The sequence below is a fragment of the Vibrio sp. 1F169 genome (assembly GCF_041439605.1).
Taxonomy (GTDB): domain Bacteria; phylum Pseudomonadota; class Gammaproteobacteria; order Enterobacterales; family Vibrionaceae; genus Vibrio; species Vibrio tasmaniensis_A.
On sequence record NZ_JBGOOI010000010.1, the window covers coordinates 57,672 to 110,362 of the forward strand.

Consider the following 52,691-nt stretch of genomic DNA (forward strand, 5'->3'; position numbering starts at 1 on the left):
TTGTTGAGCACCACCAATAGACATCAAGTTGATAACACCTGTCGCTGCAGCTTGCTCGCTACCACTTTCCTTCGATTCATCAGCCGTTTCACCCGAAGAGTAGGTTTCTGCTATTCGCATCGCTACATTCATTTGTTGCTGATTACTCACCTGCCCACTCAGCAGCAAGCGATTCTGGGCACTGTGCACCTCTATAGTTTCATCAGGAAGAAACTCATATAACTTCGCTTTTAAGCTATTAAGATCATGAGTGACTTCGATGTTGATCGATTCAATCAGCTGGCCACGGGAGTCCCACGCCATTAGGTTAGTAGCACCTAATTTTTTTCCGATTAAAAACAGCTCGCTCGATTTCAACATCACAATATCAAGTACATCAGGATCACCAAGCGACACTTTGCTCGCTTTCCCTGACAACACCACATGTGTTGATTTGTGATGAGGAACCGTTACCGTTTTACCCGTTTGTAGAGCAGCAAAGCTCAGTGTAGAGAAACAAACAAAGCTCAAAATACACGTTATTATTATTTTCATAACTCACCTCAATCCTTGACGCGAACACTAGATGCTTGAGTACCTTTAATGATCGTCACACTCGGCTTAGGTACGTATCGACGAACAACCTTTTTCTCAACTTCATGAGGGTTTCTCAGTGTCAGTTGAATACTGCCTTTACTCTTCGCTGTTAAAAGTTTTTCAGCATCTTTAGGTGAAACCTCTAATGTCACAGCTCGTACGATAATAGGACTGTTTTCATTCGTTTTTGCCGTTTGGTCTACTGCCAATACCTTGATATCTTTCAACACGGTACGAGTTGCTGCTGAGTTTTTGCTGTAAGAAACGGTGCTAAGTATGTCAACTTTATTACCTGGTAATAGAAAACCAGCCACACCAATAACATCATCCACTCGTATTGTTACCGCACGTTTATTCTCAGGTATTAATGCAGCAAGCGTTGAGCCTTCTCCTGGAATAGTAAAACGCATTTTATGAAGCACTTCTCCAGCATAAATAGTATTGGCCACCACTTTGCCAACCAATTCAGAAGCATCGGAAAAATTATTTTCATTAATCCAATCAACTTCCATCAACTTTGTCGCTAAGAACTGCTCCTCAATAATGGTTCCAGCTTCAATTTCTTGTGATGCCACCACGACTGGATGACGCTCCACAGTTTCAACTTCAACGGTTGGTTGAACTTGATCTTCCATCCACTGCTTAGCAAAAAATACAGCCGCTAAGCCAAATACTACGGACAGTAAAAACAGTAGGAAAACTTGACTCTTATTCATTATTTTCTTCCTCGTGTCCATCAGAGGTAAAATAGACTTCCCATGCCATGGAAAGAATATCGAAGGTAATAACAGGCGGGAGTTGTTCAAACGAAAGAATATCTTTGCTTATACCAACGAGATCTTTCGGTAAACATGGGAAAAGTGGCACCTTAAGAAGCGTGTGCATTTGAGACAAACGCTCAAAGAATCCATCTTGAAGCTCTACTTCTTTATCAGCAACGACGCTCATCCATAAAGCTTCATAGTCTCGTTGGTTAAGTGGCTTGAATTCAATCTTGTAACCTAAACGACGCAAAAAGGCAGGGTCGCTTATTTTCTTGGGATTTAGATTGGTAGAGAAGGCCAGCGTTAATACAAATGGCATCGTTATCTGCTGACCATTAGGCAGCGACAAATAATCGAATGAGTACTCCATCGGTACTATCCAACGATTAAGAAGCGCATCCACAGGCATGGGCTGACGACCAAGGTCATCAATGATAAAAATCCCATTGTTTGCCATCATTTGAACTGGAGCTAACCAGACTCGACTATTTTCTGAGTGATTGACTTCAAGCATATCCATCGTCAGTTCTCCCCCAACCTGGATATTGGGTCTTTCACAATTAAGCCAACGCTTGTCGTACTGATCTTTGAGGGAAATACTTTGATCGCTGCCGTTACTATCCAACGGCTTATGATGTTGCGCCGAGAACACCTTGATAATGTTACCCAGAGCATAGACGGCATAAGGGATAAATACAGAGGTATGTAAAGCATTCACAATACGGCTCGCAACAAATGTTTTACCCGTTCCTGCATGTCCATACAGCAACAAAGCACGTCCCGAATTGATTGCAGGCCCAAGTACTGAAATCATTTTGTCGACACCATATACATCATTCAGTGCCGCCTCGACATGTGGCCGAGTTACTAACTCAGCTCTCAAGTCTTGTTGTTTTACCACCTCACTATATTGGGTAAGCGAAACCGGTGCGGGGCCTAAATAGGCATCACGCTTGAAAGCAAGATCCGCTTCTTCAAGCCCTTTTTCTGATAGTGAATAACGAACATGACTATGTGACACAGATGAGAGGGAAATATCTGAAGTAGGCTGAAATACCTCGATTAATGACTTCTTTCTTAAAACGGCTAAAGCACTTTCCACGATATGAGTCACAACACATAAATAATTAGAAAGCTCTAAAACATCCGATTTTGGGTAAGCTGACAAATGCTTAAGTACGAGATTTTCAATAACGACTTCAGGAACACCCAACATATCAAGAGATGTAGGGACGATTGGGGCTGAAATTTGTGGCTTCAAGGTTGTTGGAGCAGTACGCCCTATAATATCCATATATTATGTCTCCCCACAAAGCTAACCAACAACAGATTTAAGTAAAGTAGCTATACATCGCTAACCCTATAACAACAGAAGGAGCAAAAGGCATCGTTACTTTATTTGAATACCGAGTATGTAAATTAGCTGTTTTATCAATGACTGGTGCAGCTCCACCAAGCACAATTATCTTATTTTCAAAATAGCTTTTAATACTAAAACAGCTCGAGTTGGACAGGTTGTATAGCAGGTAGAAAACCCCAACAACTCCAGAAGAAACCAAGATAAAGTACGATGCATCGAGTAATTGTCCCCACCCCAAATACATTCCTACAACACCTAATAACTTCACATCCCCTGCAGACATTGCTCTTAAAAAATAGAATAGCAATCCAAAACAAAAGAATACGACCGACCCAAATAAAGACATTAAGAAACTATCAAAGGTGTAATTGCTGTTGAACATTGATAAAAAATAGAAAAACAAAAAAAGAATCAATATTTTGTTTGGTATACGATGTTTCTCAACATCGTATACCGATACAGCAATTAGCAATGCCCAAAAAACAGAAGGCTCATTAATCATAATTTCAATTCATACGCTCGATATAATACTTTGAAATTTACTCACTAATGTCGTAGCCATTCCAGAGAAAATTAGCCCGACAAAAATTATGAGCGAGGCAGCACCAATGACATACTCAATAGTCGTTAACCCCTTTTGCTGTCTCACTCTCCGAGCAACCATGGCAGTAATCATTAAATACTGTTAATGATGTTATTAAGCTTAGCGGATAGGGCGGCCCCAAAACCAGTAAATATAGTGGTCAAGCCTAATACCAGTAACGCTGCACCAATTACATACTCGATAACAGTCAACCCTTCTTCATCTTTCATGAATTCTTTACAATTATTCAAAAACTTATCCATGAGAACCTCTCCTTGATTTACGTATCAGGCTTTGTTTGCCTGTAAAGTAAATCTAGAGGTGAGAGATATATTTGGTTAGGATTTTTTTTCCATTTACTTGCACTTTTTTGTGGTACTTCTAATCTAAATATAAAGCTTCATTAATTAGCCACTTTTAGACTAAAAGAGAATATGAAATGCATTGGGTATCTGTATGAAAATAGTAACCCCGTTATTATCGGATAAAGAGAGTGATTTCAACTCCGTTATTATCAATAAAATAAGTCACTATTTCTCTATTGCCAACTTCAAACAAGACATATCTATAATCAGTAACTTAGACGTCAGACTGGTATTTTTCATTTTGAATACCCCTGATAAAATCCAACTACTTACCATGGCTTTATCTATTTGCGAAAATTTGAACAAAAGAATTGTTATTATTTGCTCTGACCCGTTACCTAATATCGTTCGAAATCATAAGAATATATTTTTCATCATAGAAACAAACAGTAATCATCTGACCAGTCAATTCGAAGAGCTTAAGGCTAAGACACAGCATATGTTCGAGTCCCATTTCGATATCGACAGAGACACAAACAATAACAACCAGCTTCCTGTAAAAGCCTTCACATCCGAAGTCGTTAACTTTGTGATGGACAACATCAACAAAGAAATCAGAGAAATAGAGATCGCCGAGAAATGTCACTGTTCAACCACCTATTTTTCTAAGAAGTTTCATCTACACTTTGGAGTAAGCTTTAGAGACTTCGTGTGCGATAAACGCATTCTACTTGCCAAAAAGTTAATCGAAGCAGATACCGAATCAAAAATTGCTGTCATTGCCTATCAATGTGGATACAAGGATGTGTCATATTTCTCGAGAATTTTTAAGAAACGGACTGGAGTAACGCCTGCAAGTTACAGGCGAGCCTGCACAGATAACGGAAAACAAAGAACATAAACGCTAATTTTACTCCCTAAAAGAAAAAATCATGGTACATTTAACATGATTTTAACAAAAATAACTTAGCGAAAAACATGGAGTTAGACAATGATTCAGCCTAACGAGTTTAGCCAAGAACAAGCAACAGCTCTCCCTAAACCCAATGACATGATTTTAAAATGGGCAGAAGAACGCCCAGATGAAGTCTACTTAAAGCAAATTATTAACCGCCAATTTGTTGAGTTTACTTATAAAGAAGTGGCCGACAAAGCACTGAAACTGGCGTCAGCATTAGAAGGACTCGGAGCCCAACCCGGTGATCGAGTCGCTCTCGTATCGAAAAACTGTGCAGAATGGTTTATCTGCGATCTTGCCATGATGTTAGGAGATTTTGTCAGCGTCCCAATCTTTCCAACAGCGGGTGCCGATACCATACAGTACTGTATTGAACACAGTGAAAGTAAAATTGTGATTGCGGGTAAACTCGACGATCCTAAGGCCACTCAAATAGTACTGGATGATAATCCAAACTTGGTGAGTATCTCACTTCCCTACGATAGCGCAGCGAAGTGCCAACATACTTTCGAACAACTCATCGATACCCATGAACCCTCAACCAAGCGTCCTCAGCATCACGATGATAAAGTAATGTCGCTTGTTTATACTTCGGGTACATCAGGGCTACCAAAAGGCGCGATGCTCACATACGGCGCCTTTACGTGGTCAGTTCAACGGTTGATCGATCATATTGGTATCCAACCCGGCGATCGCTTGTTCTCTTATCTACCGCTTGCCCATATTACAGAACGCGTTTACATCTTTGGCTCATCGGTAATGGGCGGTATAGTCACTGCTTTCCCGGAGTCTTTAGATACCTTTATTAATGATGTGAAAATGCATCGCCCTACTCTATTTATTTCAGTTCCTCGCTTATGGACTCTGTTCCAGCAACGAATCCAAGATAAGCTTCCGCAGAAGAAACTGAATTTCTTACTTAAGATTCCGTTTATCAACAACATCATTAAGAAGAAACTGGCTGATGGCCTAGGGTTAGATCAAGCCCGCGTTTTGGGATGTGGTTCAGCTCCGGTATCACCGGCTCTACTCGCATGGTATGAGAGTGTTGGCCTACACATTACCGAGGCTTGGGGAATGACTGAGTCTTTCGCCTACAGCACGATTAATCACCCGTTTAGAGCCGACAAAATTGGTACTGTGGGTAATGCTGGTCCGGGCATCGAACTCAAAATTGCAGAAGATGAAGAAATTTTGGTTCGAAGCAAAGGTATGTTCTCTGGTTATTACAAAAATGACATAGCCACCCAAGAGTCTTTTAACTCTGAGGGATGGCTTCATACTGGCGATATTGGTGATATCGACAGCGAGGGCTACCTAACGATCCGGGGGCGTAAAAAAGACACCTTTAAAACTGCGAAAGGTAAGTTTGTGGCTCCAGTGCCAATCGAAAACAAACTGTTTGAATACAGCCGCGTAGAAATGATGTGTTTGATCGGCTTAGGCTTACCTGGTCCTATCCTACTCGTGGTACCGCATGACTTCCCTAATTTTGATCGGGCTCGTTATGAAAGAACAAGTAAACGTGTCATTGAAAAAATGAACGAACAGTTAGCCTCGCATGAGAAGATCAAAGGGGTACTGATGATTAAGGAACCGTGGAGCATCGACAACGGTGTACTTACCCCTACTCTCAAGATAAAGCGACATATCCTTGAGCAGAAATACCATGAAACCGGTCATAACTGGCCGAAAGATAAATTGGTGGTTTGGGAAGAGTAGTCAAAACCGAGAGGGAGCCATTACGGCTCCTTTTTCATAAGCTCAAGTTACAAGTATTTAGTGTAATCAGCCGCATCATTACGTTCATAGTCCAAACCGATATCCTTTCTCATCCGATCGCTCAAAGATTCCGAGCTAATAACTTGTCTTGATTTAGCCGCCTTACTATTCTTTTTTTTATCATTAACTTGAAAAATATAAGTAACTAATCTGCCAATCCAACAGGTCATTGCTTTCATTTTATCTCTCTTGTTTTTCCTATTAATTTGTCGTTATTATGGAAATAAGCAGCTCGATAAGCGAACAACCATTATTAACAAGGACTATAAGCTGAGGTTATGGATAATAGACTGCGTCACCTTTCAGGCCTCCGTTACTTTGAAGTTGCGGCACGCTTGCATAGCTACAGTAAGGCAGCTGAGGAACTGTTTGTTAGCCAAGCAGCCGTCAGCCAAAAGATTCGCCAACTAGAAGAACAGGTTGGATGTAAGCTTTTCATTCGTAAGGGGCGTGTTATGGCCTTAACACATGAAGGGCGCACACTTTTCAAACATGTTTCTGATGGGTTTCAAGAGGTATTGCTAGGTTTAAACAAGATCCAGTCTGAACCCATTCAAGGTCTGCTTGTTGTTAGAAGCCCTCCTTCATTTGCTTCACGTTGGTTACTACCACGGCTTTGGAAGTTCTCGGTAAAGCACCCAGAGATCCCGATCAAAGTGCTAACAGGCTGCGATACCCCAAATTTAAAACACGGTGAGGTTGATGTGGCTATTCGACAAGGTGAAGACCTATGTGTGGAAGATGGTTTAACTCTTGAGGTACTAATCAACGAACCTATCTATCCTTTTTGCTCACCAGAATTAGCAAACTCTCTTAAATTCACCTCACCAGAACAGCTACTTAAATGTTGGTTAGTTCAATTCGAGGGTGGTTGCTTCCCTTGGGAAAGTTGGTTTAAACAAGCTAATGTTCCGATGCAAGACAGTTCTATTCAATGGATGGAAGTAGGTACTTTTGATATGGGATTAACGACAGTTATGGCTGGTCATGGAGTTTGCCTTGCAACAGACAGTTTAGCTGGTGACTTCATTGAACGCGGCTTGTTAGTAAAGCCATTTGATATAGGCATGACGCCTGGCGTTCAAGTAAATCTATGTTTTGACCCTAACTCGCCTAGAGAAGTGCGTATAACGGCATTTACCAATTGGTTACATGAAGAAGTAAATGAGATATTGGAGAACTAGCTCTTGTCTTTCAACTCCTGAAATAGGCAGTTCTTCAATAACTAAACACAAACTACCAGCTTAAATGGTCTGATAATTCATAAAGCGAAACTGATATACTGAGCTCAAATAAATGCCGAGAACATCTCATGACACAAGACAATAATCCACTGCACGGTATCACTCTACAGAAGCTACTGACTGAATTGGTTGAACATTACGGTTGGGAAGAGTTGAGTTACATGGTGAACATCAACTGCTTTAAAAAAGACCCGAGCATTAAATCAAGCTTAAAATTTTTGCGTAAAACAGATTGGGCACGCACCAAGGTAGAGCAGATTTACATAGACTTAAAGCGTTAGTCTCTCCCTGCTTTATCAGTCCCGTGTTGAATAAATACGGGACAACCACTGTGTCTACTTTTTAGGGGCTACATCAGCACCTCGCACCTCGCACCTCGCACCTCGCACCTCGCACCTCGCACCTCGCACCTCGCAGTATATTACAAACAATAAAAAGCCCCGCAAGCTTTCACTTGCGGGGCTTTTTTAGCTAATTTAGAAAAGGGCTAATTACTTACCAGCTTCTTTTTCTGCTTTAACTTTTGCAATCACTTCGTCAGCAACGTTAGTTGGACATGGTGCGTATTGCGCGAATTCCATAGAGAATTGGCCACGACCAGAAGTGATAGTACGTAGGTGACCGATGTAGCCGAACATCTCAGAAAGAGGTACGTCAGCTTTAATACGAACACCAGTAACGCCAGCTTGTTGATCTTTGATCATGCCACGACGACGGTTAAGGTCACCGATAACATCACCAACGTGATCGTCTGGAGTGAACACGTCAACGTTCATGATAGGCTCAAGAAGTTGCGCGCCAGCTTTAGGCATAGATTGACGGAATGCGCCTTTCGCTGCGATTTCAAATGCGATAGCAGATGAATCGACTGCGTGGAAACCACCATCGAAAAGTTCAACTTCAACGTCTAGCGTAGGGAAGCCAGCTAGTACGCCGTTATCCATCATGCCAGCAAAGCCTTTCTCAACTGCAGGCCAGAATTCTTTAGGAACGTTACCGCCCACAACTACTGAGTTGAACTTGAAGCCAGAACCTGCTTCACCTGGTTTGATACGGTAATCGATCTTACCGAATTGACCAGAACCACCAGACTGTTTCTTATGCGTGTAGCTATCTTCAATTGCTTGAGTGATAGTTTCACGGTAAGCAACTTGAGGAGCACCAACTGTTAGGTCAACGCCGTAAGTACGCTTAAGGATATCTACCTTGATGTCTAGGTGAAGCTCACCCATACCTTTAAGGATAGTTTCGCCAGTTTCTTCGTCAGTCTCAACTTGGAAAGATGGATCTTCAGCAACCATTTTACCGATCGCGATACCCATTTTCTCAGAACCGCCTTTATCTTTTGGAGATACAGCGATAGAGATTACTGGAGTTGGGAAAACCATTGGCTCAAGCGTTACTTGGTCTTTTGGATCACATAGAGTGTGACCAGTTTGAACGTTCTTCATACCAACGATCGCAATGATGTCACCAGCTTGTGCGCTAGTTAGTTCGTTACGGTCATCAGCTTGCATCTCAACCATACGGCCAACACGCTCAGTTTTACCTGTGAATGAGTTAAGGATCGTGTCACCTTTGTTCAATTTACCAGAGTAAATACGAACGAAAGTTAGAGCACCGAAACGGTCATCCATGATTTTGAACGCAAGCGCTTTGAAAGTTTCTTCAGTAGAAACGATAGCGTGGTTGCCTGTTTCTTCGCCGTTCTCATCCATTAGAGGTTGAGGATCAACTTCAGTTGGAGAAGGTAGGTAATCTACTACAGCATCAAGGATAACTTGCATGCCTTTGTTCTTGAACGCAGAACCACAGAACGTAGGGAAGAATGCGATATCACGAGTACCTTTACGGATACAACGTTTGATATCTTCGATAGAAGGCTCTTCACCTTCCATGTAAGCTTCCATTAGGTCATCGTCTTGCTCTACAGCAGTTTCGATTAGCTCTTCACGGTATTGCTCAACGTCATCAACCATGTCCGCAGGAACATCAGTGATTTCGTAGTTTTCAGGAAGACCAGTGTCATCCCAAACGTATGCTTTACGGCTTAGAAGGTCTACAACACCCACGAATTCATCTTCGCGGCCGATTGGTAGAACCATAACTAGAGGAGTTGCACCTAGAACGTTTTTAACTTGGTCAACAACGTTGTAGAAATCTGCACCCATACGGTCTAGTTTGTTAACGAAGATCAGACGAGATACTTCTGATTCGTTAGCGTAGCGCCAGTTAGTTTCTGATTGTGGTTCAACACCACCAGAACCACAGAATACACCGATACCGCCATCAAGTACTTTAAGAGAACGGTATACTTCAACTGTGAAGTCAACGTGTCCAGGAGTATCGATAACGTTTAGACGGTGACCGTTCCAGAAACAGCTTACAGCTGCTGATTGGATAGTAATTCCGCGCTCAGCTTCCTGTTCCATGAAGTCAGTAGTTGATTCGCCATCATGTACTTCACCAGTCTTGTGGATCTGACCAGTTAGCTTAAGGATACGCTCAGTGGTAGTTGTTTTACCCGCATCAACGTGCGCGAAAATACCAATGTTTCTGTATTTCGATAAATCTGCCATTGTCTTACTCTGTTAATAGGATATAAAATGCGCGCAGAGTATATCACAATCTGTGAGGACTGATAGCTTTGCATGCATTTGGGACTAAAAAACTTTGCCTTTTTCTAACATATAGAAAAAGGCAATCTGAAGAAACAATCTAAATGATTGTTAAGTTTAGTGCTAACTTAAAGCGAAAATAGCGTTTAAGTTAGACTGAATTTCTGCTGTATAGAGTAGCTGAAGTGAGCTCAATTACAACTCATCAAAAGCATTAATTGCTTCCGATAATTTTTTCACACCGTGGATCTGCATTCCTGGAATGCCACCTTTAGGCATGTTAGCCGCTGGTACAATGGCTCTCTTGAAGCCGTGTTTAAACGCCTCATTTAAGCGCTCTTGACCGCTCGGTACAGGTCGAATCTCACCAGCAAGGCCTACTTCGCCAAAAACCACCACATCTTTTGGCAATGCGCGGTCTCTGAAACTCGAAAGTAAAGCCATTACCAATGCAAGATCAGCACTGGTTTCGGTTACTTTAACACCACCAACGACATTCACAAACACATCTTGGTCAGCCATTTGTAAGCCGCCGTGTTTATGCAGCACGGCTAGTAACAATGACAGTCGATTTTGCTCGAGACCAACAGCGACACGACGCGGGTTAGCCAGCTGCGAATAATCCACCAGCGCTTGGATTTCAACAAGGAGTGGACGCGTTCCTTCCCAAACTACCATCACTGAACTGCCTGAGGTTTCTTCTTCACCACGAGACAGAAAAATAGCCGATGGATTGCTAACTTCTTTTAGCCCTTGCCCTGTCATAGCAAACACACCTAGCTCATTCACTGCACCAAAACGGTTCTTGTGGCTGCGCAAGGTTCTAAAACGACTGTCCGTTCCGCCATCTAACAGCACCGAGCAGTCAATAATGTGTTCAAGTACTTTTGGTCCAGCTAAGGTACCGTCTTTAGTTACGTGCCCGACTAGGAATACGGCAACGTTGTTCTGTTTCGCATAGCGCGTTAATGCGGTTGCCGATTCGCGCACCTGAGCAACACTACCTGGAGACGATTGAACATCAGCGACATGCATAACTTGGATTGAATCGATAACCATGATCTTAGGCTGCTCTCTTTCTGCAACCTGACAGATTTTATCAACATTGGTTTCAGAGAGCATTTTGAGATGCTCTTTTGGTAACCCTAATCGAGATGCTCGCATCGCAACTTGTTGAAGAGATTCTTCGCCAGTGACATAAAGTGTCGGTAACTGAGAAGAAAGCTGACACATAGTCTGCAATAACAGCGTTGATTTACCGGCACCAGGGTTACCACCAATAAGAATCGCAGCGCCAGGTACAACACCACCACCAAGTACACGATCAAGCTCTTTGAAGCCACTACTAAAGCGCGGGACCTCTTGCAAGTCGATTTCCGATAGCGTTTGAACCGAAGATTCAGTTGCACCACCAGCGTAACCACTTAGTCGTTCATTGCGCGCGACCTGAGGTGAAGCGGCTAACCTAACTTCTGTAATCGTGTTCCAAGCACCACATGCATTGCACTGCCCTTGCCAACGTGGAAAGTCAGCACCACAGTCATTACACACATAAGCTCGCTTTGCCTTAGCCATAAAACCTCAATAATTTGCTTAGTAACGGGTAAATGTTGCTATTTTGTGACCCCGTTGACCGTACAGGTGAAAATAAAAGTTGCAGTAGGGCCACGAATACCTAAAGATCAAATACAACTCGTCGATAACAATAACGCACCATCCATTCTAACAAGAAAAGTATGCAGCAATCTGAAATTCTATCTGTAGCAGAACGACTTATTCCGGCCTACCATGCCGAAGATTTCGAATTCCTTCTTTCTCAAATGACAGAAGGCGAATCACCGTCTCTAAAACTGCTCGTTAAAATGGAACTGAATCGTATCATGGCTCCGTGCACAAAGAGCATTGATTTACGCGGGCGTATTGATAATGAATGTCATCAATTCACGCTAGACGAGCGTAAACATTGGCTTGATGACATAGCTTTGAACGCGTATCAACGTGGTACTAAAAAATTTAAAGGTTATACCGAGGGCGTGTGGGAGTTAGTGATGACACCTCGCATTCAACCTCTTCGTAATATTGTTAAAACATCCTCTCAAGATGACCACGATATCACTAACGCTGATAGCCCCTATGAAGCAGAAGCCATTAACCTCGGTTACGATTTAAAACGCAAAGAAAACAGGCTCAAGATTAGCTCACAGGTTGAAATCACCACACCAAAAGGACAAAGCCTGCATGGTGTGACAGTTGATATTTCTCCGTCGGGTGCAAAGTTCAAGGTACCAAGGGCGTTTAAATACAACCTAGGGGAAATCATCAGTGTTAAATTCACTGAGCTTGTTGAAAAGTCACTAGAAGCCGATGTTAATGAGGCGGTTGAATTTCGTATTCTGGGTATTGATGAATCCTACGAGAACAATGCAGTTAAATTTTTAAGATGCATGAGAATCAGCGATACAACGAATGTGGCTCGTTTACTCGATGAATCTCTAAATAGTGTCAGCAAGAAAACCAGCCATGAGAATCAAGATAGGCTCATTCGAACGCGAACTCGCGGTATTGAACACACCTATCTAAAGTACACCTGTAATCTCCCTCTATTCTTCAGTGGTAGTGAGTTGAAGCTCGCGCTGCTCACGGATAACAATCATCCCCAATGGCAATACTGGCATGATGAGCGTAACCAACAGGCTCTGGGTACTTTGTTCAACGAACAACGTATGAACTTACTCGCTAAGCCTGGCGTGAAGGGAACCAGTAACGTTATCTACTCTTTTACCCATGAACATAAAAATAAGACCTTGTTCTACTCGATGATGCTGCCTGAAGCTTCTCGTGAAGAGAGGCAACTGTTCTGGCACATCGGCGGTAAACGTAAAAGTTGGAAGGCGTTCAAATTCTCGGTTTTCGAATTATCCGACGCTGAGCGACAAGCCTTAGCTGAGCATTCAGATACGCTTGCTCAAAGCTCAGCGCAACTGACTCATTGCGGTATCTTGCAAGAGATCGGTGATCACGAAAGTGCTGCCGATTATCTATTAAGTGAAAAACCACGCATTCCAAGCAGTGACCTTAATCGCTTTCGTCATCCGCGAACGGTGGTGGGGAACATTCAAAGTATCTACTTTGATTCCCAAAGTCGTCGTAAAGAACCGAGATATAGCTTTAAATCACCAATTCAACTCACATCACAAGATAGCCCAACAATAAACGGACACACTGTAGACATATCAAAACGTGGCCTAAGCATTACCCTTGAACACCCAATGGTACTCAAGATTGATGATCCGGTTGTGGTGAATTTCAATGAACTGCAACTCTATGATAAAAACTTGCCATTAAGCACAGTGCCTTACCACGTAATTCGTGTAAGCCCGAACGGTTGCAACGTTCAATTGGTTATCACCGAGAATGCAAAAACAATGCGTACCATCGCCTTCCTCAATGGGCTTATCGATCAGAACCAAAGTAAGCTAAATAAGAAGCAAGAAATACTGCCCACCGATTCACTGCTTAAATCACTGCACACTGTTTTGCTTAACAAAATGGTCAGTAATCCAATTTTCATTGATAAGCCGGGCTCAACGTTGCGTTGTAAGCTCATTGGTGTGAACTTCCCGCTGAACAAGCATCTAGCGTTACTCGCTAAACTTGGGCACAACCAAAAGTTTTCACTGGAACCGATTTTCAAAGGTCACTCTAATTCACTATTAGCTGAGCCACTGAAAAGAATTGAAGGTGCAGAGCCAAAACATCATGACGTATACATTGCTGCGATAAAGTTTGGTAACAAGATTCAATCTGTACATACGAAGTTGGTGAAAGACTTTGCATCTACGAAAGAACGTATTTCGTTCATCAAGAAGGCGCAAGATCTGGGTGATGTGTATGTACTGCGAGTCACAACCGCCCCTATCTTTAATCCATTAACCAGTTTGTTCCAATCAGACTTAGCCGAGCTTTCTCGCATCAGTATGCACCAAGCGAAGAAGTTAGAGAGTGAGGTCACCGCTTTTATTGGTTATGGTGAGATAGAAGACATTACCGATGAAGTATTGATTCGATTGGAACTCTCGCACTAAATAGCCAGATCAACTTACCGGTTTGTCGACTTATCGGATTTAAAAGTAGAAAAAGCAGGCTTATCGCCTGCTTTTTTGTGTCCGTTGTAAATGCGCTTTTGTTTAGCGTTTGACGAATATGACTAAGGCTTCGCTTGCCAGCTGATTTTTTGCTGCTTAGCTAATACACCTGACAAGATACAAAGCACCCCACCTAAGCCAGCATAACGCACAGCAGTTTGAGCTTGTTGTTCAACTTTCGGTTTTGCATGGTAAGCAATCCCTAAACCGGCAGAACCCATCATAACCAAGTCATTGGCACCATCACCCACGGCAACGGTGTTATGCAGTTCCAGTTCATACTCTTCAGCAAGTTCTACCAAGATATCCGCTTTGGTCTGTGCGGAAACAACATCGCCTAATACTTCACCCGTCAATTTACCATTGACGATCTCTAGCGTGTTTGACTGAGCGTGGTCAAGATCAAGCGTATCTTTCAGGTAGTCTGAGAAATAAGTAAAACCACCCGATGCAATCGCCGTCTTCCAGCCAAGTTTATTCAGAGTATTCACTAGCTCAACCAAGTCTGGCATGAATGGTAATGACTGGCGCACTTGCTCCAGTATCGACTCATCCGCACCTTTCAGTGCCCCAACGCGTTGGCGTAGGCTCTGTTCAAAGTCGAGCTCGCCTTGCATCGCACGCTCTGTGATTTCAGAAACTAACTCTCCGACTCCTGCGAGCTTTGCTATCTCATCGATGCATTCAATTTGAATTGCTGTGGAGTCCATATCCATCACGATCAAACCTGGCTTAGATAAGTCTGGGACCTCGCTAAGGCAAGCATAATCAAGCTTCAGTGCTTGTAAAATTTCTTCGTGTGCCGGGGTTAAGTTCCCTGACATCAGCGCCACTTCGTAATGTCCCACCTTCCACGTATTGAGGATGGTGTTGTAGGTACCAGTGAAAAAGTCGATGTCATCAAATGATTGTGGAGATAAGTACTCACCGAACACAATCCAATTGGCTTTAGATTTTGCGAGTTGAGAAGCGAAACGTGTCTCGGGGAGTCGGGTTAATAATGTCGTATGCCTTTTAATCGGCAGATATTTCTGAGCGTCCATGTGTATGATTCCTAATTAACTATGCTAAACGTTAACCTATTGCAATTTGAAAACGCAAGTCTCAATATGTCTTAATCATAACATTTGTTTATTTCAGGCTTCGTGAAACATGAATGAATCATTGTTCTCAATACGTAACGCTTTACGAGTACTAGCCCTAATTCTGTTGGCTGCTATGTTCGTGGTAACCATTAAAAACACAGTAGTGATCAGTAAAGGTAATGAGAAGATCCAAGCAAAACAGTTGGAAACGCTGACCAAACTACTGATCTCACAGGCATCACTTTCAGCCAGTAAGATGATCACTCAGCAAGACCAAGAGCGCCTGCTAGAGCTCACTAACCAACTCTCTCAGGATCGATTGGTATTTGATACCACCATCTACGATGCAGAAGGGATCCGACTGGCTTCGAGTGAAAAAGCGCTCTCGGTACGCGAGGTTCTTGGCTTAGACACACCTCTTTCAACGGCAAGTATCGGCAGGCAGCAACTCGTTGAACCTATTTACTCTCCAGAGAGTACGATCATTGGCTTTATCCGCGTGACTTTTGAGACAGGAAAAATGACAGCTATTTCTGATCATCACTACCGTAAGAGCGATCGCTACATGATCGGTATGGTCTTAATGGGATTTGTCAGTGGCGTGTTGTTCATCATGCTTATTCGTAAAAGAAAGGCTAAGTCTGGGGAAAACTGGCTGCTTAAAAATGTCAGCTCTTAACAGCTTAGTTTAACAAATTCAATAAAAAGCCCCGAAGCTCAGGCAGCAACGGGGCTTTTGTTATCTATTAAACTTTGCGGTATCTATTAAGCTTTTTGAAATCTATTAGCTGATTAGTCTTGGTCACCAAGCAGCACAGAGTCGAGTGCGATAACCATCATGTCGTTGAAAGTCGTTTGACGTTCATCTGATGTGGTTTGCTCACCAGTTTTGATGTGATCAGAAACAGTACAAATAGTCAGAGCTTTTGCGCCGTATTCAGCACATACACCATAGATACCCGCCGCTTCCATCTCTACGCCGACAATGCCGTACTTGTCCATGACTTCGAACATTTCAGGATCTGGCGTGTAGAACAACTCAGCCGAGAATAGGTTGCCAACCTTTACGTCTACACCACGCGCTTTGGCCGCATCTTCTGCCGCACGCACCATTTTGTAATCCGCAATAGCCGCGAAGTCATGACCTTTAAAGCGAATACGATTCACTTTTGAGTCGGTACACGCACCCATGCCGATAACCACATCGCGTACTTTGATATCTTCGCTCACTGCACCACAACTGCCGACACGAATGATCTTTTTCACACCAAAGTCTTTGATCAGCTCAGTCGCGTAAATAGAACAAGATGGAATGCCCATACCATGTCCCATTACCGAAACCTTACGGCCTTTGTAAGTACCCGTGTAACCAAACATGTTACGAACATCGCACACTTGAACCACTTCTTCTAAGAAGGTTTCAGCGATGTATTTTGCACGTAACGGATCGCCGGGCATTAGAACTACGTCAGCGAAATCACCCATTTCAGCATTAATATGTGGAGTAGCCATTGAAAATATCCTTAATCTCAAAACAAAAAAAAGAGAGAGGTTCCCCTCTCTCTTCGTTAACTATTATAGAAAGCTTGTACCGTGTCCCATTGGCGATGTGCCAAAGTAAGACGCTAAGCTTTGACCGATATCAGCGAAGGTATCGCGACGGCCTAGAGAGCCAGCAGGAACCTTGTTTCCGTAAACAATCACAGGGATATGTTCACGAGTATGGTCAGTACCTGGCCATGTCGGATCACAACCGTGGTCAGCAGTTAAGATAAGTACATCATCTTCTTTCATCATATCGATGATTTCATTGATACGGCCATCGAAGTACTCAAGTGCCGCTGCGTAACCTGCAACATCACGGCGGTGGCCGTAAGCTGAGTCGAAATCAACGAAGTTAGTGAACACGATAGTGTTGTCGCCCGCTTCAGTGATCGCTTCTTTAGTTGCTTCAAATAGCGCAGGAATACCTGTTGCTTTCGTTTTCTGAGTAATACCACAACCTGCGTAGATATCAGAGATCTTACCGATTGAGTGAACGTTACCGCCCTTCTCATCAACCAACTTCTGAAGAACTGTCGCCGCTGGCGGCTCAACAGAAAGGTCACGACGGTTACCAGTACGTTCGAACTGACCTTTACCTGGGCCAATGAACGGACGCGCAATAACACGGCCGATGTTGTAGTCTTCTAGCTCTTCACGAGCAATCTGACAAAGGTCTAATAAGTTCTGTAGACCGAATGTCTCTTCATGACATGCGATTTGGAAAACAGAGTCTGCTGAAGTGTAGAAGATTGGCAAGCCACTCTTCATGTGTTCTTCACCCAGGTTATCTAGGATTTCTGTACCCGATGAGTGGCAGTTACCTAAGAAGCCAGATAGACCTGCACGCTCAAGGATGCGGTCAGTCAGTTCTTTTGGAAAGCTGTTTTCTTTGTCGGTGAAGTAGCCCCAGTCAAACAATACCGGTACACCTGCGATTTCCCAGTGACCTGATGGCGTGTCTTTACCAGAAGACAGCTCAGCAGCGTGACCGTACGCGCCAATGATCTCAGCGTCTGCGTCCATACCAGGAGCAAAGCGACCTGTAGACTCTTTGTGAGCCATAGCTAAACCTAGCTTAGACAGGTTTGGCAGCGTTAGTGGACCTTTACGATCCGCATTGTCTGCAAGACCTTGCTCACAATGGTCAGCAATGTGACCCATAGTGTCTGAACCTACATCACCGAATGTGTCCGCATCTGCTGTTTCGCCGATACCGAATGAATCTAAAACTAAAATAAATGCTCTTTTCATTTTCTTCACCAACTTATTGCTCTTTGCACCAGAACTCTGTTTATCGGCATACACAAGGTATGCCGATACCTGTTATTTACACGTCTTCAGAACGAATCTGACGGTAAACGTCTGGCGTTGCTGTATATTCTCCGCCCACAGTGATTGCATTTTGTAATGCTTTTGCAGCTTCTTGCCACTGTTGTTCATTGCGAGCATGAATCATTGCTAATGGTTTATCGTCGCTTGCTACTTCGCCAAGGCGAATGAAGCGATCAAAACCGACTGCGTAATCAATGCTGTCTGTTGCTACGCGGCGACCACCGCCCATACCAACGACAGCCATACCAATTGCACGCGTATCCATCGCTGATACTACACCGCTTTCTAGCGCGTGCACTGGTTTAACAATTTCTGCTTTTTCTAGGTAGTTATCGTAGTTCGTTACGAAATCAGTTGGACCACCAAGGCCCGCTACCATTTTACCGAAGCACTCTGCTGCTTTACCGTTATCCAGTACTGCCATCAGTTTTTCACGCGCTTCGTCTGAATCTTTTGCAAGGTTACCCAGAACCAGCATTTCAGCACACGATGCCATCGTAATTTCTAGCAAACGAGGGTTACGATATTCGCCGGTTAGAAATTGAACCGCTTCACGTACTTCTACTGCGTTACCCGCTGAAGAAGCCAGAACTTGGTTCATGTCTGTTAGGATTGCCGTTGTTTTAGTACCCGCGCCGTTTGCTACTGCAACGATAGATTTTGCTAACTCTTCAGACGCTTCGTAAGTCGGCATGAATGCGCCTGAACCTACTTTTACGTCCATCACTAGAGAATCAAGACCAGCGGCCAATTTCTTAGACAGAATTGAAGCTGTGATCAACGAGATGTTGTCGACTGTTGCTGTGATATCACGAGTCGCGTAAACACGCTTATCAGCCGGTGCTAGATCGCCTGTTTGACCGATGATCGCCACGCCAGCTTCTTTGGTTACGGCACCAAACACATCGTTGGTTGGTGTAATGTTGTAACCAGGGATAGATTCTAGCTTGTCTAGCGTACCGCCAGTGTGGCCTAAACCACGACCAGAGATCATTGGAACGAAACCGCCACATGCTGCCACCATAGGGCCAAGCATCAGAGAAGTTACGTCACCAACACCACCAGTAGAGTGCTTATCAACGATTGGGCCATCAAAGTTCATGTGGCTCCAGTCAATCACCATGCCTGAGTCACGCATTGCACATGTTAGTGCGATACGTTCTGGCATCGTCATTTCATTAAAAAAGATAGCCATTGCGAATGCGGCAATTTGGCCTTCAGAAACCGTGTTTTTAGCGACACCTTGAATGAAGAAATTAATTTCTTCAGCTGTTAGGACTTCGCCATCACGTTTTCTGCGAATAATTTCTTGAGGTAGATACATTAGTGCCTCCCAAACTCTAGTGAGTATGGTTTGTAGGGAAAGAGGTAATATGGAGTGACTTAACACCACTCCATCAAACAGACTTTATTGTTATACCCGATAGGGAAATTAGTATGCTGCTGGATCTGCAGTTTCGTCTGTCACTTCTAATGTATTAAGAAGGTTAGTCAGTAGGCTTGAAGCACCAAAACGGTAGTGCATGTTGTCTGCCCACTCAGCGCCTAGTAGCTCATCAGCCATCGCTAGGTAAGCTTGAGCATCTTCAGCTGTACGTACGCCACCAGCTGGTTTGAAACCCACTGTTTTAGCTACGCCCATGTCACGAATAACTTCAAGCATCATGCGCGCGTACTCTGGAGTCGCGTTTACTGGCACTTTACCTGTTGAAGTTTTGATGAAGTCTGCACCTGCTTCGATACAGATCTGAGAAGCTTTCTTAATCAGTGCTTCTTCTTTTAGCTCACCAGTTTCGATGATCACTTTAAGCGTGATGTCACCACAAGCGGCTTTACATTGTTTAACTAGCTCAAAACCCACTTCTTCGTTGCCAGCAATAAGAGCACGGTATGGGAATACTACGTCAACTTCGTCTGCGCCGTACGCTACCGCTGCTTTTGTTTCAGCAACAGCAATTTCGATGTCGTCATTACCATGAGGGAAGTTAGTTACAGTCGCGATGCGTACTTCTGGAGTACCTTGCTCACGCAACGCTTTCTTAGCGGCTGGGATAAAGCGAGGGTAAATACAGATTGCAGCGGTGTTGCCAACTGCAGTCTTCGCGTCATGACAAAGTGCCACTACTTTTTCAGTAGTATCGTCGTCATTTAGCGTAGTTAGGTCCATAAGTTTAAGTGCACGTAGAGCTGCTGCTTTTAAATCGCTCATTTCTATCTCCGATCAATATATTCAAATAGTTAACTACTTCACCATCCATCCAGTATAGATGGATATTTAAGTAATGCTCAGTAGTCACAAATGAACGGACTTGGTTCCCTGAAGACTTGATAACTTTCGCTACCAATTGCAATCCTTGTCACCGCACAGTACCAGTTTGGTCTATGGCACAACAAATCAGTCATGTTGTGTCTAACATCTATAGTGTATTGCTAAGTTTGGCTTAATCCCAGAAGAATAACGTTCGAGCTAATCTCAATGTTACTTTCTTGCCAGCAGAGACATCCTATCCCTTTAGCTAATACATTATAGGTATCCATCAATAAATTGTAGTGCTCCTTAGAACGCAAACGGTTTGTATCTCAAAAAAACATTCTAGACCCATTTTCGACTCCAAGCATTCACTCATGCTAATGCTCAAAATCACTAGGCCCAAAAACAAAAAAGCCCCGCAGCAATTTCTTGCTACGGGGCGATATTATTATGGCGTCTATATATCGATTTCTAACTGATTAGAAAGATAAGAAGAAGCCAGCAATTGTTGCTGCCATCAGGTTAGATAGAGTACCAGCTACAACCGCTTTAACACCCATACGTGCGATGTCGTGACGACGGTTTGGAGCAATACCACCTAGACCACCTAGAAGAATCGCAATTGAAGAAAGGTTTGCGAAACCACATAGAGCGAACGAGATAATTGCTTGAGTCTTAACAGACATTACTTGACCAGTCGCTTCAACGATTTGAGCGTTTTCACCGATGTATGGTACGAAGTTTAGGTATGCAACGAATTCGTTAACAACGGTCTTCTGACCAATGAAAGAACCAGCAATAGTTGCTTCTTCCCATGGAACACCAATGATGAATGCTAACGGTGCGAAGATCCAACCTAGAAGAAGTTCTAGAGTTAGGTTTTCCATACCGAACCAACCACCGATGCCACCTAGGATACCGTTGATAAGAGCGATTAGACCGATGAATGCTAGTAGCATTGCACCAACGTTAAGTGCTAGTTGTAGACCAACTGACGCACCGCCAGCAGCTGCATCGATAACGTTAGCAGGCTTGTCGTCGCCACCGTCGATGTCTGAACCTAGGTTCTCGTCAACTTCATCAGTTTCAGGCTTGATGATTTTAGCGAATAGTAGACCACCAGGTGCTGCCATGAATGACGCTGCTACTAGGTACTCTAGAGGTACACCCATAGATGCGTAACCCGCTAGTACACCACCAGCAACAGACGCTAAACCACCACACATTACTGCGAATAGTTCAGAGTTAGTCATTTTAGGAACAAACGGACGAACAACTAGAGGCGCTTCCGTTTGACCAACGAAGATGTTTGCAGCTGCAGACATAGACTCGGCGCGAGAAGTACCTAGAGCTTTCTGAAGACCACCACCAAGAACCTTGATTACAACTTGCATCGCACCAATGTAGTAAAGTACAGAGATAAGAGCAGAGAAGAAGATTAGTGTTGGTAGAACTTGGAATGCAAAGATGAATCCGATACCGTCAACTGAGAAGTTAACAAGGCTACCAAATAGGAAGCCAGTACCATCTTTACCGTAGTCGATCACGTTTGCTACACCAGCAGAGAAACCTGCAAGTAGATCACGACCCCAAGGGATGTAAAGTACGAATGCACCAAGTGCGAATTGGATAGCGAAAGCGCCACCCACTGTTCTTAGATTAATTGCTTTGCGGTTGTCGGATAGTAGTACTGCGATTGCAATCAGTGCAACCATTCCGACGAGGCTCATAAACAGGCTCATAGTTTATGACTTCCTTATTAGTTATTTATTGGCGTGTTACAAAATGGGGCTATAAAGCGGAGGCAATTATACTCATGCGACCACTAATAAAGTAATGCCGTCCTCACACTTTCGTAGAAGATTCATGTACCATTCACACGCAAATGTGAGCCGAATCACAAGCCAAGTGCAATTTACGCAAACGATAAACAAAAACCTTCGATTTTATTCACATATACCGAATGCGCGATGGCTATTTTGCCAAATTTGCGCTGCAACCGATTGCTTCGGTTCTTTTCTAAGCAAAAACAGTTCATTTAAGATCGTAACTAAATACTTGGAATGATTAACATTTCCTTGTTTTCCATGCATGGGCATATCCGGGGCATCCGTTTCTAATACCAGGCACTCAAGAGGCAGTTTTGAGATAGTGGTGCGTGTTTTTTGTGCTCTTGGGTAAGTAATCGTTCCACCGACACCAATATAGAAACCAAGCTGAATCCACGCCAAAGCCTGCTGTTCGCTCCCTGAAAATCCATGAATCACGCCACCCAAAGTAAATTTATACTGCTTTATTAGCTCAATAAGTCGGTTAAAAGACTTCCTTTCATGGATGATTAAAGGCAGCTTAAACGCCTTAGCTAGCTCTATTTGTTGAATGAAAAAACGCTCTTGTTTCTCCCGTGCAACATCGACAAAAAAGTCGAGACCACACTCTCCTATCGCAACACATTGACTGGTTTTTGATGAGAGTAATTGGCGAAGTTCCGAAAATTGCTCGTCATTGGCTTGCTCTAAAAAGTAAGGATGAAAGCCTAATGCGTAATAAACATTAGGGTAAGATTGAGCGATTTCATCAAGCTTCCTCCAGTTACTTTGGCCAATAGAAGGGATGATTAACTTCTCGACTTGCGCCTGTTTCGCTTCTTTAACGTAACCTTCAATACCTTTATCAAGTGAAAAACCTTGCTCAAAAATGTCAAAGTCCGCATGGCAATGGGTGTCAAACAGCGGAAATTCACTTAATTCTGGTGTCATCTTCCCTACTCTCTGTTTGTTGTCCTTGAGGATCACGGCGATAAGCCACGCAGCTGCGCTTATTTTCAGGCGTTAAGCCAAGCTCTTCGCACCACTTATCGTATTTATTAATCCAAGCTTTTATCCAACTGAACATACTTACCTTAAGCCTCTAACCTCAAATGACACGAATAAAAAAACGCCTATTGCAGAACAATAGACGTTTTTGTTTAACTCGAATAGAGCGCAGAGTGATTAGTGCTCGCGCGTCGCTCGGAACTGAACTTCTGGGAAACGTTCAGAAGCTAGGTTCAAATTCACCATAGTCGGTGCGATGTAAGATAGGTTATCACCACCATCTAACGCTAGGTTAGCTTGGCTCTTACGTTTGAACTCTTCTAGTTTCTTAGCGTCATCACACTCAACCCAACGTGCAGTTGCAACGTTCACACCTTCGTAAATCGCTTCAACGTTGTATTCCGCTTTCAAGCGCGCTACAACCACATCAAACTGAAGTACACCAACGGCACCAACGATCAGATCGTTATTTTGCAAAGGACGGAATACTTGAACCGCGCCCTCTTCAGAAAGCTGAACCAAGCCTTTTAGAAGTTGCTTCTGCTTCAATGGATCGCGCAGACGAATACGACGGAATAGCTCAGGCGCAAAGTTAGGAATACCTGCGAACTTCAAGCTTTCGCCTTGAGTAAAGGTATCGCCAATCTGAATTGTGCCGTGGTTATGCAGACCAATTATGTCACCCGCGTATGCTTTTTCAGCACGAGCACGGTCACCCGCCATGAAGGTTACTGCATCAGAGATACTGACGTTCTTACCAGTACGAACATGGTTCATCTTCATACCTTGGTCGTAAGTACCCGATACGATACGCATGAATGCGATACGGTCACGGTGTTTTGGATCCATGTTTGCTTGGATCTTAAATACGAAACCAGAGAACTTCTCTTCAGTCGCTTCAACATCACGCTCATTTGCTTGACGTGTTTGAGGCGCAGGAGCCCATCGAGTTAGGCCATCAAGCATATGGTCAACACCGAAGTTACCCAATGCAGTACCGAAGTAAACTGGAGTCAACTCGCCAGCAAGGAATAGTTCGTGATCAAACTCAGGACATGCGCCAATAACCAATTCAAGCTCTTCACGAACGCTGCTCGCCAGATCTTCGCCAACAGCTTCGTCTAGTTCAGGGTTATCTAGACCTTTGATAATGCGAACTTCTTGGATCTCATGGCCGTGGCCAGATTCATACAAGATCGTTTCATCACGGTGAATGTGGTAAACGCCTTTAAACTCTTTACCACAACCGATAGGCCAAGAGATTGGAGCACAAGCCATACCTAGCTCGCTTTCCACTTCATCTAGCACTTCCATTGGGTCACGAACATCACGGTCAAGTTTGTTCATAAACGTTACGATTGGTGTATCACGTAGACGCGTTACTTCCATCAGTTTACGAGTACGATCCTCGACACCTTTCGCAGCATCGATAACCATCAAACAAGAGTCAACCGCGGTTAATGTACGGTACGTATCTTCCGAGAAATCTTCGTGTCCAGGAGTATCGAGTAGGTTGACTAGACAATCGTTGTATGGGAATTGCATTACAGACGTAGTTACCGAGATACCACGTTCTTTTTCCATCTCCATCCAGTCAGATTTAGCGTGCTGGTTAGAGCCACGGCCTTTTACGGTACCCGCTTTTTGAATCGCGTTTCCGAATAAAAGAACTTTTTCAGTAATCGTGGTTTTACCCGCATCCGGGTGAGAGATAATCGCAAACGTTCTACGTTTGCTCACTTCTTGTTGGAAAGACATAGTCGCCCTTTGCTGATCTAAAGCGTAAAAAGGGCAAGTAGATAATACTTGCCCTTGAATTCTGTGTGCGGATTATACAGAAAGCGTGTCACTTTCTAAAGGGTCAGTTTACACCCTATTTTGTGGCTCATTCCGGAGCTAGCGGTCTAGTTCGCGAAAAGACGTAACATGACTAGCTAAAAGACATAAAAAGATAGCTCATAATGATGGCGTCTTCGTTGCCTTGCTTGGTTGGATAATAGTTACGACGGCGGTCGACTTCATTAAAGCCAGCCTTCTCGTAAAGATTAAAAGCATTCACATTACTTTCGCGAACTTCCAGCCAAGCACTTTCCACGTCAGCTTGTTCACACATATCGAGAAAGTGCTCAACCAAAGCCTTACCGTAACCTTTGCCTTGCTGCTTAGGGTCAACCGCTATCGTCAGCAAAGTAACCTCACCGACAATGTTCTGAGCATAGAAATAGCCGACAACCTTTCCATCGACTTCTAAAACACGGTGGCTGCCTCCACGACTATTAAGATCACGGATCATATTTTCAGACCAAGGATGAGAATGCGCGGTCTGCTCAATTTGCCAAATTGCGTCTAGGTGTTGTTCTGAAGTGGGTAAAAGTTGATTAGTCATAAGCACAAATTTGTTGCCATAAGTCGCGGCGATGTTGGTTATTACCGTTAATGTCAGACAGTAATGGAGATTGAAGTGTTTTTGCCTTCAGTTCATGGGCAGGTTCGCAACCAGCAAACCATACCCATTCAACCGAACTTAAATCCACAGCAGACAAGTGTTGCGGTTGAAGGTGTAAAGCTTGAGATAAGTCGAGCTTGATACTTTTGAGTACTCGCTCAAACATCACGGCGAGATCATCCTGAGGTTTTTCTGGTGAAACCAACAGTAACTTGCAATCATTCGATAACAGAGTCAATTCAGATTCATAACCAGCCAAACGCTCTGGGTGACTTAACTCCCATTGGCTAATGCCCATCTCTTGTAGATATTGCGCGTGTGTTTGTGACATATCTAGCGGTCGTAACCTTTGGTTTGTTGGTATTAATATTCTTCGAGTGAACTTAAACGGTGCTCATTGGGGCTGATACTAACAAAAAATAAAGGAGCATCAAGCTCCTTTATTTAGACTAAATCAGTTAGTATCTTATTGAGTGGTAAATCAGCTTATAAGTCGTTGAACTCTGGGCTATAAGCAATTTCACCAGAATGCCCAGCAAACGCCCCTTCTACCAACTCAATCGCTTGAAAAGCGCCTTCAGGCACATCCCAAACACAACTCAGGCCAAATTCGCTCGCCGCCTTGAAACCAAAACGACCGTAGTAAGCAGGATCACCGAGTACAACACAGGCTGGGTAACCAAAATCTACCAAAGTAGAAAATGCGTCTTCAACCAGTGATTTGGCAATGCCTTGATTGCGGAACTCTTCTTTCACGGCGAGAGGTGCGAGCCCCTGCCAGTTATGATCGTCACCATCAAGAATAAGAGGGCTAAACATCAGGTGACCAACCACCTCCCCTTCATCAGAACAAGCCACCAGCGATAGCGTTAAATGGCTATTCTCACGCAAGCTCATAACCAAATTAGCTTCTGCATCCGTTTCAAAAACAGATTTCAATAAACGATCGATGACAAGTATATCTGCCGGTGCTTCAGTTCGAATAAGCATTCATTACCTCACTTTGTGTATCTGGGGATTGTACTCCCTTCTGCACAAAATCAGCTAATTGATTTAACAAAGTTTTCATAGGAGTCGGCAATAAGTCTAAATCGACGCTATCCATCAAATTTTTCACTTCCAAGCCTAGCTCGGTATCGCCCTCAATAGACAGTCGACGTTGGAAGAAAAGCGTATCTGGGTCTTCTTTTCGCCCAGCAATCAACACGAGATCATTTAGATTGCCACTAAAACTCACATCTTCATTGACCTCTTTATCAGCGACAACTAGTTGCTCATTTTTGTAGCTAATACACCAACTTAACCCCATATCTTTTATTGAAACTTTAAGCCACTTGTCTTCTAAGAACTCAAAATCACCATCCTCTAAAGCCTCCTTGAATACATTTTTCAATGCTTCTAATAAGGCTTTTTTTTGTACTGATTTTGGTAATAACTGGACTGGAGATCGCAAAATTGATGCGGCATTTTGAACTAGTTGAGTGCGTATCTTGTTTATCACGTGACTTATCCGTAACTTTGTCAATAATATAGAAAGCATCATAGATGATGTTGAGATCTCAGTTACTGTTATGTATCAAATTAATTCAGTTTGATGCTCGACCTTTAATATATTGATAATCGCAGTTATAGTAACTCTGGTCATGAAAATCACAGCGAATCGCTGCACTCACAAGTAAACATCGATAGCTGAACAAAAAGCAATCAATGTTTATCGATAGCTCTTGGAGAATTGGTAGTACTTTGATGCCTCCCCAGCAACTACAACATTGGTTTACACAGCTTACTGCAAACAGCCCGTTCTTTTTTGCGGTACTTGATGCTCAACATAACTATTTTATAGTGAATGAGCGTTACTGTGATATTGCTGGTTTGAGTAAAACAGAGCTTGTAGGCATGAATGACCGCCAAACCTTGGGCGAGCAATTCTACCAACACCTTAAGCCTTACTATGAGCGTGCATTCAATGGCGAAACGATTGAGGCCGAAATCACCCTAAACGAAACGGCTTTAGACACTAGCCTTCATTTCAGCCTATCTCCGCTTACCAATGGTAAAAAGACTGAATACATCATCTTTCACGCCTTCGATACATCTGAAAACCAAGTACTTGTCCGTTCTTTAGAAGAGTCTGAAGCGAAATTCCACAAGCTATCTCACCTGCTCCCAGACGGATTGCTATTAGTTGAAAACGACTACATTCTGTCTTCGAACCCTGCAGCTGCACGCTTACTTGGTTTTAACTCCACCACAGAATTGATTGGCGAAGAGTTAGGCCGATTATTTATCGATGAACAAACCAAAACAGTCTTTAATAATGACCTCAGCTCCATTATTTCTGAGTCTGGCTTGGTTTGTTTAACGGGTGCTCGATGTGGCTTTGAACGTAAAGTTCAGTTAAATATCGACTCGACGGTCATTCTTGGAAGCAGTACCCAACTCGTACTTATTCAAGACGCTCAAGAAACAACTAAACAATACACACCCGCTAACAGTGAAGATGCCTACATCGATACACTGACTAAGCTCTACAACCGACTTGGGTTTACCAAAAGCCTTGAGCAGTTCATTCACAACAAGACCCCTGTTGTGATGCTCTACTTAGACATCGATAACTTCAAAAATATCAATGACTCACTTGGCCACCACATCGGTGATAAAGTGATTAAAGAGGTCGCATCTCGCTTAAAACGACAACTGCCTCGTCAAGCTATTATTGGCCATTTAGGCGGTGATGAATTTGGTATTATTCTGCCTGAGCCTGAACACCCACGAACACCTGAAATACTCTCTGAAAAGATCATATCTCTGATCAACCAACCCTTCGATCTCCACCATTTTAGCAAGCGTTTAGCCTGCTCGATTGGTAGTGTGAGCTTTCCTCACGATGGCAGTGACGCACGTATCTTGCTACAGAATGCTGACACCGCAATGTATGAAGCTAAGGATCGTGGACGCAACCGCCTGATCAAGTTCAACGAACAGATGAACAAAGAAGCGCGAATGCGACTGTGGCTTGAGATAGAACTGCAAAAAGCACTGCAACAGAACGGGCTTGAGGTTTGGTACCAACCAAAAGTAAATGCGCGTGACTTCACCATTAACGGAGCAGAAGCTCTGGTACGTTGGAAACACCCCGTAGAAGGTTATATTAGCCCTGCCGCATTTATTCCTGTAGCGGAACGAGCTGGCCTTATTGAACAACTTGGTCGTGTGGTAATGCGCGAAGTATTTGCCACGGTGAAACGTTGGAAGATGCAAGGTATTTTACCTGGTCGCGTCGCGATCAACCTTTCACCAGAGCAGTTTGGTAATCCAAAATTGATTGATTTCATGGAGAAGTTGCTGCGTTCTACTGAGCTAGATCCAAGTGCGATTACCTTTGAGCTTACAGAAAGTGCCGTAATGAGTGATAGTGAGCACACGCTTCAAATGCTGAACGCGATTAAGAGACTTGGCTTTGCGTTATCCATTGATGACTTTGGTACGGGTTACTCTTCTCTATCTTACCTTGCTCGCTTTCCGATTGATGAGCTTAAAATTGACCGGGCTTTTATCTCAGATATCGATACCTTACCAAAGCAAATTACCGTAATTGAAAACATCATCAACCTTGGGAAATCTCTCGATTTAACCGTGGTTGCAGAGGGTGTCGAAACCAGTGAACAAGCAACCCTGCTGTCTAACCTCAACTGTGGTTCAATTCAAGGTTTCCACTTCTATCGCCCTCAACCAAAACAAGAGGTTGAAGAACTGTTCGCCCAAAACCGTCGTCACAAGAATTAATCAAACACGCCCTCCAACACCAAGCTAAAGCGTAAATTCGCCATTCGTCAGTACCTCAAATGGGGTAAAAGCAGATTTATCCATCTAAACCTGCCTTACATCAATTCCGTCATTCATAATTCTTCATAAAATACTCGCTTCAATTTTATTCTATTGGTAGTGAGCAAATGGAACTCTTATGCCCAGCGGGTAACTTACCTGCTTTGAAAACCGCTATTGATTGCGGTGCGGATGCTGTCTATATCGGATTCAAAGACGATACGAATGCCCGACACTTCGCAGGCCTTAACTTTGCGGGTAAAAAGCTCGATCGTGCTGTGCAGTATGTGCATGACCGCAACAAGAAAATTCACGTTGCCTTAAATACTTTTGCTCACCCAAACGGCTTCGAACGCTGGACTAACGCTGTAGATAACGCCGCCGCACTAGGCGTTGATGCGCTGATCATCGCTGACATTGCGGTGCTCGAGTACGCTGCAAATAAATATCCAGAACTAGAGCTGCACTTATCAGTACAAGCATCTGCGACCAATGCAGCCGCTATCGACTTCTATCATAAAAATTTCAACGTTAAGCGTGTGGTATTGCCGCGCGTATTGTCGATCCATCAGGTCAAACAGCTTTCTCGTAACATCACTTCTGACGTTGACCTCGAAGTATTCGCTTTTGGTAGCTTATGTATCATGGCAGAAGGCCGTTGCTACCTCTCTTCATACATGACGGGTGAATCGCCAAATACGGTTGGGGCATGTTCTCCAGCAAAATACGTTCGCTGGCAAGAAACGGATGGCGGACTTGAATCTCGCTTGAACGAAATCCTTATCGACAAGTATGAAGCAGGTGAGAACGCAGGTTACCCAACGCTATGTAAAGGCCGATTTGAAGCAGAAGTAGATGGTGAGCGAAAGCGTTATCACGCACTTGAAGAGCCAACTAGCCTTAACACACTATCTATGTTGCCTGAGCTTTTCGCCGCGAATGTTGCTTCTGTGAAGATTGAAGGTCGCCAACGTAGCCCTGCTTATGTCGAGCAAGTCACTCGCACTTGGCGCGCAGCCATCGATCGCTACTTAGCGAACCCTGAACAATACCAAGTGGAACAAGCTTGGAATGCGACACTGGCGAATGTATCTGAAGGTACACAAACCACGCTTGGCGCTTACCACCGTAAATGGCAATAGAGCCAAATGGAGAACTCAATGAAATACGCATTAGGCCCTCTACTTTATTTTTGGCCAAAACAAGATGTTGAAAGCTTCTATGAGCAAGCAAAATCAAGCTCTGCCGACATCATCTACCTCGGTGAAGCGGTGTGCTCAAAGCGCCGTGAGATGAAAGCAAAACACTGGATGGACATAGCAAAAGAACTGTCTGATTCAGGTAAGCAAGTGGTACTTTCAACCATGGCATTGCTAGAAGCCCCAAGCGAAGTCAACATCATGAAGAAGTACATTGATAACGGTGACTTCGCCATTGAAGCCAATGATGTATCTGCGATTCAACTGGCAAGTGAAAGTAAGGTGCCTTTTGTTGTTGGCCCTGCGGTGAACACCTACAATGCACGCACTCTGAACCTGTTCTTGAAACAAGGTATGACGCGTTGGTGTATGCCCGTTGAGCTTTCTCGCGAGTGGCTAAGCAACGTAATGACACAGTGCGAAGAGCTTAATATTCGTAATAAGTTCGAAGTAGAAGTGTTTAGCCATGGCTACTTACCTCTTGCTTACTCTGCACGTTGCTTTACAGCCCGAGCAGAGAACAAAGCCAAAGACGATTGCGAAACCTGCTGCATCAAATACCCAACAGGTCTACAGGTCGAAAGCCAAGAAGGCCAATCGGTATTTAACCTTAATGGTATCCAGACGCAATCAGGTTACTGCTATAACCTAGTCAATGATCTACCGAGCATGCATGACTTGGTCGATGTCGTTCGCCTGAGTCCATTGGGTATCGACACTTTCTCTGAAATCAATAACTTCAGAGCGAACGAGCAAGGTCAAAAACCAATGAAGATTGAAAGCCGCCAGTGCAATGGCTACTGGCATCAGCTTGCGGGTTTAGACGTTAAAAACATCTAGTTTCTAGAGTTAAACCCATCAGCCACAGAGACAAAAAGGTCTAGCATTCGCTAGACCTTTTTAATTCTACTTAAGAAATACGACCTATGCCGCCGCTGTATTCATCGGTGAGACATCGAGCTTCTTTACATCTCTGTAGAGCATCACCATCACCACCACGCTTAGCGCAATATTAGACAGTGGGTACGCAACCCAGATCCCCGGCACACCGTACAACTTAGGCATAATGTACAAGAAAGGTAACTGGATAAGCATATTACCTAGCATGACAAACATCGCTTTACTGCCTTTGTTGACCGCCTGATAGTAAGCACCCGCTACCACTAAGAAACCATCAAGCGCCAGTGCAAACATGTGTAATCGAATACCCAACACGGTGTACTCAACTAGCTGAGGTTCATCTGAGTTAAAGACTGACACAAAATCTCGTGGGAACGCGTTCAGAAGCAGCACGAACGCCACACCAATCAATACCGAACTCATCATCGCAATCTTAAGTAGCTTACGGATATTCGCTTGGTTACGCGCACCATGGTTATAACTCACCAATGGTTGCATGCCGTTGGCGATGCCTTCAGCTGTGAGATAATAAACCGTCACTATGTAGCCCAAAATCGCGTAAGCACCAATCATCAACTGGTCGCCATATTGAGAGAACAACGCATTGTGCAGCGCAACCATCATCGAACCATACGCATACATAAAGAAGCTTGATGTACCGATAGCGAAGATTTCAGGAATTACCGATAACTTCAGTCTCAGTTCATTCCAACGCAAGCGCAGGTTTGCTCGACGTGAGAAGAAGTAAGCCAGACCCAGACCGGTTACTACAAACTGAGCAATCGCGGTTGCCAGTGCTGCACCTTTCAACTCCCAACCAAACTGAGCAATAAACAGATAATCCAGAGCTATATTGATCACCGCACCGACAATCATCAGTATGGTGGCTAAGTTAGGGCTGTCATCGTTACGCAGTAAAAACGGCATCGCGATCGAACCTAGCGTGAAGACACTCGCGCCAATCAGAATGTGTAAGTATTGCAGGCCAAGTTCATACACTCTCCCTTCTGCGCCCTGCCAAAGCAAGAAGTTATCAGCAAACAAAAACAGCAATGCAGAAACAATAGGTGTTATCGCCAACAACAAGGTTAAACCTGTTGCTAAGATCTCCTTAGCGCCTTGAGTATCTTTTTCACCTTGGCGAATCGAGACAAGCGCACCTGTACCTACACCCACCAACATACCAATACCGAGAATCGAACCAATCACAGGCCACGCAACATTGATACCTGCAAGTCCATCAGCCCCCACATAGCGGCCAATGAAGATGCCATCCACCACTTGGTAAAGGCCATTAACCAACATGGCAGCCACAGTAGGGATTGTGTATCGCCAAAACTGACGACTAATTGAGTTACTCATTTCTTACTCTACTTTCTTCTGTGAGTCGCATATCAACAAGATATGACTCGAAAAATTAGTTAACAAGGCTAACTAAATATCTAAATTATTTACTTCAAAGCTTTATTTAATAATAGGTTTAGCTGCTGAGACTCTTGCTCAGACAAACGACTTTCCAATATCTGTGCCATGACCTGATAGATCTTACTTTCTTCTTCTAAGCCGACTTCAGCTTTGCTGGTCAATACGACCAACTTAGACCTCGCATCTTCGAGCGAAGCTTTACGCTCAACAAGCCCCTTTCTCTCTAGTCTCTGAACCATAGTGGTTGCTGAAGGCTTTGTAACCTGCATCTCAATCGCAAGATCAGTCAATCGGATCGGTTCAGGAGAAGATTGAATGACCTTCAAATAGTCATACTCATTGAAGCTCAATTGGCAAATAGGATCTTCATTTACCTGAGTTCGCCATATCTTAGAGGCGAAGCGCTCAATCTTTTCTAAATTCTGGTTCAGCATACTCACCTAATCAAGAATCGCATTTAGTTAGCAAGGCTAACTATTTTAGTGTTGTTTAAATAAAAAGCAATCAAAAACGAGCCCTCCCCCCTCCCTTGTTTATAAAAAAGGAGCATAAAAAAACCGCTGACAGGCAGCGGTTCTTCGGAATCAAAATATATCGTTTACTTTGTGTCGGCTTTTTCTTCGGCCTCAGCCAACTTAACTTTTGCTAAGTGCTCGGCTTTAAGAGTAGTAAATATACGACTTAGCTCTAAGAAAGAGTAACGATGCTCTACATATTCATACACATTGAAAGACACTGACAACTTGTACAAAGAGATCGCATTCGCGTAGTCCCCATTCATGTGGTAACGCTTAGCAAGGTAGAAATATGTCTCAGTTAGACGCTGCGCAAGTAACGTGTTGTCACGAGTACCGGTCAAGATCGCCTTAAAAGCCTGCTCTTCAGTAATGTCATCAAGCATAATCGCGACTAATACCCAACCCCACTGCTCATCACGGCTCTCGTAACGTTTTTGCAAATCAAGCTTGGCTTGCTCTGGCGTGAGTTCGTGCTGAATGATATACAACCAAAGCGCACGGAATGGATCACTTGGATCATCGGTATAATGCTTCGTCATCTCTTCATTGGCTAAATCATAACGTTCGCCGTAGTAGAGTGCGATAGAGCGATTTCTTTCTGCGTAAGAGTTTGCAGGATCAAGCTCTAACGTAGAATCAAAAGATTCATAAGCGGCATCAAACTCCCCTACTTGCGTAAAGTAAACACCCAAAAGGTTGAAGATATCAGGTTGAGCGGGGTTCAATGAAAGAGACTGATTGAAATCAAGACGTGCTAAATCACGCAGGCCAACACTATCGTAGTAGTTACCACGTTCAAACAGCATCTTAGATCGAACTTCATCATTCAAGTCCGGGCGCTGTAATAATTGACTAAGACGTGCAATTTGAACCTCTTGCTGAACGCTTGGTTGCAGCGGCACAGCCATTGGTGGATAAACCCAACGTGAGGTGTTATCTGATGTTGTCGCACAACCTGTCAGTACAAGCAGTAAACACATACTCGCGGTTTGAAACCATTTCACAAATAATTACTCCTGTTATGACCGCAATAAAAAAGGGGAGCGATATGCTCCCCTTTATAACATGCTTTTTTACCAATGGGTTAGAAATCACTAAAAAGCGATAGTCCCATTAATAGGCTAAGAATTACTCAGCAGCAGGTGCTTCGCCTTCAGCTGGCGTTTCAACTGCTTCTTTCATGCTTAGACGTACACGGCCTTGACGGTCAATTTCAAGAACCTTAACTGGTACTTCTTGACCTTCAGTTAGGTAGTCAGACACTTTCTCAACGCGCTTATCAGCGATTTGAGAGATGTGTACTAGACCATCTTTACCTGGAAGGATAGTAACGAATGCACCGAAGTCAGCTAGACGAGCAACTTTACCTTGGTAAATGCGGCCAACTTCAACTTCAGCAGTGATCTCTTCGATACGACGGATAGCTTCTTTAGCAGCTGCGCCTTCAGTAGCAGCAATCTTGATTGTGCCATCGTCTTCGATTTCGATTGTAGTACCCGTTTCTTCACAAAGAGCACGGATAACTGCGCCGCCTTTACCGATAACATCTTTGATCTTATCAGAGCTGATTTTCATTGTGTGGATACGTGGAGCGAATTCAGAGATATCTTCACGAGCACCAGAGATAGCTTCATCCATTACAGAAAGGATGTGCTTACGTGCACCTTGCGCTTGGTTAAGAGCAATTTGCATGATCTCTTTAGTGATACCTTCGATCTTGATGTCCATTTGAAGTGCAGTGATACCAGCGTTAGTACCTGCTACTTTAAAGTCCATATCACCTAGGTGATCTTCGTCGCCAAGGATGTCAGAAAGAACAACGAAATCGTCGCCTTCTTTAACAAGACCCATTGCGATACCCGCAACAGAAGCTTTGATTGGAACACCAGCATCCATAAGTGCTAGAGATGTACCACATACAGAAGCCATTGAAGAAGAACCGTTAGATTCTGTGATTTCCGATACAACACGAACTGTGTATGGGAATTCGTCAACAGAAGGCATTACTGCTTGGATACCACGTTTAGCAAGCTTACCGTGACCAATTTCACGACGCTTAGGAGAACCAACGAAACCAGTCTCACCTACACAGTATGGAGGGAAGTTGTAGTGTAGAAGGAAGTTGTCTTTCTTCTCACCCATTAGGCTATCGATGATTTGTGCATCACGTTGTGTACCAAGCGTTGCAGTAACAAGTGCTTGAGTTTCACCACGAGTGAATAGAGAAGAACCGTGTGTACGTGGAAGAACACCAGTACGTACGTCTAGCGCACGAACCATGTCTTTTTCACGGCCATCAATACGTGGGTTGCCAGCAATAATGCGGCTACGTACTACGTTTTTCTCTAGAGAACCAAGCATGCCGCGGATTTCGCGCTCATCTAGGTTTTCGTCTTGTGCAATTAGAGCTTCAACAGTGTCGTTCTTGATTGCGCCAACTTGCTCGTAACGAGCCATTTTCTCAGTGATCTGGTACGCGTCAGATAGACGTGTTTCAGCTTGCTCAGCAACTTTAGCTTTAAGCTCTGTGTTTACTGCTGGCGCTTCCCAGTTCCAAGATGGAGTTGCAACTTCAGCAGCAAACTCGTTGATTGCTTTGATTACAACTTGTTGTTGGTCGTGACCGTAAACAACAGCTGAAAGCATTTCTTCTTCAGATAGGTTATCTGCTTCAGATTCAACCATAAGTACTGCGCCTTCTGTACCAGACACAACTAGGTCTAGTTTAGAGTTTTCAAGCTCAGTATTTGATGGGTTAAGAACAAGTTCGCCGTCGATGTGACCAACACGTGCAGCACCGATAGGACCATTGAATGGAGCACCAGAGATAGCAAGTGCAGCAGACGTTGCGATCATAGTGATCATGTCTGGGTTTACGTCAGGGTTGATAGAAACAACCGTAGCGATAACTTGAACTTCGTTTTTAAACGCACTTGGGAAAAGTGGACGAATTGGACGGTCAATCAGACGAGCTGTTAGTGTTTCGCCTTCAGATGGACGACCTTCGCGCTTGAAGAAACCACCAGGGATTTTACCCGCAGCGTATGTACGCTCTTGGTAGTTAACTGTTAGAGGGAAGAAATCTTGACCCGCAACAGCTTCTTTTTTAGCAACAACAGAAACGAATACTGATGTATCGTCCATAGTCGCCATTACAGCAGCAGTAGCTTGACGTGCCATTACGCCCGTTTCTAGAGTAACGGTGTGGTTACCGTACTGGAATGACTTTACAACTGGTTTTTCAAACATTGTATATCCTTCACCTGAAAATCTCTTTTCAGAATAAGTGAATGAATGCTCAGCAATAACTAATCGCGACTAGTAAAAAAAGACGAGAAGTTCAATCAGACTAAACATCTGCTTTTAATAGTCGCGACCTATTGGCCGACATCTGTGACTGTTATTGTTGAGCTAATTAGGGTGCGAAATAATCAAACAATTATTCGCGTGCGGGAGTATAAACTATTTTCTTGGCAAGAGACATTTTCACGATTAAAAATCAGGTTAACCGCACAGAGAACCTTCATTTTTAACATTAAAAATATAACAGGCACAAAAAAAGGAGCATAAATGCTCCTTTTCTTCAAACTGTCTTTGCAGACATCGCTATTAGCGACGTAGGCCTAGACGCTTGATTAGGTCTTGGTAACGAGTAAGGTTTTTGCCTTTCAAGTAATCAAGAAGCTTACGACGGCTAGAAACCATACGTAATAGACCACGACGGCTGTGGTGATCGTGTTTGTGCGCTTTGAAGTGACCTTGTAGGTGGTTGATAGAAGCAGTAAGTAGTGCTACTTGTACTTCTGGTGAACCTGTGTCGCCTTCAGATTGTGCGTATTCTGCAACGATTGCTGCTTTAGTTTCTGCATTCAGAGACATAAATCTCTCCTGATAAGAGTAAGTTTATATTTGTAGCAGCCAATCTCTGATTCAGCCGCTACGCGAGCCGAGGATTATAGGGAAGTTTACGAGTTGGTGCAATAACAATCGAACTGATGAAAAACGAAAAAAGCGAACCATTAAAATTAAGGGCTCGCTTTCTATATTATTGATTCGCTTTTCCAGGCTAAGCGCCAATACCTAACTAGGTTTCAGCGTTATGCTTGTGGCTCTTCATCTCTGAAAACAACCAAACGCTTCGGTGCAACTCGGCCATCTTCAGCAATCTGAGCAACACCAACAAACAGTTTCTCTTCACCACTTGTCATGCGAACCGTACCTTCAGTTGGCGCACCAGAAACCTGAACGGGCATACCGTGCTGAACTAGGTCAGTCAGTTCCGCGTTTAAGTTAACTTCTGGTAAGTCTTCAACGGCTGTGTCCATTGGCATTAATAGTGGATCAAGCAGTTCTTTGGGTGCAATTTCTTGCGCCTGCGCTTGCTCTAGGATCTCGTTCAACTGCTCCAAAGTCACCATACGATCGTACGGATACTTAGCGACACCAGTACGGCGAAGCATGGTCACGTGGGCACCACAACCTAGCATTTCACCAAGATCGTCGGTAATTGTGCGGATGTAAGTGCCTTTTGAACAATGCACTTCCATCTCAACTTCATCACCTTCAAAGCGAAGCAGTTCAATAGAGTAAACAGTGATCTTACGAGATTCACGAGGCACCTCGATACCTGCACGTGCGTATTCATACAAAGGCTTACCTTGATACTTCAATGCTGAGAACATTGATGGAATCTGGTCGGTTTCCCCTTTGAAGCTTGCAATGCAGCGTTCAAGTTGCTCTTGAGTCACGTTAACATCTCGTGTCTCTACCACTTCACCATCAGAGTCAGAGGTATTGGTACGCTCACCAAGCTTAGCGATTACTACGTAGCGCTTGTCAGAATCCAATAGAAACTGAGAAAACTTCGTTGCTTCACCAAGACAAATTGGCAGCATGCCAGTCGCAAGAGGATCAAGAGCACCGGTGTGCCCTGCCTTCTCTGCAAAGTAAATACGTTTTACTTTTTGCAGTGCATCATTAGACGAAATGCCCGTTGGCTTATCTAACAGAATTACCCCGTTGATAGGGCGACCTTTACGACGGCGAGCCATTACTCTTCGCCCTTAGACTGAGTTTCGTCAGTACGGCCAGACTCTTCTTGCTTACGCTTATCGTCGTTTAAAACTTCACTTACTAAGTTAGACATACGCATGCCTTCTACTAGTGTGTTGTCGTAAGTAAAACGCACTTCAGGCGTTAGACGGTGACGAATACGCTTACCAAGAGCCATACGAACTGGCACTTCATGCTCTTTAAGAGCAGCAAGACATGATTCAGGTGTTTGCTCACCGATACATAGGAAAGTAACGAACACTTTTGCGTAAGCAAGGTCACGAGACACTTCTACGTCTGAGATAGTTACCATACCGATACGTGAGTCACGAACTTCACGTTGTAGGATAAGCGCAAGCTCCTTTTGAAGCTGCTGAGACACACGTTGTGTGCGGCTAAATTCTTTTGACATTTTCTTTTCTCACTTAGAAAGATGGGGGGCTTGGTAATTACCAGCCCCCCATGGTGTATTCAACAACCGATTACCTTATTACCTTTATTAGTAATGTTAGTAACCTTAGTCAATATGTCGAGTCGTACAGACTGATTAGTCTAGAGTACGTTTAACCTCAACGATTTCGAATACTTCAATCTGGTCACCAACGCGAACGTCGTTGTAGTTCTTAACGCCAACACCACACTCGTAACCATTCTTAACTTCTTGAACGTCATCTTTAAAGCGACGAAGTGACTCTAGTTCACCTTCGTAGATAACAACGTTTTCACGAAGTACACGGATTGGGTTGCTACGCTTAATCGTACCTTCAGTAACGATACAACCAGCGATTGCACCAAGTTTAGGCGACTTAAATACGTCACGAACTTGTGCAAGACCAATGATTTCTTGACGGAATTCAGGAGCAAGCATACCGCCCATTGCCTGTTTAACTTCGTCAATCAGTTGGTAGATGATTGAGTAGTAACGTAGATCTAGGTTTTCGTTCTGAACTGTATTACGCGCAGTTGCGTCAGCACGAACGTTGAAACCAAGGATGATAGCGTTAGAAGCTGCAGCAAGTGTTGCGTCAGTTTCAGTAATACCACCAACACCAGAACCTACGATGTTCACTTTAACTTCGTCAGTTGACAGTTTCAGTAGAGAGTCAGCAATCGCTTCTACAGAACCTTGAACGTCAGCTTTAAGTACAACGTTAAGTTCAGCAACTTCGCCTGCCGTCATGTTCGCGAACATGTTCTCTAGTTTCGCTTTTTGTTGGCGAGCTAGTTTAACATCACGGAATTTACCTTGACGGTAGTTTGCAACTTCACGAGCTTTACGCTCATCACGTACAACAGTCGCTTCATCACCTGAAGCAGGAACGCCAGAAAGACCTAGAATTTCTACAGGGATAGATGGACCTGCAGTTTCGATGTCTTTACCGTTTTCATCACGCATTGCACGAACACGGCCGTACTCTTGACCACAAAGAACGATATCGCCTTTGTTTAGAGTACCAGACTGTACTAGCACTGTTGCAACTGGACCGCGACCTTTATCAAGACGAGATTCAACAACAACACCAGATGCCATGCCTTCTTTAACCGCTGTAAGCTCAAGAACTTCAGACTGAAGAAGGATAGACTCTAGAAGACCATCAATGTTTGTACCCTGTTTTGCAGAGATGTGAACGAAGATGTTCTCACCGCCCCATTCTTCAGGGATAACGTCGTATTGAGCTAGCTCATTCTTAACGTTGTCTGGGTTTGCACCCTCTTTGTCGATCTTGTTCACAGCAACAATCAGAGGAACGCCTGCCGCTTTCGCGTGCTGGATTGCTTCGATTGTTTGTGGCATTACGCCATCGTCTGCAGCAACAACAAGTACAACGATATCTGTCGCTTGAGCACCACGAGCACGCATAGCAGTAAAGGCCGCGTGTCCAGGAGTATCAAGGAACGTGATCATGCCGTTGTCAGTATCTACGTGGTAAGCACCAATGTGCTGCGTGATACCGCCAGCTTCGCCAGAAGCAACGTGTGCTTTACGAATGTAGTCAAGTGTTGAAGTTTTACCGTGGTCGACGTGACCCATGATAGTAACAACAGGAGCACGACCTTCAGCGATAGCATCGCTATCACGGTCAGCTAGTACTGCTTCTTCAAGTTCGTTTTCTTTACGTAGGATTACCTTGTGACCCATTTCTTCAGCAACAAGTTGTGCTGTTTCTTGGTCGATCACTTGGTTGATAGTCGCCATAGCGCCCATCTTCATCATTACTTTGATAACTTCAGTTGCTTTAACTGACATTTTGCTAGCCAGTTCAGAAACAACGATAGTTTCGCCGATAGCAACGTCAGATTTTGCAACAGTCGCTGACTTATCGAAGCCTTGCTGCATTGAAGTTGGTTTAGCAAGCTTACCTTTACCGCCACGACCACGTTGGTTACGACCACCACGGTTATTGCCAGGTTGAGTTGCTGGAGCTGGTTTCTTCTTGCGACGACGAGGTGCTTTCTCATCTTTTTTGTCTGCCGCATCTTCAGCTTCACGAGCGTAAGTAGAAGTCGTCACATGGTAATCCGCAGATTTCTCTTGCTCTTTCTTCTTCTTCTCTTCTTCAGACCAACGTTCTTGGTTCTCTTCTGCTAACTTACGAGCTTCTTCAACAAGCTTAGCTGCTTCAGCTTCGGCTTTACGAGTTGCTTCTTGCTCTTGACGAGCTTTAAGTTCATCCGCTTCTTTTTTCGCTTGTGCGTTAGCGTCTGCATTTTTTGAATTCATGTCTTTTTTAGCCTTTTCAGCTTGTGCGCGTTGAGCCTTCTCTTCAGCTTCACGTTTTGCATCCGCTTCACGTGTTACTTTTGCTTCGGCTTCGCGCTGTGCTTTCTCTGCAGCATCACGTTTCGCTTGCTCTTCAGCATCGCGTTGTGCTTTCTCTTCCGCTTCACGATTAGCTACTTCCTCAGCTTCACGTTTCGCTTCATCTTCAATAGTGCTGCGCTTCACGTAAGTACGCTTTTTACGTACCTCAACTTGAACATCCTTACTCTTACCGCCTCCAGCGGCAACACTTAGCGTGCTGCGGGTCTTGCGTTGAAGAGTTAAACGAGTCGGTTCTGTTTCACCAGAAGTATCGCCGTGCTCCTTTTTAAGGTGCGTTAGCAATGTTTGCTTCTCTGAATCAGTCACTTGGTCCGACCCTGCTTTCTTCATGCCTGCATCAGCAAGTTGTTCAATTAAGCGGTCAACTGGCGTACCAATCTCTTCACTCAGTGCTTTAACTGTTAATTGTGTCATACCGCTCTCTCTCCTTGCTGAATTATTCTTCGTCGCCGAACCAACAGATGTTACGCGCAGCCATAATTAGCTCGCCTGCACGCTCTGCAGTTAGGTCTTCGATGCCTTCTAGTTCATCAACGCCTTGGTCAGCTAGGTCTTCCAATGTCGCAACGCCTTTTGCTGCTAGCTTGTAAGCCATTTCACGCTCAAGACCTTCAAGTGCAAGTAGGTCTTCAGCTGGCTCAACACCATCGAAAGTTTCTTCTTTCGCTAGCGCTAGAGTTGTCAGTGCGTCTTTCGCGCGGTTACGCAATTCTTCAACGATACCTTCATCTAGACCATCTACTTCAAGAAGCTCGTTCACAGGAACGTAGGCTACTTCTTCAAGCGTAGAGAAGCCTTCTTCAACAAGCATTTGAGCAAAGTCTTCTTCGATATCTAGGTGCTTCATGAAGTTTTCAATAGAAGCAACTGCTTCTTCTTGGTGCTTCTTCTCTAGATCAGCAACAGTCATTACGTTCAGTTCCCAACCAGTAAGTTGAGACGCTAGACGTACGTTTTGACCGCTACGACCGATAGCTTGCGCTAGGTTGTCAGCTTCAACCGCGATGTCCATTGAGTGCGTATCTTCATCAACGATGATAGAAGCAACATCAGCAGGAGCCATTGCATTGATAACGAATTGCGCCGGGTTATCATCCCAAAGCACGATATCGATACGCTCACCGCCAAGGTCGTTAGATACAGCTTGTACACGTGCGCCACGCATACCAACACACGCACCAACAGGGTCAATACGTTTGTCGTTTGTTTTAACGGCGATTTTAGCACGAGAACCAGCGTCACGTGCAGCACCTTTAAGTTCAATTAGCTCTTCACCAATCTCAGGCACTTCAACACGGAATAGTTCAGCTAGCATTTCTGGCTTAGAACGAGTAACAAACAGCTGGAAGCCGCGAGCTTCTGGCTTAACTGCGTATAGAAGACCACGAACACGGTCACCTGGACGGAAGTTTTCACGAGGAAGTTGGTCATCACGAAGGATTACCGCTTCAGCGTTGTTACCTAGATCTAGAATCACTGTGTCACGGTTAACTTTCTTAACTGCGCCAGTGACTAGCTCGCCTTCGTTATCAATAAACTGTTCAACGATTTGAGCGCGTTCAGCTTCACGTACTTTCTGTACGATAACTTGCTTAGCTGTTTGAGTCGTAATACGGTCAAACGTTACTGATTCGATATCATCTTCAATGAAACCGCCAAGTTCGATCTCTGGATCATCGTACTTTGCAGCTTCAATAGAGATTTCTTTTGTTGGGAATTCAACTTCCTCAACAGCTTCCCAACGGCGGAAAGTTTCGAAATTACCCGTTTTACGGTCAATCTCAACACGAACTTCGATTTCTAGTTCGCTTTTCTTTTTTGTTGCCGTTGCAAGCGCGATTTCAAGCGCTTCAAAAATACGCTCACGAGGAACTGCTTTCTCATTAGAAACAGCTTCTACTACCGCCAAAATTTCTTTGTTCATTAATCTAGCCTCTTAAGCTCTTCTCTCTAGGAGAACTAAAATTTAGGGATCAGGTTAGCTTTCGCAATATTGCTCAGGACGAATTCTTCTTCTTGTCCTTCAACCAATACTTTCACTGTCTCGCCTTCGATAGATTGGATATCACCTTTCCATTTACGACGGTTGCCGACAGCCATTTTCAAAACGATGCTTACCTCGTGACCAATAAATTGTTGGTAATGCTCAGCTTTGAACAGTGGTCTCTCTAAACCTGGTGAAGACACTTCAAGGTTATAAGCCACTGAAATTGGATCTTCAACGTCCATTACGGCACTTACTTGGTGACTAACTTCAGAGCAATCATCTACATTGATACCATTTGGTGAATCGATGTAAATGCGTAGCGTTGAGTGCTCACCAGCACGAATAAATTCTAATCCAACTAACTCATAACCCGATGCTGCTACTGGAGCGTCAAGCATTTCAGTAAGTTGTCTTTCTAAACCAGTCATTTAACCACTCCAGAAACAAAAAAAGGGCTCAAAGCCCAATTTAAATTCCAAGCAAACATTATCATCTAAATGCATTTATAAATGCTTAGATAACAAAAAACCCCGTATAAGCCGGGGTTTTTGTTGCTGGACCCTTATATGTTAAGTGTCATCATATTTGATATCACACTTAACTCACAGTGAGGTTCACACTGTGCAAACTTGCTACCAATACAAGCTATATAATAGCATTGTAATTGGTTGCGGGAGCCGGATTTGAACCGACGACCTTCGGGTTATGAGCCCGACGAGCTACCAAACTGCTCCATCCCGCGTCCGACTTGTGAGCATTATACGCCCAACAAGATGTTTTACAAGTTTGTAAACATGGTGCCGAGAGAGGGACTCGAACCCTCACACCCTAAGGCACTAGCACCTCATGCTAGCGTGTCTACCAATTTCACCATCTCGGCATCAAATCTTTACAGATTATTGTGGAATTTCGTCGCCTTGCGCCGGAACTTCACTCACTGCATCTTCAGCTTGTTGAATCACCTGACCTTGAGTCGGGTCAATCCACTGTGACTCAGTTTTATGTGTAGACATATTACCAAGCACTAAGCTAAGGATAAAAAATGTAGTTGCAAAAATTGCAGTCATTCGGGTAAGGAAATTTCCTGAGCCACCAGCACCAAACACAGTGTTTGAAGCGCCAGCACCGAAAGAGGCTCCCATATCTGCGCCTTTACCTTGTTGAATCAACACTAGGCCAATTACACCAAGCGCTGCCAACAGGTAAATCACAAGTAGAACTGTAAACATTTTTCCACCTATGTTCCTAATTGTTGAGCCAGCGCCGTTCAAAAAACTATTTTTAAGAACAAGGCTAGCGACCTCCTAACTGAAGGCCGAGCAATACTAGCGAATGCGACGATGACTGACAAGGGGAATTTACTAAAAAATAAGCCTTTACCAAGCAAGTGGTCAAAAAAAGGGCAAAAGGGACACAAAACTCATTTGCGTCCCTTTTTAATCATCACATAACTAAAACCCGGCCGCCACAAGTGAGACCGACTTCGCCTGTTACGGCAAACGTTTTATTAGCAATTCGCTTTTACTGCATCAGCAATTTTCAGTGCAGAACTTTGAACAAGTTCAGCATCTTCACCTTCGACCATTACGCGCAGTAGTGGCTCAGTACCCGATTTGCGTAATAGCACACGACCTTTCTCACCGAGTTCCGTCTCGACTTCAATAACAGCCGCTTTCACAGCCTCTGCTTCTAGTGGGTTTGAATCACCACTGAAACGAACATTTTCTAGAACTTGAGGGTATAACGTCATACCTTGAGAAAGCTCATTCAGTGTCATTTCACTATCGACAACTGAGGCCAATACTTGCAGAGCAGCGACGATAGCATCACCTGTCGTCACTTTATCTAATAGGATAACGTGCCCCGAGTTCTCAGCACCGATCTTCCAGCCTTTAGCTAGAAGTTGTTCCATAACATAGCGGTCACCAACAGCAGCACGTACAAACGGAATACCTAACTGCTTAAGGCCGTTTTCCATCCCAAGGTTGGTCATTAGCGTACCAACAACGCCGCCTTTCAACTCACCACGACGCAGTGCATCGCGAGCAATAATGTAAGCAATTTGGTCACCATCAACTTTATTGCCTAGCTCGTCAACCATGATGATGCGGTCACCATCACCATCAAAGCCAAGACCTAACGCCGCTTTTTCTTCAAGCACTTTAGCTTGCAGAGCGCGCACATCAGTCGCACCGACTTCGTGGTTGATGTTAGTTCCATTTGGCTCCACACCAATCGCAACAACCTCAGCACCCAGCTCTTTAAATACAGCAGGCGCAATGTGGTAAGTCGCACCATGCGCGCAATCCACCACAATTTTCATACCCGCTAGCGTCATTTTGTGTGGGAATGTACTTTTACAAAATTCAATATAACGGCCTGCTGCATCATTTAGGCGTACCGCTTTACCTAATTCGGAAGATTCCACGCACTCGATATCTTTGTCTAGCTCAGCTTCGATGGCGAGTTCAATCTCATCCGACAATTTAGTACCTTCAGACGAGAAGAACTTGATGCCGTTGTCATAGAAGGGGTTGTGCGATGCAGAGATAACAATTCCCGCTTCAGCACGGAAAGTTTGTGTTAGGTAAGCAACAGCCGGTGTCGGCATTGGCCCCGTAAACGTGGCTTGAAGACCAGCAGCAGCTAAGCCAGCTTCTAAAGCAGACTCAAGCATGTAACCAGAAATACGAGTATCTTTACCGATGATCACTTTCTTTGTGCCCTGCTTTGCAAGAACACGACCAGCAGCCCAGCCAAGCTTCAAAACAAAATCAGGTGTGATTGGGTACTGGCCCACTTTTCCACGTACACCATCTGTGCCGAAGTAACGTCTTTTATCAGACATATTGATTTTCCTTAATTATGATTAGTGATTGTTATTCATCACTTCGATTATCTTCATCGCTTCCAATGTATCTTCAACATCGTGAACGCGAATAATTTGTGCACCTTTCATTGCTGCGATTGTTGCGCAAGTAACGCTAGCGACCATGCAGTCAGCTGGGACTTTGTCTAGTAGCTTAAAGATCATCGATTTTCTCGACATCCCCGCTAAGACAGGCAAACCAAGCGTATGAAACTTTTCAAGGTGCGCTAATAAATGGTAATTGTGTTCGATGGTTTTACCAAAACCAAAACCAGGGTCAAGAATCAGCTGCTCTTTTGATATACCGACCGCCTCACAAGCTTCGACCCTTTCTTGTAAAAAGTCTTCGACATCTGTTAGAACATCTTCGTAGCTTGGATTGGCTTGCATGGTTCTTGGCTGACCTTTCATGTGCATCAAGCAAATAGGTACATTAGCCTCTGCGGCCACTTCTAGAGCTCCGGGCTCTTGCAGTGCGCGTACATCATTGATCAAATCCGCCCCTGCTTCAACAGCTTGGCGCATCACCTCAGCTTTGCTGGTATCAATCGAGATCCAAACATCAAACTTGGCGCGAATCGCTTTAATCGCCGGGATAACTCGAGCTAACTCCTCCTTTAAGGACACCTCTGGAGCCCCCGGACGAGTCGACTCACCACCAATATCAATAATGCTAACGCCAGCCTGAATCATTCGCTCTGCTTGCAGTAAAGCATTATCTAATGAATTGAATTTTCCGCCATCAGAGAAAGAGTCAGGCGTAACATTGAGGATACCCATCACATGTGGGCGGTCTAAAACGAGCGTTTTATTGTGTGCTTTTAATATCATGGAAGGTGGGTCTTAAAGGTAAAAAATATCTTGGCCTAGAAACAGAAAAACCCTGAGCATACTCAGGGTTTTAATTAATAGCTTAGCGATTAAGAATCTTTGTTTTGAGCGTCATCTGATTCAGATTTAGCTTCTTCAACTGTCGACTCTTCAGCTTTTGGCTCGGCTTCGGCTTTCTCTTCTGATTTAGCTTCAGGTTTAGCTTCTTCCTTTGCAGGTTCTGCTTTCGCCTGGTCACCCCAACCAGCAGGCTCACGAATGTCGTCTTTGCGTTCCATCAAGTCATCAATCTGACCTGCATCAATCGTTTCAAACTTCATTAGCGCATCTTTCATCGAGTGCATGATATCCATGTTCTCTTCAAGAATCTGTTTCGCACGAGCATAGTTACGGTCGATAAGAATACGAATTTCTTCATCGATTAATCTAGTTGTATCGTCAGAAACATGTTTCGCTTGGCTCATGCCGCGACCTAGGAAAACTTCGCCTTCTTCTTCAGCATAAAGAAGAGGACCTAGTTTCTCAGAGAAGCCCCACTGCGTAACCATCTTGCGAGCAATATCTGTTGCACGTTCGATATCGTTAGACGCACCGGTCGAAACCTTGTCTTTGCCGTAGATAAGTTCTTCAGCAAGACGACCACCGTACAAGCTAGAGATCATTGATTCTAGATGCTGGCGAGACATGCTTACGCGGTCTTGCTCAGGTAAGTACATAGTTACACCAAGCGCACGACCACGTGGGATGATTGATACTTTGTACACTGGATCGTGTTCAGGTACCAAACGACCAACAATTGCGTGACCTGCTTCGTGGTAAGCCGTTGACTCTTTCACTTCCTCAGACATCACCATTGAACGGCGCTCTGCACCCATCATGATTTTGTCTTTCGCAAGTTCAAACTCAACCATAGATACATTGCGTTTGTTACCACGAGCAGCAAATAGAGCCGCTTCGTTAACAAGGTTCGCAAGGTCTGCACCAGAGAAACCTGGAGTACCACGAGCAATCAGAGATGGTTCAACATCACCTGATAGTGGCACTTTACGCATGTGTACTTTAAGAATCTGTTCACGACCACGTACATCAGGTAGACCAACCACAACTTGACGGTCAAAACGACCAGGACGAAGTAATGCAGGGTCTAGTACGTCTGGACGGTTAGTCGCAGCGATAACAATAATACCTTCGTTACCTTCGAAACCATCCATCTCAACCAGCATTTGGTTAAGTGTTTGCTCACGTTCATCGTGACCACCACCAACACCAGCGCCACGTTGACGACCTACCGCATCGATTTCATCGATAAAGATGATACAAGGCGCTGCTTTCTTCGCTTGTTCGAACATGTCACGCACACGAGATGCACCAACACCAACAAACATTTCAACGAAGTCAGAACCAGAGATAGTAAAGAACGGTACTTTCGCTTCACCAGCAATCGCTTTTGCAAGCAATGTCTTACCCGTACCAGGAGGACCGACCAACAGGATACCTGTCGGGATCTTACCACCAAGCTTTTGGAAGCGACTTGGGTCACGAAGGTAATCCACAAGCTCTTTCACGTCTTCTTTTGCTTCGTCACAACCAGCAACATCAGCAAACATCGTTTTGATTTGTTCTTCGCTCATCATTCGAGCTTTGCTCTTACCAAAAGACATTGCGCCTTTACCGCCGCCGCCGCCTTGCATTTGACGCATGAAGAAAATCCACACACCAATCAGTAAGATCATTGGGAACCATGAAATGAAGATAGTGCCAAGCAGGCTCTGCTCTTCAGGTGGTGTACCCTGAACTTTTACGTTTTGATTAATTAAGTCATCAAGTAGCTTTTGATCATAAACAGGCATGTAAGTTACATACTTAGAGCCACCACCACGACGTGTGAAAGTGATTTCGCTGTTATTGAACTGTGCGTCTTGAATCTGGCCTTGGCCAACTTCCTGTACAAACGTGGTGTAATCTACTGCTCTGCCGTTACTTTCCCCAGGGCCGAAGCTCTGGAATACCGACATCAACACTACCGCGATAACAAGCCACAGAATTAAATTTTTTGCCATGTCACTCAAGGTGTAAGCCTCTCGATAACTAATTGTAATTAAAGGTAGGGTACTACAGTTTGTAACCTGTAGCCATGTTGTTAACTCTCACTCTTGGAAGAGAATCGTTAACCTTTGTAACCAGTTGCTACGATAAACACTTCACGAGAGCGAGCTCGAGAAGAGTCGGGTTTTCTAACTTTGACTGTTTTAAACATCTCACGGACGTCCTTAACATATTGGTCAAACCCTTCGCCTTGGAATACTTTTACAACAAAACTACCATTGGTAGCTAGAACTTGTCGACACATATCCAAAGCTAATTCAACTAAATACATAGCTCTTGGCTGATCCACAGAATTGTTGCCTGCTATATTAGGTGCCATATCAGACATCACGACATCAACCATGTTTGGTTGTATACGTTCCAGCAACGCATCTAGCACAGCTTCTTCGCGGAAATCGCCTTGTAAAAAGCTCACTCCAGCAATCGGATCCATTGGTAACAAGTCACACGCAATGATTTGACCGTTGTCTCCGATAATCTTAGCAGCATATTGAGACCAACCGCCAGGCGCTGCACCCAAATCCACAATGGTCATCCCTGGAGTCAGCAATTTATCTTTCGTTTGAATCTCTTCCATTTTGAAATAAGCACGCGAACGATAGCCTTTTTTTCTGGCTTCATTTGCGTACTTGTCGTCGAAGTGTTCCTTCAACCAACGGCCTGAACTGGCCGAGTGTTTCTGTTTGCTCATTGGATACCTAAATTGGAGGAAAGTACTAATTGCTGAATAAATTATAGTCTTCAGCTTTAGATGGCGTTAAAATAGGTTTTTTCAACCCTAATACTAAATAAAATTGGCCGCGTAATGAACCTAAGTACCAAACAAAAGCAGCATCTAAAGGGCCTAGCTCACAGTTTAAAACCTGTTGTGCTAATGGGCGCAAATGGACTTACTGAAGCTGTTCTAGCGGAAATCGAATTAGCTCTAGACCACCACGAACTGATCAAGATTAAAGTTGCATCAGAAGACCGTGAGACTAAGCAACTGATTATCGATGCAATTGTACGTGAATCTAAAGCTGAGAAAGTACAGACTATCGGTAAAGTTCTTGTACTGTTCCGTCAGTCAGAAGCACGTAAAATCGAGATTCCACGCAAGTAAGCGAGCTTAATATAAGCTAACTTCATTAAAAGGAAGCCACTGCGCTTAGCTTTTAGTGTAGCGTGAGAAACGAAAAAGGTCGCATTAGCGACCTTTTTACTTATCAAAAACAAAGAAAATTCAATTAGATGTATTCTACTTTGTCGATTTCGAAGTCTTTATCACCACCTGGGGTAGAGATCAGTACTTCATCGCCTTCCATCTTACCGATAAGACCACGTGCAATTGGGGATTTCACAGAAATGCGACCCGTTTTGATATCGGCTTCATCTTCAGAAACGATTTGGTAGCGGAATTCTTCATCCGTATCTACGTCAATCAAAGTCACTGTCGTGCCAAAGATAATCTTACCTGTGTTATCCATCTGCGTTACATCGATGATCTGAGCCAGTGATAGCTTATATTCAATATCTCGAATTTGAGCTTCACAGATACCCTGCTCTTCACGAGCGGCGTGGTATTCAGCATTCTCTTTCAAGTCACCGAGTTCACGAGCTTCACCAATAGCTGCTGAAATAATAGGACGTAGCTTAAGTAGGCGATCTAATTCGTCACGTAGCTGCTGAGCGCCACGTACTGTCATTGGAACCTTTTCCATTTTTTACCTCTATGCCAAAGCTTTCTTTGGCCAACATAAATCCACCCAACATACTTATTGGGTGATAGAAACAAAACGATTTGGCTTAGTGTAAACAAAGTTTATGGCTAAATCACCTTTATTCCACTTTGCGTTATAAAAGCTTTATCTAGGTCTAAATTACAGACATCACAAAAATGAATAATAACCTCACCATCAATAAGTTAGTGATAAAATATCTAAAAAAAACAAAAATAAACCAAATAAACACAGATCACACTTTTATAAAAATCACATAAAATCAACAACTTAAACACAGCCAAACTCAATAAAACAGTGTGCATAATTTTTATTGATATCATTTTACTACCTGATGGTGGAACTTTAGGGTTAAAAAGTACCCCACGGATTGTTCTGGCAAGTTTCACGCTTTTGTTCTAAGCATGATTATGAAGCTTGATTAATACGAGCAATACACAAAAAGGATTCAAATCCTTGATAAATACCTTTATGGACAGTAATTAGGAATTAATAACATGAACAAGACTATGATCGCGCTTGCTGTATCTGCTGCAGCTCTTGCTACTGGTGCTAACGCTTCAGAACTATACAACCAAGACGGTACTTCTCTAGAAATGGGTGGCCGTGCGGAAGCTCGTCTATCTATGAAAGATGGCAAAGCGTCTGACGAATCTCGCATCCGTCTTAACTTTCTAGGTAAAGTTGAAATCCAAGATGGCCTATACGGCGTTGGTTTCTACGAAGGTGAATTCACTACAGCTGACTCTACAGCAACATCGAATGATAACGGTTCTGACCTTGATAACCGTTACACGTACGCTGGTATTGGCGGCACATTTGGTGAAGTAACTTACGGTAAAAACGATGGCGCACTAGGCGTAATCACTGACTTTACCGATATCATGGCTTACCACGGTAACTCTGCTGCAGATAAACTAGCGGCTGCTGATCGTACTGACAACATGCTTTCTTACAAAGGTCAATTCCAAGACCTAAGCGTAAAAGCAAGCTACCGTTTTGCTGACCGCTCACTAAACAACGCTAAAACTGACTACGTTGATAATGGTGAAGACGGCTACTCTCTATCAGCTATCTACGCTATTGGCGAAACTGGTGCTAAGCTAGGTGCTGGTTACGCAGATCAAGATCAATCGAATGAATACATGCTGTCGGGTTCTTACTCAATCTCTGACTTGTACTTCGCTGGTGTATTCACTGACGGTGAAAAGCAAACTACAGGCACTATCAAAAATAAAGCTGTTGATTACACAGGTTACGAGCTAGCAGCGGCTTATACTCTAGGCCAAACTGTATTCTCAACTACGTATAACAACGCAGAAACTGATAGCGAAACGTCTGCTGACAATATTGCTATCGACGCAACGTACTACTTCAAGCCTAACTTCCGTGGCTACGTATCGTACAACTTCAACCTAATCTCAGCGGGTGATAAGATCGGTACTACAGATCTAGCTTCAAACGGTGTCGCAACTTCTGCACAAGCTGAAGACGAGCTAGCTCTAGGTCTACGTTACGACTTCTAATTCTGATTATCTAATTGATTAATTAGTTAATTGAGAATCAAAACGCCCGCTCATTGAGCCAACACCTATCATTTAAGGTGTTTAGATCGCACAGTGTAGCG

At 43.9% G+C, this 52,691-nt stretch carries 48 protein-coding genes and 2 tRNA genes (1 of these 50 only partly in view); 11 read left to right on the forward strand and 39 right to left on the reverse strand.

Features of this window, described 5'->3' with window-relative positions:
* From ACED53_RS06475 to ACED53_RS06495, 5 genes are all read right to left on the reverse strand, one after another.
* A protein-coding gene (locus tag ACED53_RS06475) for a type II and III secretion system protein family protein (RefSeq protein ID WP_012604674.1) crosses the window boundary here: on the reverse strand, positions 1-534 show its 5' portion. 921 nt of this gene lie to the left of the window's left edge; the window shows 534 of its 1,455 coding nt (coding positions 1-534); its start codon is at positions 532-534; the stop codon falls past the left edge of the window.
* Between the two features lie 8 nt (positions 535-542).
* Positions 543-1,292, reverse strand: coding sequence for a Flp pilus assembly protein CpaB (gene cpaB, locus ACED53_RS06480; protein ID WP_017099533.1), 750 nt, complete (start codon positions 1,290-1,292; stop codon positions 543-545).
* On the reverse strand, positions 1,285-2,634 hold the full coding sequence (locus ACED53_RS06485; RefSeq protein ID WP_012604676.1) for an ATPase AAA: 1,350 nt from the start codon (positions 2,632-2,634) through the stop codon (positions 1,285-1,287). The genes cpaB and ACED53_RS06485 overlap by 8 nt, the downstream gene beginning before the upstream one ends.
* Positions 2,635-2,671: 37 nt before the next feature.
* On the reverse strand, positions 2,672-3,202 hold the full coding sequence (locus ACED53_RS06490) for a prepilin peptidase (protein WP_017096676.1): 531 nt from the start codon (positions 3,200-3,202) through the stop codon (positions 2,672-2,674).
* Between the two features lie 173 nt (positions 3,203-3,375).
* Positions 3,376-3,546 carry a Flp family type IVb pilin gene (locus ACED53_RS06495; protein ID WP_012604678.1) on the reverse strand — a complete coding sequence of 57 codons (171 nt, stop codon included), beginning with the start codon at positions 3,544-3,546 and terminating at the stop codon, positions 3,376-3,378.
* A gap of 193 nt (positions 3,547-3,739) precedes the next feature.
* On the opposite strand from ACED53_RS06495, the gene ACED53_RS06500 reads away from it, so the two are divergent.
* Entirely contained in the window at positions 3,740-4,489 is a 750-nt protein-coding gene (locus tag ACED53_RS06500; RefSeq protein ID WP_017099534.1) for an AraC family transcriptional regulator, read from the forward strand.
* A 90-nt stretch (positions 4,490-4,579) separates the two neighbouring features.
* Complete coding sequence (locus tag ACED53_RS06505; RefSeq protein WP_017099535.1) at positions 4,580-6,268, forward strand: AMP-binding protein; 1,689 nt, start codon at positions 4,580-4,582, stop codon at positions 6,266-6,268.
* Between the two features lie 47 nt (positions 6,269-6,315).
* Here the strand turns inward: ACED53_RS06505 and ACED53_RS06510 are convergent, their stop codons facing one another.
* Positions 6,316-6,507 carry a hypothetical protein gene (locus tag ACED53_RS06510; protein WP_017096672.1) on the reverse strand — a complete coding sequence of 64 codons (192 nt, stop codon included), beginning with the start codon at positions 6,505-6,507 and terminating at the stop codon, positions 6,316-6,318.
* 99 nt (positions 6,508-6,606) lie between these two features.
* On the opposite strand from ACED53_RS06510, the gene ACED53_RS06515 reads away from it, so the two are divergent.
* Together ACED53_RS06515 and ACED53_RS06520 are read left to right on the forward strand one after the other, a co-directional pair.
* The gene (locus ACED53_RS06515) at positions 6,607-7,512 is read left to right on the forward strand and encodes a LysR substrate-binding domain-containing protein (RefSeq protein ID WP_017099536.1); all 906 of its coding nucleotides are present in this window, start codon (positions 6,607-6,609) and stop codon (positions 7,510-7,512) included.
* Between the two features lie 128 nt (positions 7,513-7,640).
* Positions 7,641-7,853 (forward strand): VF530 family DNA-binding protein, encoded by a 213-nt coding sequence (locus ACED53_RS06520; protein WP_012604684.1) that lies wholly within the window; start codon positions 7,641-7,643, stop codon positions 7,851-7,853.
* Positions 7,854-8,063: 210 nt separating this feature from the next.
* Here ACED53_RS06520 and fusA read toward each other — a convergent pair whose 3' ends face one another.
* Both fusA and radA read right to left on the reverse strand, forming a co-directional pair.
* The gene (gene fusA / locus ACED53_RS06525; protein ID WP_009847514.1) at positions 8,064-10,151 is read right to left on the reverse strand and encodes an elongation factor G; all 2,088 of its coding nucleotides are present in this window, start codon (positions 10,149-10,151) and stop codon (positions 8,064-8,066) included.
* Between the two features lie 234 nt (positions 10,152-10,385).
* Positions 10,386-11,765, reverse strand: a complete 1,380-nt coding sequence (gene radA / locus ACED53_RS06530) for a DNA repair protein RadA (RefSeq protein WP_009847515.1) — start codon at positions 11,763-11,765, stop codon at positions 10,386-10,388.
* A gap of 161 nt (positions 11,766-11,926) precedes the next feature.
* On the opposite strand from radA, the gene ACED53_RS06535 reads away from it, so the two are divergent.
* Positions 11,927-14,275 carry a PilZ domain-containing protein gene (locus ACED53_RS06535; RefSeq protein ID WP_017099537.1) on the forward strand — a complete coding sequence of 783 codons (2,349 nt, stop codon included), beginning with the start codon at positions 11,927-11,929 and terminating at the stop codon, positions 14,273-14,275.
* Positions 14,276-14,397: 122 nt separating this feature from the next.
* On the opposite strand, the gene serB is transcribed toward ACED53_RS06535, so the two are convergent.
* On the reverse strand, positions 14,398-15,378 hold the full coding sequence (gene serB, locus ACED53_RS06540; protein WP_009847517.1) for a phosphoserine phosphatase: 981 nt from the start codon (positions 15,376-15,378) through the stop codon (positions 14,398-14,400).
* Positions 15,379-15,487: 109 nt separating this feature from the next.
* Here serB and ACED53_RS06545 point away from each other — a divergent pair, with 109 nt between their 5' ends.
* Positions 15,488-16,099: a YtjB family periplasmic protein gene (locus ACED53_RS06545; RefSeq protein WP_009847518.1), complete on the forward strand. Its 612-nt coding sequence runs from the start codon at positions 15,488-15,490 to the stop codon at positions 16,097-16,099.
* 113 nt (positions 16,100-16,212) lie between these two features.
* Here ACED53_RS06545 and deoD read toward each other — a convergent pair whose 3' ends face one another.
* From deoD to ACED53_RS06605, 12 genes are all read right to left on the reverse strand, one after another.
* A complete protein-coding gene (gene deoD / locus ACED53_RS06550; RefSeq protein ID WP_009847519.1) occupies positions 16,213-16,932 on the reverse strand; it encodes a purine-nucleoside phosphorylase in 720 nt (239 codons plus the stop codon).
* A 63-nt stretch (positions 16,933-16,995) separates the two neighbouring features.
* Entirely contained in the window at positions 16,996-18,216 is a 1,221-nt protein-coding gene (locus tag ACED53_RS06555; protein ID WP_029223774.1) for a phosphopentomutase, read from the reverse strand.
* Positions 18,217-18,292: 76 nt separating this feature from the next.
* Complete coding sequence (gene deoA, locus ACED53_RS06560; protein ID WP_029223773.1) at positions 18,293-19,621, reverse strand: thymidine phosphorylase; 1,329 nt, start codon at positions 19,619-19,621, stop codon at positions 18,293-18,295.
* A gap of 108 nt (positions 19,622-19,729) precedes the next feature.
* The gene (gene deoC / locus ACED53_RS06565) at positions 19,730-20,506 is read right to left on the reverse strand and encodes a deoxyribose-phosphate aldolase (RefSeq protein WP_009847522.1); all 777 of its coding nucleotides are present in this window, start codon (positions 20,504-20,506) and stop codon (positions 19,730-19,732) included.
* Between the two features lie 521 nt (positions 20,507-21,027).
* Positions 21,028-22,290 (reverse strand): NupC/NupG family nucleoside CNT transporter, encoded by a 1,263-nt coding sequence (locus ACED53_RS06570; RefSeq protein WP_009847523.1) that lies wholly within the window; start codon positions 22,288-22,290, stop codon positions 21,028-21,030.
* Between the two features lie 204 nt (positions 22,291-22,494).
* Positions 22,495-23,307, reverse strand: coding sequence for a TatD family hydrolase (locus tag ACED53_RS06575; RefSeq protein ID WP_050546535.1), 813 nt, complete (start codon positions 23,305-23,307; stop codon positions 22,495-22,497).
* Complete coding sequence (locus ACED53_RS06580; protein ID WP_012604693.1) at positions 23,288-23,443, reverse strand: DUF5363 family protein; 156 nt, start codon at positions 23,441-23,443, stop codon at positions 23,288-23,290. Before ACED53_RS06580 ends, ACED53_RS06575 begins: the two co-directional genes overlap by 20 nt.
* A 98-nt stretch (positions 23,444-23,541) precedes the next feature.
* Entirely contained in the window at positions 23,542-25,122 is a 1,581-nt protein-coding gene (gene prfC, locus ACED53_RS06585) for a peptide chain release factor 3 (RefSeq protein WP_012604694.1), read from the reverse strand.
* A 172-nt stretch (positions 25,123-25,294) separates the two neighbouring features.
* Positions 25,295-25,750 (reverse strand): ribosomal protein S18-alanine N-acetyltransferase, encoded by a 456-nt coding sequence (rimI, locus tag ACED53_RS06590; RefSeq protein ID WP_029223771.1) that lies wholly within the window; start codon positions 25,748-25,750, stop codon positions 25,295-25,297.
* Positions 25,743-26,141 (reverse strand): DNA polymerase III subunit psi, encoded by a 399-nt coding sequence (locus ACED53_RS06595; protein ID WP_017096665.1) that lies wholly within the window; start codon positions 26,139-26,141, stop codon positions 25,743-25,745. Before ACED53_RS06595 ends, rimI begins: the two co-directional genes overlap by 8 nt.
* Before the next feature lie 155 nt (positions 26,142-26,296).
* Positions 26,297-26,800 (reverse strand): GNAT family N-acetyltransferase, encoded by a 504-nt coding sequence (locus ACED53_RS06600; protein WP_017096664.1) that lies wholly within the window; start codon positions 26,798-26,800, stop codon positions 26,297-26,299.
* Entirely contained in the window at positions 26,784-27,311 is a 528-nt protein-coding gene (locus tag ACED53_RS06605) for an SCP2 domain-containing protein (protein WP_009847531.1), read from the reverse strand. The genes ACED53_RS06600 and ACED53_RS06605 overlap by 17 nt, the downstream gene beginning before the upstream one ends.
* Positions 27,312-27,556: 245 nt before the next feature.
* On the opposite strand from ACED53_RS06605, the gene ACED53_RS06610 reads away from it, so the two are divergent.
* From ACED53_RS06610 to ACED53_RS06620, 3 genes are all read left to right on the forward strand, one after another.
* Positions 27,557-29,596: a bifunctional diguanylate cyclase/phosphodiesterase gene (locus ACED53_RS06610; RefSeq protein ID WP_029223770.1), complete on the forward strand. Its 2,040-nt coding sequence runs from the start codon at positions 27,557-27,559 to the stop codon at positions 29,594-29,596.
* Positions 29,597-29,763: 167 nt separating this feature from the next.
* Positions 29,764-30,777: a peptidase U32 family protein gene (locus tag ACED53_RS06615; RefSeq protein ID WP_009847533.1), complete on the forward strand. Its 1,014-nt coding sequence runs from the start codon at positions 29,764-29,766 to the stop codon at positions 30,775-30,777.
* An 18-nt stretch (positions 30,778-30,795) separates the two neighbouring features.
* Positions 30,796-31,674, forward strand: coding sequence for a U32 family peptidase (locus tag ACED53_RS06620; protein WP_017096660.1), 879 nt, complete (start codon positions 30,796-30,798; stop codon positions 31,672-31,674).
* A gap of 84 nt (positions 31,675-31,758) precedes the next feature.
* Here ACED53_RS06620 and ACED53_RS06625 read toward each other — a convergent pair whose 3' ends face one another.
* From ACED53_RS06625 to rlmE, 17 genes are all read right to left on the reverse strand, one after another.
* Positions 31,759-33,096, reverse strand: a complete 1,338-nt coding sequence (locus tag ACED53_RS06625; RefSeq protein ID WP_017099538.1) for an MATE family efflux transporter — start codon at positions 33,094-33,096, stop codon at positions 31,759-31,761.
* A gap of 89 nt (positions 33,097-33,185) precedes the next feature.
* Complete coding sequence (locus ACED53_RS06630; RefSeq protein ID WP_009847536.1) at positions 33,186-33,593, reverse strand: MarR family winged helix-turn-helix transcriptional regulator; 408 nt, start codon at positions 33,591-33,593, stop codon at positions 33,186-33,188.
* Positions 33,594-33,757: 164 nt separating this feature from the next.
* Positions 33,758-34,681: a lipoprotein NlpI gene (gene nlpI, locus ACED53_RS06635; protein WP_009847537.1), complete on the reverse strand. Its 924-nt coding sequence runs from the start codon at positions 34,679-34,681 to the stop codon at positions 33,758-33,760.
* A 124-nt stretch (positions 34,682-34,805) separates the two neighbouring features.
* Positions 34,806-36,926 (reverse strand): polyribonucleotide nucleotidyltransferase, encoded by a 2,121-nt coding sequence (pnp, locus tag ACED53_RS06640; RefSeq protein WP_009847538.1) that lies wholly within the window; start codon positions 36,924-36,926, stop codon positions 34,806-34,808.
* A gap of 360 nt (positions 36,927-37,286) precedes the next feature.
* On the reverse strand, positions 37,287-37,556 hold the full coding sequence (rpsO, locus tag ACED53_RS06645) for a 30S ribosomal protein S15 (protein ID WP_004734493.1): 270 nt from the start codon (positions 37,554-37,556) through the stop codon (positions 37,287-37,289).
* 218 nt (positions 37,557-37,774) lie between these two features.
* Positions 37,775-38,728, reverse strand: coding sequence for a tRNA pseudouridine(55) synthase TruB (truB, locus tag ACED53_RS06650; RefSeq protein ID WP_012604702.1), 954 nt, complete (start codon positions 38,726-38,728; stop codon positions 37,775-37,777).
* On the reverse strand, positions 38,728-39,141 hold the full coding sequence (gene rbfA / locus ACED53_RS06655; protein WP_009847540.1) for a 30S ribosome-binding factor RbfA: 414 nt from the start codon (positions 39,139-39,141) through the stop codon (positions 38,728-38,730). Before rbfA ends, truB begins: the two co-directional genes overlap by 1 nt.
* 135 nt (positions 39,142-39,276) lie before the next feature.
* Positions 39,277-41,967, reverse strand: coding sequence for a translation initiation factor IF-2 (gene infB / locus ACED53_RS06660; protein ID WP_009847541.1), 2,691 nt, complete (start codon positions 41,965-41,967; stop codon positions 39,277-39,279).
* Positions 41,968-41,989: 22 nt separating this feature from the next.
* Positions 41,990-43,477, reverse strand: a complete 1,488-nt coding sequence (nusA, locus tag ACED53_RS06665; protein WP_009847542.1) for a transcription termination factor NusA — start codon at positions 43,475-43,477, stop codon at positions 41,990-41,992.
* 35 nt (positions 43,478-43,512) lie between these two features.
* A complete protein-coding gene (rimP, locus tag ACED53_RS06670; protein WP_004734501.1) occupies positions 43,513-43,968 on the reverse strand; it encodes a ribosome maturation factor RimP in 456 nt (151 codons plus the stop codon).
* Positions 43,969-44,205: 237 nt separating this feature from the next.
* A tRNA-Met gene (locus ACED53_RS06675) sits at positions 44,206-44,282 on the reverse strand.
* Between the two features lie 53 nt (positions 44,283-44,335).
* A tRNA-Leu gene (locus tag ACED53_RS06680) sits at positions 44,336-44,420 on the reverse strand.
* A 16-nt stretch (positions 44,421-44,436) separates the two neighbouring features.
* Positions 44,437-44,769: a preprotein translocase subunit SecG gene (gene secG / locus ACED53_RS06685; protein WP_009847546.1), complete on the reverse strand. Its 333-nt coding sequence runs from the start codon at positions 44,767-44,769 to the stop codon at positions 44,437-44,439.
* A gap of 278 nt (positions 44,770-45,047) precedes the next feature.
* Positions 45,048-46,388 carry a phosphoglucosamine mutase gene (gene glmM / locus ACED53_RS06690; protein ID WP_017101803.1) on the reverse strand — a complete coding sequence of 447 codons (1,341 nt, stop codon included), beginning with the start codon at positions 46,386-46,388 and terminating at the stop codon, positions 45,048-45,050.
* Positions 46,389-46,409: 21 nt separating this feature from the next.
* Positions 46,410-47,240: a dihydropteroate synthase gene (folP, locus tag ACED53_RS06695; protein ID WP_017101804.1), complete on the reverse strand. Its 831-nt coding sequence runs from the start codon at positions 47,238-47,240 to the stop codon at positions 46,410-46,412.
* An 89-nt stretch (positions 47,241-47,329) separates the two neighbouring features.
* Positions 47,330-49,300, reverse strand: coding sequence for an ATP-dependent zinc metalloprotease FtsH (gene ftsH / locus ACED53_RS06700; protein WP_029223088.1), 1,971 nt, complete (start codon positions 49,298-49,300; stop codon positions 47,330-47,332).
* A gap of 107 nt (positions 49,301-49,407) precedes the next feature.
* The gene (gene rlmE / locus ACED53_RS06705; RefSeq protein ID WP_009847548.1) at positions 49,408-50,037 is read right to left on the reverse strand and encodes a 23S rRNA (uridine(2552)-2'-O)-methyltransferase RlmE; all 630 of its coding nucleotides are present in this window, start codon (positions 50,035-50,037) and stop codon (positions 49,408-49,410) included.
* A gap of 114 nt (positions 50,038-50,151) precedes the next feature.
* Here rlmE and yhbY point away from each other — a divergent pair, with 114 nt between their 5' ends.
* Entirely contained in the window at positions 50,152-50,448 is a 297-nt protein-coding gene (yhbY, locus tag ACED53_RS06710; protein ID WP_004734509.1) for a ribosome assembly RNA-binding protein YhbY, read from the forward strand.
* Between the two features lie 124 nt (positions 50,449-50,572).
* Here yhbY and greA read toward each other — a convergent pair whose 3' ends face one another.
* Positions 50,573-51,046: a transcription elongation factor GreA gene (gene greA, locus ACED53_RS06715; RefSeq protein ID WP_009847549.1), complete on the reverse strand. Its 474-nt coding sequence runs from the start codon at positions 51,044-51,046 to the stop codon at positions 50,573-50,575.
* A 515-nt stretch (positions 51,047-51,561) separates the two neighbouring features.
* On the opposite strand from greA, the gene ACED53_RS06720 reads away from it, so the two are divergent.
* Complete coding sequence (locus ACED53_RS06720; protein ID WP_017101806.1) at positions 51,562-52,590, forward strand: porin; 1,029 nt, start codon at positions 51,562-51,564, stop codon at positions 52,588-52,590.
* Positions 52,591-52,691 lie beyond the last annotated feature (101 nt).

Excerpts from the sequence above, each read along its gene's own strand:
- cpaB (WP_017099533.1), bottom strand. The coding sequence starts at position 1,292 with ATGAATAAGAGTCAAGTTTTCCTACTGTTTTTACTGTCCGTAGTATTT.
- ACED53_RS06485 (WP_012604676.1), bottom strand. The coding sequence starts at position 2,634 with ATGGATATTATAGGGCGTACTGCTCCAACAACCTTGAAGCCACAAATT.
- ACED53_RS06490 (WP_017096676.1), bottom strand. The coding sequence starts at position 3,202 with ATGATTAATGAGCCTTCTGTTTTTTGGGCATTGCTAATTGCTGTATCG.
- ACED53_RS06495 (WP_012604678.1), bottom strand. The coding sequence starts at position 3,546 with ATGGATAAGTTTTTGAATAATTGTAAAGAATTCATGAAAGATGAAGAA.
- ACED53_RS06500 (WP_017099534.1), top strand. The coding sequence starts at position 3,740 with ATGAAAATAGTAACCCCGTTATTATCGGATAAAGAGAGTGATTTCAAC.
- ACED53_RS06505 (WP_017099535.1), top strand. The coding sequence starts at position 4,580 with ATGATTCAGCCTAACGAGTTTAGCCAAGAACAAGCAACAGCTCTCCCT.
- ACED53_RS06510 (WP_017096672.1), bottom strand. The coding sequence starts at position 6,507 with ATGAAAGCAATGACCTGTTGGATTGGCAGATTAGTTACTTATATTTTT.
- ACED53_RS06515 (WP_017099536.1), top strand. The coding sequence starts at position 6,607 with ATGGATAATAGACTGCGTCACCTTTCAGGCCTCCGTTACTTTGAAGTT.
- ACED53_RS06520 (WP_012604684.1), top strand. The coding sequence starts at position 7,641 with ATGACACAAGACAATAATCCACTGCACGGTATCACTCTACAGAAGCTA.
- fusA (WP_009847514.1), bottom strand. The coding sequence starts at position 10,151 with ATGGCAGATTTATCGAAATACAGAAACATTGGTATTTTCGCGCACGTT.
- radA (WP_009847515.1), bottom strand. The coding sequence starts at position 11,765 with ATGGCTAAGGCAAAGCGAGCTTATGTGTGTAATGACTGTGGTGCTGAC.
- ACED53_RS06535 (WP_017099537.1), top strand. The coding sequence starts at position 11,927 with ATGCAGCAATCTGAAATTCTATCTGTAGCAGAACGACTTATTCCGGCC.
- serB (WP_009847517.1), bottom strand. The coding sequence starts at position 15,378 with ATGGACGCTCAGAAATATCTGCCGATTAAAAGGCATACGACATTATTA.
- ACED53_RS06545 (WP_009847518.1), top strand. The coding sequence starts at position 15,488 with ATGAATGAATCATTGTTCTCAATACGTAACGCTTTACGAGTACTAGCC.
- deoD (WP_009847519.1), bottom strand. The coding sequence starts at position 16,932 with ATGGCTACTCCACATATTAATGCTGAAATGGGTGATTTCGCTGACGTA.
- ACED53_RS06555 (WP_029223774.1), bottom strand. The coding sequence starts at position 18,216 with ATGAAAAGAGCATTTATTTTAGTTTTAGATTCATTCGGTATCGGCGAA.
- deoA (WP_029223773.1), bottom strand. The coding sequence starts at position 19,621 with ATGTATCTACCTCAAGAAATTATTCGCAGAAAACGTGATGGCGAAGTC.
- deoC (WP_009847522.1), bottom strand. The coding sequence starts at position 20,506 with ATGAGCGATTTAAAAGCAGCAGCTCTACGTGCACTTAAACTTATGGAC.
- ACED53_RS06570 (WP_009847523.1), bottom strand. The coding sequence starts at position 22,290 with ATGAGCCTGTTTATGAGCCTCGTCGGAATGGTTGCACTGATTGCAATC.
- ACED53_RS06575 (WP_050546535.1), bottom strand. The coding sequence starts at position 23,307 with ATGACACCAGAATTAAGTGAATTTCCGCTGTTTGACACCCATTGCCAT.
- ACED53_RS06580 (WP_012604693.1), bottom strand. The coding sequence starts at position 23,443 with ATGTTCAGTTGGATAAAAGCTTGGATTAATAAATACGATAAGTGGTGC.
- prfC (WP_012604694.1), bottom strand. The coding sequence starts at position 25,122 with ATGTCTTTCCAACAAGAAGTGAGCAAACGTAGAACGTTTGCGATTATC.
- rimI (WP_029223771.1), bottom strand. The coding sequence starts at position 25,750 with ATGACTAATCAACTTTTACCCACTTCAGAACAACACCTAGACGCAATT.
- ACED53_RS06595 (WP_017096665.1), bottom strand. The coding sequence starts at position 26,141 with ATGTCACAAACACACGCGCAATATCTACAAGAGATGGGCATTAGCCAA.
- ACED53_RS06600 (WP_017096664.1), bottom strand. The coding sequence starts at position 26,800 with ATGCTTATTCGAACTGAAGCACCGGCAGATATACTTGTCATCGATCGT.
- ACED53_RS06610 (WP_029223770.1), top strand. The coding sequence starts at position 27,557 with ATGCCTCCCCAGCAACTACAACATTGGTTTACACAGCTTACTGCAAAC.
- ACED53_RS06615 (WP_009847533.1), top strand. The coding sequence starts at position 29,764 with ATGGAACTCTTATGCCCAGCGGGTAACTTACCTGCTTTGAAAACCGCT.
- ACED53_RS06620 (WP_017096660.1), top strand. The coding sequence starts at position 30,796 with ATGAAATACGCATTAGGCCCTCTACTTTATTTTTGGCCAAAACAAGAT.
- ACED53_RS06625 (WP_017099538.1), bottom strand. The coding sequence starts at position 33,096 with ATGAGTAACTCAATTAGTCGTCAGTTTTGGCGATACACAATCCCTACT.
- ACED53_RS06630 (WP_009847536.1), bottom strand. The coding sequence starts at position 33,593 with ATGCTGAACCAGAATTTAGAAAAGATTGAGCGCTTCGCCTCTAAGATA.
- pnp (WP_009847538.1), bottom strand. The coding sequence starts at position 36,926 with ATGTTTGAAAAACCAGTTGTAAAGTCATTCCAGTACGGTAACCACACC.
- rpsO (WP_004734493.1), bottom strand. The coding sequence starts at position 37,556 with ATGTCTCTGAATGCAGAAACTAAAGCAGCAATCGTTGCAGAATACGCA.
- truB (WP_012604702.1), bottom strand. The coding sequence starts at position 38,728 with ATGGCTCGCCGTCGTAAAGGTCGCCCTATCAACGGGGTAATTCTGTTA.
- rbfA (WP_009847540.1), bottom strand. The coding sequence starts at position 39,141 with ATGTCAAAAGAATTTAGCCGCACACAACGTGTGTCTCAGCAGCTTCAA.
- infB (WP_009847541.1), bottom strand. The coding sequence starts at position 41,967 with ATGACACAATTAACAGTTAAAGCACTGAGTGAAGAGATTGGTACGCCA.
- nusA (WP_009847542.1), bottom strand. The coding sequence starts at position 43,477 with ATGAACAAAGAAATTTTGGCGGTAGTAGAAGCTGTTTCTAATGAGAAA.
- rimP (WP_004734501.1), bottom strand. The coding sequence starts at position 43,968 with ATGACTGGTTTAGAAAGACAACTTACTGAAATGCTTGACGCTCCAGTA.
- secG (WP_009847546.1), bottom strand. The coding sequence starts at position 44,769 with ATGTTTACAGTTCTACTTGTGATTTACCTGTTGGCAGCGCTTGGTGTA.
- glmM (WP_017101803.1), bottom strand. The coding sequence starts at position 46,388 with ATGTCTGATAAAAGACGTTACTTCGGCACAGATGGTGTACGTGGAAAA.
- folP (WP_017101804.1), bottom strand. The coding sequence starts at position 47,240 with ATGATATTAAAAGCACACAATAAAACGCTCGTTTTAGACCGCCCACAT.
- ftsH (WP_029223088.1), bottom strand. The coding sequence starts at position 49,300 with ATGGCAAAAAATTTAATTCTGTGGCTTGTTATCGCGGTAGTGTTGATG.
- rlmE (WP_009847548.1), bottom strand. The coding sequence starts at position 50,037 with ATGAGCAAACAGAAACACTCGGCCAGTTCAGGCCGTTGGTTGAAGGAA.
- yhbY (WP_004734509.1), top strand. The coding sequence starts at position 50,152 with ATGAACCTAAGTACCAAACAAAAGCAGCATCTAAAGGGCCTAGCTCAC.
- greA (WP_009847549.1), bottom strand. The coding sequence starts at position 51,046 with ATGGAAAAGGTTCCAATGACAGTACGTGGCGCTCAGCAGCTACGTGAC.
- ACED53_RS06720 (WP_017101806.1), top strand. The coding sequence starts at position 51,562 with ATGAACAAGACTATGATCGCGCTTGCTGTATCTGCTGCAGCTCTTGCT.